Source organism: Ihuprevotella massiliensis, assembly GCA_900095835.1.
GTDB classification, from domain to species: domain Bacteria; phylum Bacteroidota; class Bacteroidia; order Bacteroidales; family Bacteroidaceae; genus Alloprevotella; species Alloprevotella massiliensis.
This window is the reverse complement of record LT608321.1, coordinates 1,979,416-2,037,086: the sequence shown is the minus strand read 5'-3', so window position 1 is coordinate 2,037,086 and position 57,671 is coordinate 1,979,416. Positions and strand designations below refer to the sequence as shown.

At 50.2% G+C, this 57,671-nt stretch carries 42 protein-coding genes (2 of these 42 only partly in view); 21 read left to right on the top strand and 21 right to left on the bottom strand.

The window, feature by feature from the left end:
* Together fimD and BQ2633_RS08205 are read left to right on the top strand one after the other, a co-directional pair.
* A protein-coding gene (gene fimD, locus BQ2633_RS08210; RefSeq protein WP_075566384.1) for a fimbrial tip adhesin FimD crosses the window boundary here: on the top strand, positions 1–637 show its end. 2,069 nt of this gene lie to the left of the window's left edge; the window shows 637 of its 2,706 coding nt (coding positions 2,070–2,706); its start codon lies off the left edge, out of view; it ends in the stop codon at positions 635–637.
* 6 nt (positions 638–643) lie between these two features.
* Positions 644–2,536 (top strand): fimbria major subunit, encoded by a 1,893-nt coding sequence (locus BQ2633_RS08205; protein WP_075566382.1) that lies wholly within the window; start codon positions 644–646, stop codon positions 2,534–2,536.
* A gap of 381 nt (positions 2,537–2,917) precedes the next feature.
* On the opposite strand, the gene BQ2633_RS08200 is transcribed toward BQ2633_RS08205, so the two are convergent.
* The 6 genes from BQ2633_RS08200 to BQ2633_RS08175 form a co-directional block, all read right to left on the bottom strand.
* Positions 2,918–3,943: a FimB/Mfa2 family fimbrial subunit gene (locus BQ2633_RS08200; protein WP_075566380.1), complete on the bottom strand. Its 1,026-nt coding sequence runs from the start codon at positions 3,941–3,943 to the stop codon at positions 2,918–2,920.
* Between the two features lie 35 nt (positions 3,944–3,978).
* A complete protein-coding gene (locus tag BQ2633_RS08195; protein WP_075566378.1) occupies positions 3,979–4,680 on the bottom strand; it encodes a hypothetical protein in 702 nt (233 codons plus the stop codon).
* Between the two features lie 145 nt (positions 4,681–4,825).
* The gene (locus BQ2633_RS08190) at positions 4,826–5,983 is read right to left on the bottom strand and encodes a FimB/Mfa2 family fimbrial subunit (protein WP_075566376.1); all 1,158 of its coding nucleotides are present in this window, start codon (positions 5,981–5,983) and stop codon (positions 4,826–4,828) included.
* 195 nt (positions 5,984–6,178) lie between these two features.
* Positions 6,179–7,942: an Mfa1 family fimbria major subunit gene (locus BQ2633_RS08185; protein ID WP_075566374.1), complete on the bottom strand. Its 1,764-nt coding sequence runs from the start codon at positions 7,940–7,942 to the stop codon at positions 6,179–6,181.
* Between the two features lie 118 nt (positions 7,943–8,060).
* On the bottom strand, positions 8,061–9,482 hold the full coding sequence (locus BQ2633_RS08180; protein ID WP_075566372.1) for a DUF3868 domain-containing protein: 1,422 nt from the start codon (positions 9,480–9,482) through the stop codon (positions 8,061–8,063).
* Positions 9,483–9,614: 132 nt separating this feature from the next.
* Positions 9,615–10,190 (bottom strand): DUF3575 domain-containing protein, encoded by a 576-nt coding sequence (locus BQ2633_RS08175; RefSeq protein ID WP_075566370.1) that lies wholly within the window; start codon positions 10,188–10,190, stop codon positions 9,615–9,617.
* A 690-nt stretch (positions 10,191–10,880) separates the two neighbouring features.
* Between BQ2633_RS08175 and BQ2633_RS08170 the strand changes: the two genes are divergently transcribed.
* Complete coding sequence (locus BQ2633_RS08170; RefSeq protein WP_141700168.1) at positions 10,881–11,099, top strand: hypothetical protein; 219 nt, start codon at positions 10,881–10,883, stop codon at positions 11,097–11,099.
* A 430-nt stretch (positions 11,100–11,529) separates the two neighbouring features.
* On the opposite strand, the gene BQ2633_RS08165 is transcribed toward BQ2633_RS08170, so the two are convergent.
* Positions 11,530–13,167 (bottom strand): NAD(P)/FAD-dependent oxidoreductase, encoded by a 1,638-nt coding sequence (locus tag BQ2633_RS08165; protein WP_075566366.1) that lies wholly within the window; start codon positions 13,165–13,167, stop codon positions 11,530–11,532.
* Between the two features lie 413 nt (positions 13,168–13,580).
* Between BQ2633_RS08165 and BQ2633_RS08160 the strand changes: the two genes are divergently transcribed.
* A complete protein-coding gene (locus BQ2633_RS08160; protein ID WP_075566365.1) occupies positions 13,581–14,849 on the top strand; it encodes an adenylosuccinate synthase in 1,269 nt (422 codons plus the stop codon).
* A 160-nt stretch (positions 14,850–15,009) separates the two neighbouring features.
* Here the strand turns inward: BQ2633_RS08160 and BQ2633_RS08155 are convergent, their stop codons facing one another.
* The 3 genes from BQ2633_RS08155 to dgt form a co-directional block, all read right to left on the bottom strand.
* Positions 15,010–15,372, bottom strand: a complete 363-nt coding sequence (locus BQ2633_RS08155) for a HigA family addiction module antitoxin (protein WP_075566363.1) — start codon at positions 15,370–15,372, stop codon at positions 15,010–15,012.
* Positions 15,359–15,679 carry a type II toxin-antitoxin system RelE/ParE family toxin gene (locus BQ2633_RS08150; RefSeq protein ID WP_075566361.1) on the bottom strand — a complete coding sequence of 107 codons (321 nt, stop codon included), beginning with the start codon at positions 15,677–15,679 and terminating at the stop codon, positions 15,359–15,361. Before BQ2633_RS08150 ends, BQ2633_RS08155 begins: the two co-directional genes overlap by 14 nt.
* Positions 15,680–15,759: 80 nt before the next feature.
* Positions 15,760–17,088 carry a dGTP triphosphohydrolase gene (dgt, locus tag BQ2633_RS08145; protein WP_075566358.1) on the bottom strand — a complete coding sequence of 443 codons (1,329 nt, stop codon included), beginning with the start codon at positions 17,086–17,088 and terminating at the stop codon, positions 15,760–15,762.
* Between the two features lie 285 nt (positions 17,089–17,373).
* Between dgt and dut the strand changes: the two genes are divergently transcribed.
* From dut to BQ2633_RS08125, 4 genes are all read left to right on the top strand, one after another.
* A complete protein-coding gene (gene dut / locus BQ2633_RS08140; protein ID WP_075566356.1) occupies positions 17,374–17,805 on the top strand; it encodes a dUTP diphosphatase in 432 nt (143 codons plus the stop codon).
* Positions 17,806–18,037: 232 nt separating this feature from the next.
* Positions 18,038–19,858, top strand: a complete 1,821-nt coding sequence (locus BQ2633_RS08135; RefSeq protein WP_141700167.1) for a tetratricopeptide repeat protein — start codon at positions 18,038–18,040, stop codon at positions 19,856–19,858.
* Positions 19,859–19,962: 104 nt separating this feature from the next.
* Complete coding sequence (gene lolB1, locus BQ2633_RS08130) at positions 19,963–20,601, top strand: lipoprotein insertase outer membrane protein LolB1 (RefSeq protein WP_075566352.1); 639 nt, start codon at positions 19,963–19,965, stop codon at positions 20,599–20,601.
* A gap of 84 nt (positions 20,602–20,685) precedes the next feature.
* A complete protein-coding gene (locus BQ2633_RS08125) occupies positions 20,686–22,332 on the top strand; it encodes a murein hydrolase activator EnvC family protein (protein ID WP_075566350.1) in 1,647 nt (548 codons plus the stop codon).
* Positions 22,333–22,668: 336 nt separating this feature from the next.
* Here BQ2633_RS08125 and BQ2633_RS08120 read toward each other — a convergent pair whose 3' ends face one another.
* The 4 genes from BQ2633_RS08120 to BQ2633_RS08105 form a co-directional block, all read right to left on the bottom strand.
* The gene (locus BQ2633_RS08120) at positions 22,669–23,157 is read right to left on the bottom strand and encodes a Dps family protein (protein WP_075566348.1); all 489 of its coding nucleotides are present in this window, start codon (positions 23,155–23,157) and stop codon (positions 22,669–22,671) included.
* Between the two features lie 293 nt (positions 23,158–23,450).
* Positions 23,451–24,026, bottom strand: coding sequence for a hypothetical protein (locus BQ2633_RS08115; RefSeq protein WP_075566346.1), 576 nt, complete (start codon positions 24,024–24,026; stop codon positions 23,451–23,453).
* Positions 24,027–24,043: 17 nt separating this feature from the next.
* Entirely contained in the window at positions 24,044–25,234 is a 1,191-nt protein-coding gene (locus BQ2633_RS08110; protein WP_083234007.1) for a MalY/PatB family protein, read from the bottom strand.
* A 150-nt stretch (positions 25,235–25,384) separates the two neighbouring features.
* Positions 25,385–26,668: a hypothetical protein gene (locus tag BQ2633_RS08105; RefSeq protein ID WP_075566343.1), complete on the bottom strand. Its 1,284-nt coding sequence runs from the start codon at positions 26,666–26,668 to the stop codon at positions 25,385–25,387.
* Positions 26,669–26,903: 235 nt separating this feature from the next.
* Here BQ2633_RS08105 and BQ2633_RS08100 point away from each other — a divergent pair, with 235 nt between their 5' ends.
* The 13 genes from BQ2633_RS08100 to BQ2633_RS08040 all read left to right on the top strand — a co-directional run bounded on the left by BQ2633_RS08100 (position 26,904) and on the right by BQ2633_RS08040 (position 48,339).
* Positions 26,904–27,656: a polyprenol monophosphomannose synthase gene (locus BQ2633_RS08100; RefSeq protein ID WP_075566342.1), complete on the top strand. Its 753-nt coding sequence runs from the start codon at positions 26,904–26,906 to the stop codon at positions 27,654–27,656.
* A 334-nt stretch (positions 27,657–27,990) separates the two neighbouring features.
* Positions 27,991–29,334, top strand: coding sequence for a dihydroorotase (locus BQ2633_RS08095; protein ID WP_075566341.1), 1,344 nt, complete (start codon positions 27,991–27,993; stop codon positions 29,332–29,334).
* Positions 29,335–29,369: 35 nt separating this feature from the next.
* Positions 29,370–30,131, top strand: a complete 762-nt coding sequence (locus tag BQ2633_RS08090) for a lysophospholipid acyltransferase family protein (RefSeq protein ID WP_075566340.1) — start codon at positions 29,370–29,372, stop codon at positions 30,129–30,131.
* A 53-nt stretch (positions 30,132–30,184) separates the two neighbouring features.
* The gene (locus BQ2633_RS08085) at positions 30,185–32,548 is read left to right on the top strand and encodes a ComEC/Rec2 family competence protein (protein WP_083234006.1); all 2,364 of its coding nucleotides are present in this window, start codon (positions 30,185–30,187) and stop codon (positions 32,546–32,548) included.
* 237 nt (positions 32,549–32,785) lie between these two features.
* Complete coding sequence (locus BQ2633_RS08080) at positions 32,786–35,533, top strand: DUF3472 domain-containing protein (protein WP_346048436.1); 2,748 nt, start codon at positions 32,786–32,788, stop codon at positions 35,531–35,533.
* A 208-nt stretch (positions 35,534–35,741) separates the two neighbouring features.
* Positions 35,742–36,089 carry a MerR family transcriptional regulator gene (locus tag BQ2633_RS08075; RefSeq protein WP_075566337.1) on the top strand — a complete coding sequence of 116 codons (348 nt, stop codon included), beginning with the start codon at positions 35,742–35,744 and terminating at the stop codon, positions 36,087–36,089.
* A 79-nt stretch (positions 36,090–36,168) separates the two neighbouring features.
* Entirely contained in the window at positions 36,169–37,584 is a 1,416-nt protein-coding gene (gene radA / locus BQ2633_RS08070) for a DNA repair protein RadA (RefSeq protein WP_075566335.1), read from the top strand.
* A gap of 259 nt (positions 37,585–37,843) precedes the next feature.
* Positions 37,844–40,657, top strand: a complete 2,814-nt coding sequence (locus BQ2633_RS08065; protein ID WP_346048433.1) for a TonB-dependent receptor — start codon at positions 37,844–37,846, stop codon at positions 40,655–40,657.
* A 7-nt stretch (positions 40,658–40,664) separates the two neighbouring features.
* A complete protein-coding gene (locus BQ2633_RS08060) occupies positions 40,665–41,939 on the top strand; it encodes a DUF4876 domain-containing protein (protein WP_176720105.1) in 1,275 nt (424 codons plus the stop codon).
* Positions 41,940–41,945: 6 nt separating this feature from the next.
* Positions 41,946–43,682 (top strand): DUF6850 family outer membrane beta-barrel protein, encoded by a 1,737-nt coding sequence (locus tag BQ2633_RS08055; RefSeq protein WP_075566334.1) that lies wholly within the window; start codon positions 41,946–41,948, stop codon positions 43,680–43,682.
* A gap of 175 nt (positions 43,683–43,857) precedes the next feature.
* Entirely contained in the window at positions 43,858–44,883 is a 1,026-nt protein-coding gene (locus tag BQ2633_RS08050; protein WP_075566333.1) for a hypothetical protein, read from the top strand.
* A gap of 139 nt (positions 44,884–45,022) precedes the next feature.
* The gene (locus tag BQ2633_RS08045) at positions 45,023–45,682 is read left to right on the top strand and encodes a hypothetical protein (protein ID WP_075566332.1); all 660 of its coding nucleotides are present in this window, start codon (positions 45,023–45,025) and stop codon (positions 45,680–45,682) included.
* A gap of 269 nt (positions 45,683–45,951) precedes the next feature.
* Positions 45,952–48,339 carry a zinc-dependent metalloprotease gene (locus BQ2633_RS08040; protein ID WP_075566331.1) on the top strand — a complete coding sequence of 796 codons (2,388 nt, stop codon included), beginning with the start codon at positions 45,952–45,954 and terminating at the stop codon, positions 48,337–48,339.
* An 812-nt stretch (positions 48,340–49,151) separates the two neighbouring features.
* Here the strand turns inward: BQ2633_RS08040 and BQ2633_RS08035 are convergent.
* The 7 genes from BQ2633_RS08035 to BQ2633_RS08005 all read right to left on the bottom strand — a co-directional run.
* Positions 49,152–49,889 (bottom strand): glycoside hydrolase family 127 protein, encoded by a 738-nt coding sequence (locus BQ2633_RS08035; protein WP_075566329.1) that lies wholly within the window; start codon positions 49,887–49,889, stop codon positions 49,152–49,154.
* 31 nt (positions 49,890–49,920) lie between these two features.
* Entirely contained in the window at positions 49,921–50,856 is a 936-nt protein-coding gene (gene prmA, locus BQ2633_RS08030; protein WP_075566327.1) for a 50S ribosomal protein L11 methyltransferase, read from the bottom strand.
* Between the two features lie 87 nt (positions 50,857–50,943).
* On the bottom strand, positions 50,944–52,443 hold the full coding sequence (locus BQ2633_RS08025; RefSeq protein ID WP_075566325.1) for a methyltransferase RsmF C-terminal domain-like protein: 1,500 nt from the start codon (positions 52,441–52,443) through the stop codon (positions 50,944–50,946).
* On the bottom strand, positions 52,440–54,470 hold the full coding sequence (locus BQ2633_RS08020; RefSeq protein WP_075566323.1) for a S46 family peptidase: 2,031 nt from the start codon (positions 54,468–54,470) through the stop codon (positions 52,440–52,442). Before BQ2633_RS08020 ends, BQ2633_RS08025 begins: the two co-directional genes overlap by 4 nt.
* A 119-nt stretch (positions 54,471–54,589) precedes the next feature.
* Entirely contained in the window at positions 54,590–55,954 is a 1,365-nt protein-coding gene (gene dcm, locus BQ2633_RS08015) for a DNA (cytosine-5-)-methyltransferase (RefSeq protein WP_083234004.1), read from the bottom strand.
* 24 nt (positions 55,955–55,978) lie between these two features.
* Positions 55,979–57,403 (bottom strand): Sau3AI family type II restriction endonuclease, encoded by a 1,425-nt coding sequence (locus BQ2633_RS08010; RefSeq protein WP_075566321.1) that lies wholly within the window; start codon positions 57,401–57,403, stop codon positions 55,979–55,981.
* A gap of 27 nt (positions 57,404–57,430) precedes the next feature.
* Positions 57,431–57,671, bottom strand: partial view of a DUF2027 domain-containing protein gene (locus tag BQ2633_RS08005; RefSeq protein WP_075566319.1) — the final stretch only. Its footprint extends 950 nt past the window's final position; the window shows 241 of its 1,191 coding nt (coding positions 951–1,191); the start codon falls outside the window, past its right edge; the stop codon is at positions 57,431–57,433.

Sequence of the window (57,671 nt, the reverse complement as noted above, 5' to 3'; positions counted from 1 at the left end):
AGCCAAAGGTAGTAGAAGAACTCGACCAGAGACGGTAGAACTCGTCAATTTGTCCAATCAGCGCAACCACTTTCAATTTTGGGTCTACTATCCCAACAACTATCCCGATAAGGCTAGAAGCCCAGAACAACGTAATTTGGTACTACATTCTCCCGTCGACGAGAACGGTCAGCGCATCTTCAGAGCAGACAACTTCGCCCCTTATCGCGTTTATCCTTTCAAATCGGCAGAACAACGCGCAAGACAATATTTTGAAGATGATTATGGTCCCTCGCGCAACCACATTATCGTAGGTATGGACGACCTGACCTTTGCCAAGTATGGTTCTGTATGGCCTGGTGGTGGACGTCAACGTTATTACCCTGTTACTGGAATAAGTGGATACCCTCTTAACTTCAAACACAATGGCTATTGGAGACTACCCACGACAGCAGAGTTACAGTTGATTGCCAAAATCCAAAGTGACCCCAATAGTGCAGTAAAATCCTTATTACAATACTATACTGCATGGGCTGCCCAATCAGGAGTAGCTGTTGCTACTCGAAATGGTGCCAACAACAACCCTAAGGCAGGAACTATCATCAATAACCCAGGCTCTACATTTATGTGTCCTGTTTTTGACTCATATAAATATTAGCCCATTATGCACTTCAATTATAAAGGATTCCTCTTCGTTCTCCTCACCCTAGTGTGGGGAGGAATCACTACAGCCTGCCATTCGGAGCTCGAAGATTCCCTCAGCGACAACGAGCACCGAGTGGAAGCTGAGCCTACCTTCCACGAAGGCGACAGCATCACCATCACGGGACAACTCGATCTGCCGGAGATGCAAGTGCCAACACGTGCTGAGGTGTCCAACATCCAAAACCTCACGCTCTTGGTCTTTGACGAAAACCACCGTTTTCTCTACTCAGCACCTGCCAACCTCACCCGTCAAGAGCGCAACATTGCAGGAGGGGAAAACCAACTTCCGGCGCAAGGAAGCGCGCAAGACAACAAAGCGGTAAACTTTTCCGCCAAACTCCTATCGAGCACTCGTCAACGCATCATCCACTTCATTGCCAATTACAACTTCCCTGCCAACTGGCCACAAGATTATCAATTCAAAGACACCGACGAGGGGCAACTCATCAATCGCCTCTCCGACACCAACCTCAGCCGCTTTGTCTACTGGCGCTCCTTCAGCTTCGCCCAGCTCAACACCAGCAGCTTCAACAATCGCGTCTTTCGCCTGCTCCGCAATCAAGCCGTGGTGCAAGTTGCCATCGCTGCCAGCGCAGGGTTTGATCTCAAAGGATTCTGTGTCCACAACGCTCCCGACCGCGGCACCCTCGCTCCTTACATCTCAAAAGAGACGCTCGACGGCAGCGACCCCGATGCACAATACCGCGATGTGCTCTACAGCTTCCCCAGCAGCCCCACGCGTCCCACACTCCTCAGTGGTGTCACCCTCCACAACTACCTCGGTGCCCAAGGGACGACCAACGATAGTTGGAAATCCAATAAGAACGATATTGCCCTCTACGAATATCGTAACTCAGAAGCCGATAGAGACAAACAAATCGCCATCATCCTATATGGTGCCAAGCGCAGACCCAACGGCACCTACGAGACTCCAGGCTACTACAAAGTCGACCTCAAACAAGACTTCTTCGATGCTGCCAACAACTATTTGGGAAGTGAACCCTATGACGTGGTGCGCAATCACCTCTACAAGGTGACCGTCAACAGTGTGGCAACCACCGGTTATCCCACTCCCGAGAAAGCCATCGAAGCCCCTGCCGGCAACAACCTCTTTGCCTCCGTCGAATTGAAAGAGTTCTCCGAAATCAGTGATGGAAAATACATGCTCGATGTCTCCAACTCAGAAGTCATCATCACGCAACCACAGCCTTACACCGCAAAGATAGCCTACAAAGCGATAGGCAGCAACACCAACGAGCTCAACAAGGTCAATGTCTACTACAATCGCAAGGCGGTGGACGGTGCTTTCACCAACGATCCCTTCATTCAGTCGGTCACCTTCAACCGTACCACGGGAGAACTGAAGGTAACTCCCAAAACTGGCGTCACCTTCCCCACCACCAGTTCCACGAGCTACACCTTCGTGGTCATCGCCGACAACAAAGCTGCCACCAATCGCTCCATCATCCAGCGCACCATCACGATAGTGTTCAAACAGCCCTACAAGTTCAACGCCACCTTTATCAACGGTGCAGGAGCTACCAACCAGAAAGCACAAGGCGAGCGTGTGGATCTCACTTTCGATGTTCCGGGTTCCATTCCCGAAACCCTCTTCCCCTACAAAGTGACCATCGATGCCAATGGACTCACCCCGTACGTGGACGACAACACCAACCAAAACTTGAAACTTGTGATCCGCGACAAGAAGATTTACTACGAATACATCGTACTCAACTCCACCCGCGGACGTCGCCGCAAAGAAACGCTTCATTTCAAGCGCAATGCCACTGGGCGCACGGTGAGTGCCACAATCTCCTCTCCCCTCTTCACCGATCAGACAGTGACGTTCTAAGCGCACAGCGCAGAATTTCTCATTATCATTCATCGCGCCTCACCTGCCACAAAGCAAGTGAGGCGCGATGTTTGTTTATAGCCCTCCACAGCGGGACGCTCAAGGTCACACAATAACTCTGAATTACAGCACTATATTCGGTCAATACGACATACGATTGCACACAAGCCGTACAAAATATCAGCAAGACAATAGACAATATCAGAACATAACGCACAATACACCGGACACTAAGCCGTCAAGAGCAGGAAATCTGAAGAGGGCAACAGTAAGAACTGGATGCAGCGTACAAAAGCTCACGCCACAAGACGCACAAAAAAGCTCCGTAGCCAGGCTACGGAGCTTTTTGTTGTTTAGGTCTGTTGTAGACGTTGCTGAGCGTTATTTACCCACGGTGAAAGAACCGAGTTTCAACCCATCCACCCACACTTCATCGCAGGTAAATTCCCCACAGAAGCAGTGGTCTTTGAGTTTGAATTTGAGCTTCGCACTGCGTGCGCAACTGGGGTCAAAGCTTTGTTGGAGCTTCAAGAGCGCCAAGAGGTCGAAGGCTCCTTGTTCCACCACCTTACCATTCGTGCGGTTGATGAGTGTAAGTTTCACCTTGCTATTGCGAGCCGTGAGAGCAGGCACAGTGAACTTTCCTTTGAGCTGCTCCTTGGTTCGGCTAGTGTTCACCTTCAACATATAGCCTGACAAGCTAGAAGATGTAGCTGCTGGCGTGCCATCCATGTGATACTCATTTTGCTGAAGTTCTACCATGATGTCAAAATCATTGGCAGAGATGTCATTCTTACCATCGTAGGTGGCAGGATCCACATCCACTTGCACGTCAACTTCGAAAGTCTGCTCGTGCATGTTAAGTGTCACTTCTTGTTCTGTGGTACCCACTTCCGTAGGATCAGGGAACTTGACAAAGCTAGTGTTGCTACCGAGCCAAGTGTGGGTGCCACTGAGGTCAGCCAAAAGGGCAGGCGACTGCGGATTGTTAGGATTTGAAGTAGCCTTGTGTGTCAAGACCACGTCAGAAATGCGTGTTCTGCCAAGGTGCAACATCTTTTGTTCCCACTGCTCAGAAATACCCGCCCATCCGAGGATAGTGTAAGTGCCAGCTTGTAGGGTGTGCAAACCCACACGCTCCACAGGGCGCGCGTCGTTTTGTGTCCAAGTGGTGTCAGCAGCCAAGAGACCATTCTTGTCGAAAGCCAAGATGCGCACCTTTCCAGCAGGCGCCACATATTGCGGTGCAGTAGTGCCTTGGAGGTTGCAATCGTTCTTAGCCATATTCACCCACAAGGTGTGGCGACAATCTGACAGATCGTCGTGAAACGTCGCATCGCACGCAGTGAGTGCGGAAAGCGTCAAAAGAGAAAGTGCTCCTGCGAGCGTGGCATGGAGATATTTCATGAGATAATAGGGATGAGAGATGAAATCCTAAAGTCTTAAGGTTGGTCTTTCTTCTTTAAGACAATGTTCATATAGGTCTTGGCAGTGGGGACTGCACCAGCTTTCACCTTATAACGGAGTAATCCATCTGCTGTTACAGACACATTCTCGAATACTTCAGTATCATAATAGGTGATGAAATAGTCGAAATCCTCAGCAACATACCCCCAATTAGCATTCCATAAAGCTGCAGATGGATCGCTCTTCACTATCTGAGGAGTAGCATCGAAGTTGGGGGTTATATCGAACTGGTGAGTAAAGAGACCATGGAGCCCAATTTGAAATCCGTAGGTAGACGAGTATCCTGGGGTAAAGTGGGATAAATAAGAGGGATTTGAGGGGTTGAGCGCAAGTTCTTCTTCAGTCAACGGAAGGTGTACAGCAGGCATATAGAAGAGCTTAGTTTCTATGCTAGAAACGCGGCCTAAGACACCATTCTTGTCGGCGGTCACCACATACTGTGCATTGAAACGTTGGTCCACATCGGTAGACCCCGTGCCATCCGCTTTGGTAGAGATGGCGTTGGCGGTACCATTAGCGGGCAGTTTTTGCACACGCAGAGTACCATTGACGTGGAGATTCTCCGTGGGGTTCTTGGTGTTGACACCCACTTTAGCTTTTGTGCGAGGTTGAGTTTGTGCAGCTGCACCGGTAGCCACCACCATGGCACCTAAAAGAAATAAAGAACGAAAAGTCATAAGTTTTGAGTTTCAGTTGAGACTATCTCCAGTTTGAGCGGTCGAGGCGCGACGCCCTGCGCGAGCATAAGTCAACGACCGCGGCAGGAGGTTGACCCATTGAGACCTGTCTAGTCAGGGTTATGAAAATAAGAGTAACTGGAGGTTAGATTGCCAATTCAGTTTCGTAAGAGTGCACGCTCCACTTCTCGATTTCTACGTCGAAAATCATGTAAGTGTCGCAGTCTACGCACTGATTCTTCACGTGGAGTTTGATGGTCACTTCGTCACCGCAGTTGAGATTGATATTTTGTTTCTCTAGCGCTATGCGGATGAGGGCTGGAAGGTCGAGAGCGCTGGTGAGTTGTTTCACCGCGTCAGAGAGTTCCACCTTCTTTCCTTTGTGCATGATCACGAGACGACCTTCTGCGAGGTTGTTGGCAGTGTTACCCAAAAGGTTGTAGCTTTGTTTGAGCGTATCTGCCACCACCTGTTTTTGGAGAGGTTGGAGCAAACGCGCGTCGGTTGCAGGCGCCAATTTAGCTTGGGGCACTGTCCAGTCCACCAAAGCGCTACCGTTCTTGGCAGCTTCGTGTGCGAGGGCACGACCAGAGGTGAGTAGTTGCAAATCGAAATTATTGGCAGCGGTGGGATATTTGGCACTCTTCACACTGCCGTCCACCACGAGTTGCACATTCACGCGGAGCGTTTGTGGGCGGAGGTTGATGGCAGCGTGGCGGAACACACTACCCTCCTTAGCAGGATCGGGGATATTGATGACTTCGTCGAGAGGATATTGCGAAGTAGCCTCACGATGGGCATATTCAGCAGAGTCGAGGGGAAGTCGGTTGAGTCCCGTACCAGCAAATCCATATCGGAGAGGTTCGGGAGTATTGGGAAAGACGTAAGAACCGTCTTGTTGTTGTCGAAGTTGGAAGAAGACATCACTTTTGTGAGTGACTCCTTTTTGAAGCTTCGCCGAAGCAAGTTCGGCAGCGTTACCCGTCCACGCCACGAGTTCATAGTCCCCTTGTTGGAGAGGGAGGAGTGTTTCGTGTTCGGTGGTGAGCATCATTTCTTGGTCAGCAGCGACAAAGTTGGCGAGGAGTCCCGTTTGTTTGTCGAAGGCAAGAACATGGAGGTTATTCACCTTACCCACACTGGTATTTTTGTAGTTGTAGCAAGGCGTTTGTTGGTAGAAGCGCACATAAACCCCTTGCGGACAATCTGAGAGATCATCGTGGAAGATGGAGTCGCAGGAGTAGTTAGCGAAAACGCCTAGGATAGTGACGCATGCCGCGCCGAATTTAGCGAGAAGGTTCATGTGAAAAAGTTCGATATACAGATTAAGTGTCGCGCGTCGCTTGCGCGTTGGGAAACCTTTGTTGAGGGCAGCATAACAAAGTCAATAGGAAAGCTGCGCAAAGGATAAAAAAAGTAAGCGAGGGGAGGGGAGTTCCCTCCCCTCGCTTGGAGTGGTATTGCTTGTCTAGCCTGAGCTAGATATGCGAACTATCGATTAGATAGAGAGTTCAACTTCGTAAGAGTGAACAGCCCATGGGAGGATGTTAACGTTTACAGACATCCAAGTTTCCTTAGAAGTGAGGGGATCCTTAGGATCTACAGGAGGATCCTTAGGTTCGAGGTCATTCTTTGGACGTGGGTCAGGGTTGTTGGGGTTGTTGTTGATGGGGTTTGAAGGATCGTTAGGATTAGTGATATTAGGATCGTTAGGATTATCAACAGGAACGAGTGGGTTCCAGTTAGCACCAATCTTAGAGATACCCTTGATTTGTACGTGGTAGATGTTGTTGCGGATAACAGGAGAGTTAACAGCCTTACCATCAACTACGTCTGGGTTAATCCATACGAAGTACATAACCTTACGGCCCTTGTACAACTGAGCAGTTTGACCAGCTACACCCTTCTTAGTAGGATCTTGAACGCAAGCCTTGTCAGCGTAGAATACACCGTTTGCACCGAGGTAAACGTCTGCATTAGCAGCAAGAGGAGTCGTTGCATTTTCAGTAACAGTACCGTCAGCAGCTACATAATACTTAGGAGTCAAGTAACCACGAACAAGGATGTAAGCAGTGTTACCCTTGCGATAGTTGCTTTGTGCACGGTCAGTGTTGTACTTGTGGAGAGTAGGAAGAATGAATTCACCCTTGAGACCTGCATTGAGGTCAGTAGTTACGTTACTAAGCTCAGTTGTAGCACTATTATTAAATGCAGTACGAGTAGGAACGCTAACACCCTTAATATTACCAGTAGCAGTATTCTTCCAAAGACCAGAGTAGTCATAGTGCTTACCTACAGTGTTGTAACTAGTTTGGAAGTTATTAGACCAGTAGTCATCGTTTGAAGGTACCTGAGCAAATGCAGGAGTAGTGAAAGCTGCACCATCATTACCGCCATTGTCCTTTTGGAGGAAGTAGAACTTGTTTTCGCCTTGACCTACTACATAAGTCAAATCAGAAACCTTAATTGCACCTGCTTCTTCAGTCATAGAGGTGGGGTTCATACCCTTAATGTCGAAAGAAGTAGCAGTAGTGGTAACGAGCACACGAGCAACTGCACGTTGTACAGTGAGATCGGCACGGTTCTTAGCACCAGAAACAGCTTCAGCAGCAGAAACGTTGTCATCGATGGTAGGAGTAGCCGCAGGACCAGTCATCAAGATGATATCCTTGTCATTGTCAACTTTTGCAAGTTCACCTGCATTGGTTTCGTCACCAGTAGTGTACTCAGTAGTACGGAAAGAAGGCTTAGCAAATGCCAAGTTTTCAGACTTGTAAGCAGTCTCGAAAGCAGCAAGCGTGTTGTTTGCTGCGATGTTGAGGAGGTTCTCAGCAGCAGTAGTGGGGTTAACCACAACGTAAACAGTCTTAGTACCAGGCTTAACCTTGAAAGCAGTGTTTGCAGAAACCTTAGCTTCAGCTAAACCAGTGCTCACTTGAGCGAAAGAAAGCTGAGCAGTAGTGTAAGTAGGATGAGCTTCGAGGTTACCAGCGTTATCAAAAACGTAAACGTTTACCTTCTGGATATCGTCCTTACCAGCCCACTTACCAACGTTGTTGAACTTAGGATCAGCGTCATCTTGACCGTCGGCTGCAGCACGAGTGCTGTTTGCAGTAGGCAACACGAAAGACACAGACATGTAAGTCGTAGCCTTTTGGTTCACCTCTGTACCGGGCTTAACGTTCAAGTCGTCGCTTGAACAAGCAGTGAAGCCCGCACCGAGTACGAGGGCCATCGCTGCTACGAAAAATTGCTTTTTCATACAGATAGTTTATTAAATTGATTAATCAGTTCTTTTCACCTTTCCATTTGAACACGCACCAGGCGCATTCAAAAGGAGGGAAGTGAGTTTTTTCTTCTTTATTATCTATGAGGGAGGGTTACTCTGCGTCTACCTTGGCAAGTTCGGCAAGGTTCTTCACAGCAGCAGGGAGTTGACCTGCGCGTTGGAAGCATTCCTTAGCACGAGCGTAGTCTTTCTTCAGACCGTAGTAGACACCGAGGTTATTCCATTTTTCAGCTCCATCTGCATAACCACTGAGGAAGGCTTCGTCAGCTTCGGTTTGAGCAGACACCAAGCGATTGGCAAGGGTGTTGAAGCGGCTTTCAGGTGCATTGGGGAAGAGACGTTGCGCAGTCTCCAAAGCGTTTCTGCGTTCCACAGACCCTGCGGGGAAAGACTCTGCCACGAGATACATCTCATTCAAGCTCAAGAGAGCTGGATTGGTGTGGATGCGCTCAATAGCTTCTTGGAGGTTAAACGCACGCACCGCATAGGTGAATTGATATTCCGTGCGACGGAGTGGAGGATAGTGCGTATCGAGGAGGTAAGCGTAGGGAGCACCGCCATCGAGTTTGCGGAGCGCTGCCTTGCGAGCCTCATTGTTGCCGTCTTGGTTGAGCACCTCGAGGACGCCATTGAGATTGGGCACCTGTGGATCTTGCTCTACACGTTGACGAAGTCCAGCCCAGTCGGAACCATGGCCACGCACGGCAAAGATGCGAGTGGACAAACCGTAGGTGCGACGGAGATAGTCCACAAATGCTTGTGCACGATTTTGCGAGAGTTTAAGGTTGCCAGCATCCGTTCCTTCGGGAGAAGCATAACCATCAATGGTGACATTCTTCACTTGCACGTCGCTATTGCGAAGAATGACTTGTGCCACGCTATCTACGCGAGCGAACTCCACGCGGTTGTTACCGAGATTGGGGAGGAGTTCGTAGCGATTAACCTTAAAGTTGAAGCGAGCGACAAAGCGATCGGAGCGCATCTTGACAGGCTCGGGAGTAGGCATCACATAAGCTGTGGTGAACTGTGGACGATACTCTTCTTTCACGAGGCGTTCGAGAAGATTGTAGCGCATCGCACCTTCTTCACATCCTGCACAGCCTTGCACTTGTTCGTCCACCACTAAACGGGCTTTTTTCACCCACGCTACATTGGGAGCGGTAAGGGTGAGGGGGAGAGTGCGCTGTTCACCAGAGCGAAGCACCACGGGACGGGGTGCGCCTGGGAAATTGTGACGCTTCCACATGATATCGCGATTGCGACCACCGAAACTCACCGGAGAGAAGGTATAAGTCTGTGTGCCATCTTGCGAAACAAGACGAGGGGTGAGGGTGACCAAAGTGCGACTACCCAGACGAACGCCATCGAGGACAACGCCAAGGTTGAGACGCACACTATCGGCAGCTGCTTTCACTTGAGCTGGAGTAAAACTCACTTGCCCATTATAACGCTGAGCAGCAGCTGGGAGTGCCGTAGCCACTGAGAGCAATGCGATGAGAGATAGCTTTGTCATTTTATAATAATAGACGTGTATAGACTTTAGACTTTAGGCTCTAGACGTTAGACGCATCTAGTCACCAGTCATTAGATTCTAGTCGTTTGACCTATCTAGTCGTCAGACATAAGTCGTTAGTGGGAGACTATTTTACTTCAGTACGCAAACCAACGAGAGTCCAGCACGAGTAACGCCGAAATAGTGGGAGTTACCATCCTGTTGGAGCGTGCCACACTTGCCACAAGCGAATTTGTCGTAGTCTACATAGGCGTAACCCAAACCGAGTTCGGCTTCAACACTCCAGCGACGACTGAGGGGAAGTTGATATCCCGCTCCGACACCAGCCCCAGCAAACCAACCTTCGTAACGTGCGTTTTGCACCGTATGGAAGAGATTGAGAGGAAGCGTCACATTACCAGCATTAAAACGACCGGCATGAGCATGAATCCCGAAAAACCAACCGTTAAAGCGTTCGCACGTCCAGTAGCGCCATTCGGGTTGCACGGTGATGTGACGAAACTTCGAATTATCGGCTGAATTATAGGTGAAGGGATTAAATCCGACTTGAATGTCGAGTGTTTGCTTAGGAGTAAGCCCCAACTCGAGACTGAGATTAGGTGAATGCACCACGTCGAGCAAAACATTATGCTTGAGCACGACGCGCTGCGCGTGCACAGCGGTTGCGGCGAGTGCAGTAAAGAATAGCAGGGTAAAAGCTTTCTTCATATCTATTTTTCCGATGCTTATTGAGGCTTTTTTGCGTAATTCACCTACCCGAAGCTAGAAAACTCGAGTAGTTTAGCGCATGTTAGATAGTTTCTTGCTGCAAAGGTACATACTTTTATGAAACTAGCAAATTTTTCGCAGGAAATTTCTACTCAAAAGGTCTTATTTTTACTCTCTGGACCATAAACCCCTCATTTTCACAAGTAGAGATGACAAGTTTTTAGAGACTTTCAACCTCCAAACTACTAAATTAATTTACAACAAAACTTGAACAATGATTTTAATACAAATATAACACCAAAAGAAGTAGGCATCAGTCACGCGCGAGTGTACTACATGCCGACTCGTGACGATTGTTCCTTTCTCGAGATTACAAAACTGAAATGGTAATACCACGCTCTGTTTCTCTAGAAGCACAGCCAAAAAGAGTGGGGAGAGAGGACATTCTTATAAGAGAGGGCATTCTTATAAAATCTCGCACGCGCTCACGCGCGCGTACATACAAGAATTTTGCACTTTTTGCTTTCACAACCTTCACAGATTGACGCGTAAAACACAGTGGTCCAAGAAAATAGAGGGGTAATAGGAACGGCGTTCTTCTATCTTGGGAGTATTTCTCTCCAAACTTGCTCTTTTTCGTAGAAGGATAGGGGGAAGATTTAGAAAAAGAAGGGAGTTTTCCGGAAAAACGTGGGAAGTTTTGAAAGAAATGTCGGAGATTTTCCGAAAAACGTGGGAGTTTTCGGGAAAAACGTGGGAAGTTTTGAAAGAAATGTCGGAGATTTTCCGAAAAACGTGGGAGTTTTCGGGAAAAACGTGGGAAGTTTTGAAAGAAATGTCGGAGATTTTCCGAAAAACGTGGGAGTTTTTTACACAAACGTGGGAGCTTTTCTGGAAAAGCTCGGATGATCACTAAAAAAGAGGGAAATCTAGAAAACCATCTATGATTTCTCCTCAAAAAAATGCGAAACCCCATACTACTCTCTTCGTTTTTTCTATCGCCACAAAATTAGAAGATGGGGCATTCTGCTACGTCACAGGACTGTTTTTTCACCTCCCTAAAGAAGTGCAAACACCACTATTTTTGCTCCTTCACCACTGCTTTTTTGCTCCTTCATCCCACTTTCTCGTGAACCCCGTTCCTAATACCCCAATAAACTCCTATTTTCCAAAACTTTACAACGAATTCTGTGAAGGTTGTGAAAGCAAAAAGTATTGTTTTGCGGGCGCGCACGCGCGCGCGAGGAGATTTTAGACGTTAGACATTAGACGTTAGACATTAGCGCCCTGCGGAGAAGGGTCCAACCGCGCCAGCCTTCTAACGTCTAACGTCTAACGTCTAACCTCTAATACCTAAAACAGAAGCTAATGCCTCTGCGCAGCGTTCGCCATCTATAGCGGCAGAGACGATGCCACCGGCATAACCTGCGCCTTCGCCACAGGGGAAAAGTCCGGCAAGACGGATGTGCTGGAGTGTGTCGGGAGTGCGGAGGATGCGCACAGGGGCTGAGGTGCGCGATTCGGTGGCAATGAGGACGGCTTCGTCGGTGAGAAAACCACGACTGCGACGTCCAAACGCCTTGAAACCCTCTTGCAGACGCGAGGTGATGAATTTTGGCATCCAGAAATGGAGGGGCGATGCCAACAAGCCCGCGTTGTAACTCGATTTGGGAAGATCGGCAGAGAGGCGGTTGTTGACAAAGTCTGCCATACGTTGTGCCGGTGCCACCTGTGTGCGACCACCTTGAATCCAGGTGGCGCGCTCGAGCGCCTCTTGCACATACATCATACGCAGAGGATTGTGTTTGTCGTCAAAATCGGTATGTTGCGCTGCGAAAGTCTCATCGTTCATGGCTTCGAGGAGGAAAGGCATGAGTTCTCCGTCGATATCTTCGGGGCGCGTCTCAACCACCATTCCCGAATTGGACCATTTGCTACCGCGATTGGCAGGCGACATCCCATTGACCACGAGTTGTTCGGGACCTGTGGCAGCAGGCACGACAAAGCCACCAGGGCACATGCAGAAGCTGTAGACGCCACGGTCTTTGACTTGCTGCACGAAGGAATATTCGGCAGCAGGGAGATATTTGCCGCGTCCCATGCGGTTGTGGTATTGGATTTGATCGATGAGAAGAGAGGGATGTTCCAAGCGCACCCCCATGGCGAGGGATTTTTGTTCGATGTCCACCCCAGCACGATGGAGATAGCGGTAGACGTCGCGCGCGGAATGACCAGTGGCAAGGATGACTGGACCGAGGAATTCTTGTCCGGCAGCGGTGCGCACGCCCACCACGCGATTTCCCTCAGCAGAGAAGAGGAGTTCGTCGACACGAGTTTGGAAATGCACCTCACCGCCCGAAGATTTGATTTGTTCGCGCATGCGCTCGATGATTCCGGGCAGGCGGTCGGTGCCGATGTGGGGATGGGCATCGGCGAGGATGTCGGTGCTGGCACCATGTTGGCAGAAGACGCCGAGGATGCGCTGCACGTTGCCGCGCTTTTTCGAGCGCGTATAGAGTTTGCCATCGGAGAAGGCTCCTGCCCCACCCTCTCCGAAGGAATAGTTGCTCTCGCTGTCGACGATGTGGTCGCGGGAGATAGCGGCGATGTCTTTTTTACGGCCATCTACGTCGCGTCCACGTTCGAGGACGATGGGGCGCACCCCGAGTTCTACGAGACGCAGGGCGGCAAAGAGTCCTCCGGGTCCTGCTCCCACGACGACGGCTTGGGGCGCGGCACTGACATCGCCATAGTGGATGCGCTCGAAAGACAAGGTGGTGGGGTCTTCGTCGATGAAGACCTCAAGGGTGAGATTGACCATCACCTGTCGTTGTCGCGCATCGATGCTGCGCTTGACGGTGCGGATGGCATGAATCTGCTGAGGGTCGACTCCAAGACGCTGGGCAACATCTGCACGGAGGTTGGCAGCATCATAGGCCACCTGAGGGAGAACACGGAGTTGGAGGGAAGTAGACATTAGACGTTAGAGGGTAGACGTTAGACGTTAGAGGGTCACAGACCCTTTTATGCTCGCCACGACAGGCGTGGCTCGGTTAGACATTAGACGTTAGAGGGTAGACGTTAGACGTTAGGGGTCACAGACCCTTTTATGCTCGCCACGACAAGCGTGGCTCGGTTAGACGTTAGAGGGTAGACGTTAGACGTTAGACATTAGACGTTAGAGGGCTAGCGCGATTGGACTAGATGCTCTAGAAGCACTAGAAAGACTAGACGCTAGAAAGCTCTAGCGGAAACTAGATAGACTAGAGCTGAGAGGCAAATTTACAACTTATTTTTTGCATATTAAGCAGAAAGAGTGTAACTTTGTGGCAAATATCACGCGCGATGGCTAAAATACTAGTCATTGCCCTATTTACATTCTCCTAAAACATGACAAAAGGAAAAGTAGATGCCTTGCTCGGCATTGTCTTTGGCGACGAAGGAAAGGGTAAAGTAGTAGACTATTTTACTCCTCGCTATGACCTCGTAGCTCGTTTTGCTGGCGGTCCTAACGCTGGCCACACCATTATCTTCGATGGCAAGAAGTTTGTACTTCGCTCTATCCCCTCTGGCATTTTCGACGAAGGGAAGACCAACATCATCGGTAACGGCTGTGTCATTGCTCCCGACCTCTTCATGAATGAGGCGCGCGAATTGGAGTCAGCGGGTTATGAAATCGTGCAACGTCTGCACATCAGTCGCCGTGCGCATTTGATTCTCCCCACGCACCGTGTGCTCGACCGTGCCTATGAAGCGGCAAAAGGTAAGGGCAAGGTGGGCACCACCGGTAAGGGCATCGGTCCTACCTACAGCGACAAAGCAGCGCGCGTGGGTCTCCGTGTGGGAGACATCCAAGGAGATTTCCTCCCCAAATATGAAGCCCTCAAAGCGCGTCACCTCCAAATCTTGAGCGACCTCGGATTCACCGATTTCGACCTCACCGAAGAGGAAAAGACGTGGCTCGAAGGCATCGACTATATGCGTCGTTTCCCCCTCACCGACACAGAACACGAAATCAACCAGGCTTTGGCAGAAGGTAAGAACGTGCTCGCCGAAGGTGCACAAGGTTCGCTCCTGGACATCGACCACGGCACCTATCCTTTCGTGTCTTCCTCTTCGACCACCATTGGTGGTGTTTGCACGGGCTTGGGCATTGCGCCCCAAAGCATCGGTCGTGTATGGGGTATTTTCAAGGCTTACTCCACGCGTGTGGGCAGTGGTCCTTTCCCCGTAGAATTGTTTGACGAGACGGGTGAAGAGATTCGCCGTGTGGGTAAGGAATTTGGTGCAGTGACCGGTCGTAACCGCCGTTGCGGATGGGTGGACCTCGTGGCACTGAAATATGCCATCATGGTGAATGGTGTGACCGACTTGGTGATGATGAAGGCGGACGTGCTGGATTCGTTCAAAGAAATCAAGGTGTGCGTGGCTTACGAAAAGGATGGCGAGCGCACCGAGTCTATGCCTTACGACACCGAAGGTTGGGCTCCAGTGTATGAAACCCTCCCTGGTTGGCACTGCGACTTGACCGGCGTGCGCGCTGAAGCGGATTTCCCAAAAGAATATGCCGACTATATCGCTTATCTCGAAAAGAAATTGGCGACTCCCATTGCCATTCTCTCGGTGGGTCCCGAACGCGATGCCACCATCATTCGATAAACCACAACGATGGGCGGAACGGAGGTGAGTAAATTTCCCTCCTTTGCAACAAAATCAATCATCATTCATTGGTGATGAACTAAAAAAAGGATTTCTCAGCCATAGCGGTTGGGAAATCCTTTTTTAAATTGGATTTGGATAGAAAAAAGAGCACAAAACTTTAGGAAAGAGTAAGTTGAGGACTAGTTGTCTCCTTGCGTACAGAATAAGAAGGATAAGTCATTCTGTGCTCATTTTCTTTTGCTTTCTTTTCATCACGTGCTTTTATCCTTAGAAGATCGGACTCATAAGCAGCCTGTACATTCATCCAAAACTCAGCAGATACGCCTAAGGCAGTTTCAAGTTTTAGAGCAAATTCAGGCGTGATGTTTCTTTTCTCGTTTATTGTCTCGCTGACAATGAACTTTGCCACTCCAATTGTTACAGCAAACTTATCGTGCGATATTCCACGTTCCTTCAACTCCTCTTTAAGGATAGAACCTGGATGGGTGGCTTCAAAGGGGATTGGTCTATTTGTTGCCATAGTGATCGGTGCTTAGAGTGATTAGTGCAATAGTGAGTTTGTCGTCTTTTTCTTTGAAAATTAGTCGTTCAATCTCTCCGTTCTTTATGCGCACGGAGCTATAACCACTATAACTATGTTTCAATTTCTCATAATGTAAGAAACTCATAGCCTTAATATCTTCAATATTTTTAGCTCCTACCATCAGTGCAATTACACGAATATATGCAGCTACTTTTACTTTGCTTTTACTAAAGGCTTTGTATTCTCGAGACTTGCCGTTTTCATATAAGTCACGAAGAGCTGGATTTTCAAATTCGACGTTCATATACTTGAGTATATATTGCAAAGATACAATATAATTCTCAAATCCAAGGATTTAGACTAAAAAAATATACGCTTCCACCATCAAATAGCAGGTAACTGCATGCCACGGACTTTGCGGAAGAGGTCGAGGGCATAGACATCGGTCATGCCGGAGAGGTAGTCGAGGACAGCCATGATGCGCGTGGCGAGATCGGGGGCATGTACCTCATATTGCGAAGAAACGTGACGCAGGAGGAGTTTGGAATAGGTTTTCTCGGGCTGCACCACTGCGGCTGTCATGAGCGACAAGAGGGTGTAGATGATGTGATAACCCGACAGTTCGATGTCTGCCACCTCTTTGGAATGATAGATGCGGTTGCCCGCCACCTCGGCACAGCGTTGATAGGCTGTGGAAAGCGGAGCTGGGAGTTGGCTGATGAGCGAACCTTTGAAAGTGCCAGCGAGGATTTCTGCTTCGTGCTCCACAAAGACCTCCACACAAGCACGCTCGAGGGCGTTGATGACGCAGGAACGGAGATAGGCAATTTGTTCGCCAGCGTCGGTGTCTTCGGGATAAGCAGTGCTGAGGGTGTGTTGCTCCTCTTCGGAAAAGAAGCCTAGGAGGAGTTGGCGGGTTTCCTCGGTGGAGAGGATGCGGAGTTTGTGGGCATCTTCGATGTCCATCACCTCATAGCAGATGTCGTCGGCAGCTTCTACCAAAAAGACGAGGGGATGGCGGGCAAAGCGCTGATGCTTGCCATGGGTCTCTAGTGCAGGGATGCCCAATTCCTTGAAAATGTGCGCAAAGGCTTTTCGTTCTGCCTCGAAGAATCCGAATTTCGGATGGGTGGCGAGGGAGGAGGAGAAGGGATATTTGGCGATGGCAGCGAGGGTGCTATAAGTCATGACAAATCCTCCTGCGCGGCGGCCGTGGAATTGGTGGGTGAGAAGACGGAAGGTGTTGGCATTACCATCGAAATGGGTGATGTCGTTCCACACTTCGATGGGGAGCTGTTCGCGAAGATAAAGTCCCTCGCCCTCTGCAAAGAAGGAACGGATGGCGGCTTCTCCTTCGTGTCCGAAGGGTGGATTGCCCAAATCGTGTGCCAAACAGGCGGCACTAACGATGGCACTGATGCTTTCGAGTGCGGCTACGTCTTCTCCGCTGTAGCGTGGGATGAGCAGGCGCGCTACGTCAGCTCCCAAGGAGCGTCCTACGCTGGAAACTTCGAGGGAGTGGGTGAGGCGATTGTGCACAAAGATGCTACCCGGGAGGGGAAACACCTGGGTCTTGTTTTGCAACCTACGGAAGGGGGAAGAAAAGATGAGTCGGTCGTAGTCACGCTGAAATTCTGTGCGCTGTTCTGTTGCTGAGCGTTGGGTGTTTTGCTTTCCCCAACGCGCAGAGGAGATGAGTTGTTGCCATTTCATATTGCAAATATAGGGGTTTTAAGGAAATACAGCGCACAGGATAGAGAGAATCTGAGATTTTCTTAGTATTTTTGGGGTCGCAGACCCTTTTTTCTCCTGATTTTCTGAGGAGGACGGCAAAAGGGGATGGCGCGTATGCGCGCGAGACGCTGCCTCGTGGGAGGTGCGCTGCGACAAAAATGGGGCGACGCTGCCTCATGATTTGGGAAAAACGGGGCACAACGGGATGGTTGTCTTCGGGATTCTCTCCACTCACTCAGACACTTGGTGTCGAATACACAGAATATGCAAGTTAAAATCGTCAATCTTTCGCAGCATCCGCTGCCCGAATATGCTACGTCCCAAAGTGCGGGGCTGGATCTCCGTGCTAACCTCGAGACGCCTATCACCTTGGCTCCGATGGAGCGCACGCTGGTGCCCACAGGTCTCTACATCGCACTGCCCGAAGGCTATGAAGCGCAGGTGCGCCCTCGCTCAGGACTGGCACTGAAACATGGCATTACGGTGCTGAACTCTCCCGGAACGGTGGATGCGGACTACCGCGGTGAACTGCGCGTGATTTTGGTGAACCTGAGCCAAGAGCCTTTTGTCATCAACGATGGCGAACGTATCGCACAAATGGTGGTGACGAAACACGAACAAGTGGAATGGCAACCTGTGGAAACGCTCGAAGACACCGAGCGTGGCGCAGGTGGATTTGGACATACGGGGAAATAGACGTTAGAGGGTAGACGTTAGACGTTAGAAATTAGACGTTGGACGTTAGAGATTAGACGTTGGACGTTAGAGGGTCGCAGACCCCTTTCTGCTCGCCACGACAAGCGCGGCTCGGGGGCTTAGGGGTTAGACGTTAGATTATCTAGAGAAACTAGAAATCCTATAACCTCTAGAGAAACTAGACTCTATAGAAGCACCAGCCCCTGTTCTCTAGAAAACAAGAAAATCCGTGATGATAAAAAGAAAACTTTCATCATTTCACCTCCTGGCTGTGATGGGATGGATGTTGCTCAGCCTTTTGCTGTTGGGCTGCTCCAACTATGCGCGCAACTACACCCCACCTACCCTGAAGGATGGGGCTATCCGCGCTAGAAACCTCCTCACGTTGAAACAACGTCGCAAATTTGATGGGATATATCTCGAGGCGATACGCCAGAAGTATAAAGGGAACTACGATGCAGCCTTTGACTTGCTCGATTACGCACTGACGATTAACCCTAACGATGCGGACGCGCTCTTCCAACAGGGGTTGATTTTGCTGCAATCGGCAGGATATTCCGACAGTCTGCTGCGACAACGCGGTGAACGACAGTTGCAACTGGCGCAACAACTCTCGCCCTCCAACGCGCACTATCGCGAGATGCTCGGCAACTATTGGATACAGACTAACCGTTACGAGCGCGCTCTGCGACTCTACGAACAGTTGGTGACAACAGATGCCACAGTGGATAACCTCAAAGTGCTAGAGGGACTGCAAGAACGCACCAACAACTGGGATGCTGCACTGCAGACCTTGGACAGAATCACCACCTTGGAGGGAAAGTCGAATGAATTGGTGATAAAAAAAACCAATATCTTAGAATATCAAAATCGCATCCCCGAAGCGGTCGCCACTCTCCGCGACTGGTGCGAAGCCAACGAGGGCGACAACTATCCACGTGTGTTGCTTGCCAACCTCTATCTGCGTAATCAACACTTGGAACGCGGACGAGAAATCATGGACGATGTGGCTGCCAGTGAGCCCCACAATGAGTGGTTGCCGCTGCTCCGTCTCATCTATTATCGCAACAAAAACGATGTCGACAACTACGACAAGACATTGGCTGCGGTTGCGGTGGACACGGTTTTGCCCGTGGAACAAAAGGTGAATATGTTCCGTGAAGCCGCGGCTTGGTTGCAAGAAGGGAAATACGACAAAGAGAAGGTGTACCAACACGCGGTGGTGGCGATGAACCAGCGCGATGCTGGGGTGACGATGGGCGAATGGTTGGTGCAGTTTCTTCAAGAATTCAAATTTCCTGAAAGCCAATTGGCAGTACCTGCACTGGCGATTTTCCGCGAAAATCCCAACGATGAGCGCGCTATCATGCAGCTGCTCCGCGACGCGGTGAACCGCAATGATACGGATCAGCTAGATACCATTTGTCAACGTGGACGAGAATTGCATCCTGACAATGAGTTGTTCTACTATTTTGGGGCAATCGCTGCTTACAACAGAGAGGACGATGCCTGTGCGATGGAGATTCTCGAAGATGGAGTGAAGGTGATGTCGAACAACACGGATAGTTCTGTGGCTTCGCAAATCTACTATATGCTGGGAGATGCTTATATCCAGAAGAAGCTAGTGAAACGGGCTTTTGCGGCTTACGATTCTTCTCTGGTAAAAGACCCCAATAATGTGCAGACCCTCAATAATTATGCTTACCACCTCAGCACTAGGGGCGTGCAACTCCAACGTGCGGTGAAACTGGCACAACGTGCCACCGAGATTGAGCCGCACAACACCATCTATCTCGACACTTATGCTTGGGCGCTCTACAAAGCAGGCAAATATGCTGAAGCTAAAGCGGTGACCGACTCTATGTGGGTGGCTTTTGAAAAAGAAGGACAATCAGAAAAGCCTGACGCGGACTACTATGACCGTGCGGGCGACATCTATTTCAAAGCTGGAGCCCCGAAAGACGCTGCGCGGATGTGGAAGGAGGCTCTGCAGCTTACCAGCGACCACAAAGAACAGCGCAAACTGCGCGCAAAACTGCAAAAGGTGCGCTGAATAGCTGACCGCTATCGCAATCCTGCTCTGGCGGATGCTCCCAGACAAGCAGCAACAACACACTAACGATACACGATTTACGAACTCAAGAAAAAGAATTTACAATGAAAAAGATATTCTTTCTATTTGCTCTTGTTGCCCTTTTGACGGGCTGCTCGACCCTTCGCAATGACCAGCCCTATCGCCCCAACGAACCTTTGGCTGTGACGGCTAAAATCTCTGCCGACGTGGAGTCCAACGTCCTCAACCAAAGTCTGGGTGGTACGCTTCGCCTACAGCGCGACCGACAAGTGCAACTCTCTTTGAGCAAATTTGGCATCGAAGGTGCACGCATCATCTTTACCCCCGACAGTGTCATCGTGCTCGATCGCATCAACAAGCGTTACCTCAAAGACACTTATGCCGGACTCAACAGCATGCTCACTGAAATGCCTATGCTCAACTTTGATAAGGTGCAACGCTTCTTCTGGAACGACGACCGCAAGAGCACTGAGACTGCCGACTTCAACGTGATGGGCTTTGTGCCAGTGGAACTTTACATCCATCGCAACAAAACTACGAATGTGCGCGGCTATCGCATCGCGCGCCACACGGTGTTTGCCATCAATGCCTTTGAAAAGGAGTTTAAGCTGAATCTCAAGCTCAACAAAGTGCGCATCAACTACGACTGGAACAGCCAAGTGCGCATCCCCTCGGGCTATACTCCTATGAAGCCCGAAGCCATCTTGAAGTTGTTCAAGTAGACAGAGCCTCTCCCTCATCACGTAGCCGCAGCACCACAGCGCGGCATTGCCCCACTTGTTTTCCACTATCACTCCCCTTAAGTAATGTATAAAATTCTCTTCTCCTTGTTGCTGAGTGTCTTTTGCTCCACCTCACAGATGGTGGCGCAGACTTCGCGTCGCAAAACTACTACCGCGACAGTGAAATCTAAGAAAAACACCAAGACCACCACACAAGCTAAGAAGACGGGGAAAAAGGGCAAAGCGGCGCCAACGCCTACCAACGAAGGCATCCGCAAACTTCAATCGGAACAAGCAACCCTCAAACAGAAGATGGCGGAATCGCAGAATCAGTTGGCGACGACTCGCAAGGATGTGAAAGCGCAACTGGCGACCTTGCAAATGATCAATGGACAAATCTCCGACCAACAGAAGGTGGTGACGGGGCTGCAGGTGCAAATCGACACCCTCAACCGCCGCATCAGCACGCATGAACAAGAATTGCGTGAACTCGAAGCGGATCTCACCGAGTGCAAGCGTCGCTACACGAGAGGGGTGCTCTATATGTACCGCAATCGTCTGATGCAAAACAAGTTGATGTTTATCTTCTCGGCAGATAACTTCCGACAGATGTATCGTCGCCTGCGCTACACGCAAGAATATGTGAAATATCAGCGTGTGCAAGGTCAAATCATCGCTGCTAAAGAACAAGCGGTGCGTGAGAAACGCAACCTCCTTTCGGGGGAACGTGTGGTGCAGGGGAAACTGCTGACGCAGGGTAAGGCACAACAAACAGTGCTCGAAGGACAACAACGCACCCAACAAGGGGTGGTGACGGATCTCAACCAAAAACAAGCGGAACTCCAAGCAACACTGGCACAACAGCAACGACAATACAATGCACTGAATGCAAAAATCGAACAGTTGATTCGTGCGGAAATCGAAGCGGCTGAACGTCGTCGCAAGGCAGAAGAGGCGCGTCGTGCCGCAGAAGCGGAAGCCAGAAAGAAAGCAGCAGAAGCAGCACGCAAAGCCGCGGAAGAGCGTCGTCGTGCGGCAGAAGCAGCACGTAAGGCGGAGGCAGAAGCCCGAAGAGCGGAAGCGGAAGCTCGCAGAAAAGCAGCTGAAGCTGAACGCAAAGCCGAAGCCGCTCGCAAACGTGGCGAAGAGCGCGCAGCGCGCGAAGCCCGTGCGGCACAAGCTCGCGAAGAAGCGCGTGCAGCTGAACAAGCACGCGCAGCAGCGGCAGAAGCGCAACGCGCACGCACTGCGACGGAAGAGGCGAATCGAGCTACGGCTACTGCCAACCAGAATGCTCCCGCTCCAAGCGATGCAAGACTGACCGGAAGTTTTGCTTCCAACCAAGGACGCCTACCCATGCCCATCACTGGCAACTACACAATTTCTAGCCACTTCGGGGCTTACAACGTGAATGGTCTCAATGGGGTGACGCTCGACAATAAGGGTATCAACCTCACGGCTCCTGCTGGTGCTCAAGCACGCTGTGTGTTTGATGGGGAAGTCACTGCCATCTTCTCCATGGGAGGCATGACCAACGTGATTGTGCGTCACGGCAGTTACATCACGGTCTACTGTAATCTCTCGGGAGTGTCCGTGCGTCAAGGTCAGCGCGTGAGCACTCGACAAACCATCGGCAACGTGGCTCGCGATGCTTCGGGCAACTGCACCCTGCACTTCCAACTGCGCCACGAAACGCAGAAACTCAATCCTGAGCGTTGGTTGCGACGCTAAGTTATTTTCAGGTGCTAAATCAGATTTCGACAAGAGATCCTTTTCAGGCATTAAGTTATTTCCTCAAGAGGATGTTGCAAAGAATATTTTTTGCGACATCCTCTTGTTGTTGGTTCGAGATTTTTTGCTTCACTTCCTTTCGCTATTTGCTTGCACGGGCGTAAGCAAAATGCCGACTTGCATGTGCGGCACATGGTTATAGACAATACTAACGCACAAAATAAGGGACAATCAACATTGGTTGATTGTCCCTTTCTCACTTCCTAATTCGCTGTATAAACAGCACTCAGCTTGCGCTGAGAGGGTAAACACTGAGCTCCGAAGGAGCCACAGCGTTTATTTGCTGCAATCTTTGGTGAGGGTTGCGGTGAGCATCCACACAAGCTTCTCTTGTTCGCGGAGATAGTCGCTCATCAAAGCATTGCTAGATTCGTCGCCAGCCTCAGCTGCGGCAGCCATTACGGCGCGTTCTTGTGCCATGAGGGTCTTCACCATTTCGAGAACGTGAGTGAGGCATTCTTGACCGCAGTGTACTACGTCGAGCTCTTGGATTTGAGCCACTTGGAGGTACTTGCTGGGGCGATGCTCAGGAGTCACATCGAGTTGGAGGAGGCGTTCAGCCACTTCGTCAGCCTTTTCGGCAGCATCATCATAGAGACGCTCGAATTCAGCGTGAAGAGCGTAGAAGTTAGTGCCTTTCACGTTCCAGTGGAAGTTGCGAAGGTTGGCGTAATACACTTGGAAGTCTGCGAGGAGAACAGCAAGAGCTTCGGTTACGGGCTGCACCTTGGCAGCATCGAGACCAGTGTAATTAAGATTTTTCATATTGCATGCTATGTTTATGGGTTCGTTTTATAAGAGTATTGGGGCAATCCTGAATCGGTGCTCAGCGCGGAGACCTTGCTTTTCCCTGGATTGCAATGCAAAGGTACGGGCTTTTTCTAGAGTTTACAACAGATACGTCCTTCTTTAACATAGAGAAAAACTATAAGACATCGATATCCATCAGATAATCAAGCACTTCACACCTAAATCAAAACAAAAAAAAGAATCTTTTCTTTCGCAATAAAGTTGGAGGAAGTTCGGAGTCCTTCGGCAGATTTCTCCCAGCGAGAGTGCTATTTCAAGTCCATCTTTTCAAACTTGTAGCCCAGGCGGCGCAACTGCAATGCCACGCCTATGCGGAACATCACATGGAGGGTGCGCACATAGGTGTGAAACGCCATGGGACTTTGGGGCTCGATGCCTTCATGACGCAAAGCTGCGTGGGCTGCTTCGGCACAGGAGCGCACGAGTTGGTGGAGATGGGTGCGCTCCTCAGCATCGGTGATGGCAAGCACGTGGTCCAACACATAGTCGTCGAGGGCATCAAAGCCTTGTGCGAGCAGCGCGGGATAGAGCGCGTGCGGATCTGCAGCGGCAGTAGTCCAATCGCTGTCCCAGCGTTGTGCCATGGCAAGTCCTACAAATCCCATCCAACCAATGGCAACGGTGGGATATTTCGCAATTTCAGGAACAGCATCTCCCAAATAAGGGGTGCAAATTTCGGGCCACACGGCTTCGAGGTCAGGAGTTTCGAGCAGTTGCCCAGAAAGTGCTTGAGCCGCTGTGCAAAGACGCAGGAGTTGATCGGTGAGTTGTTGTTCAAAACGATCGAGAAATTCGGCAGGAGCTTGGATATTGTCAGGAGTCATGAGTCAAGAAAATGGGATTAAGAGCGAGAGGCGTGGAGTTTTGCCACAGCCTCAGCCAGTTGGTGAAGGGCTTTTTCGAGCACACTACGCGGCACTCCCACATTGAGTCGCATGAAACCTTCGCCACCGGCACCAAACATCTCCCCATCGTTGAGGGCAAGATGTGCTTCGTTGACAAAAAGGTCGTTGAGTTCATCGTGAGAAAGTCCGAGTGCACGGCAGTCGAGCCAGATGAGGAAGGAGGCTTCGGGACGTGGTGCGACAACACCAGGGATATGCTCGCGGCAATAGTCCACAGCAAAGTCGATATTCCCTTCGATGTAGCGCAACATCTCCTTGCGCCATGCACCACCCTGTCGATAGGCAGCTATCGCCACGGTGGGAGAGAACATGGGAGGGCAGTCAATTTCGTTGGCAAAGAGCCACTTTGTGAAAGGTTCGCGCAACTTATCATTGGGCACGACAGCCCAACTGCTCACCACGCCTGCGCAATTAAAGGTCTTAGTGGGCGCACCAAAGGTGACGCTATTGTCACGCGCAGCCTCAGACACCGAAGCAAAGGGCACGTGCTTGGCAGAATAGAGGGCAATGTCGGCATGGATTTCATCGCTCACCACCAAGATATTGTGCTCTAAACAAAAATCTGCCAGACGTTGCAGCGTTTCTTTGGACCAGCAGCGTCCGCTAGGATTGTGAGGATTGCAGAGCACCAGCATTTTGGCGCCTTCTGCCACCGTAGCGAGTTGGTCAAAGTCCATGTCGTAGCGGCCATCTTCCCTTCTGATCAACGGATTGTCCACCACCACACGGCCATTGCCTTCGATCACGTGTTTGAACATGTGATACACGGGCGGTTGGGTGATGATGAGATCACCAGGTTTTGTGTAGACTTGCAGCGCAAATCCGAGACCGCGGATGACGCCAGGCATGAAGGAAATCCAGTCTTTTTTGATTTCCCAACCATGGAGTTCGCGTTGCCAGTCGATGATTGCAGGCCAGTAGTCTTCATCTACGCAGGTATATCCCAAAATGGGATGTTCAAGTCGGGCACGGAGCGCATCGAGAATGAAAGGGGGTGTGGCAAAATCCATATCAGCCACCCAGAGTGGAATGAGATCGGTGCGACCATAGAGCGCTTGCAAGGCTCTAATCTTCGAACAATTGGTACCTTTGCGACAAATGATGTCGTCGAAACTATAGTGCTTCATGATAGATGAATAGAAAATAAAGGACTATGGATACAGCAGGAGGGTAAAACAGAGGGCTCAAGACGGGTTAAGCTCGCCATCTGCGCTGAGGAATAGACAGCGACATTGACACAGGAGTGGGAATGTTATACCTACTTACTGAGGGATTTGCTAAATCGAATAGGGGGTGGCAGCACGATGAAAGGCTTGTACTGCTGGGAAGGCCTCAGGGTGCTGCGCAAAATAGGCGGTGATGGCATCCAACACGCCAGGGGCATCATAGGCGATGAAGTCGCAATAAGCGGTCTGTGCATGATGGGCAAAAGCACTTGCACCAAATCCTCCACCGACGAACTGCACCGCTGCTGGATCGTCCAAACTTTGCTGCACGGACTTCGCCAGTTGTGCGTTAAAGGCGCGCACCTCCGACACCAGGTCGTCTTGCGAAGAGAAAATATTCGTGTTGTAGGCTATAAATCCGCAGAAACTTCCACTGAGTCGCAAAAGATTGAACACAAAGTTCTCATCTTGCAGATACTCAAACATGAGCATCGGTTGTGTGGTCCAGCCAGAAGTGAGCTGAAGATGAGCTTCATAAGAAGCAGCTTCGGGCGGTAAACTCGTGCTATAGGTGCGTTCGTGCGCCAACAGTTGGTCGATTGTACTCTGCCGCGGTTCATCGGGATAATGCTCCTCTACAAAAGTCTTCCAACTCGGCAAGGCCATTTTCCAATTCGGCGGCAGATAGGAGCGCAATTCTTGGAGCAGGGTGTGCAACAAATGTAAGTTTTGCGCCACTCCATCGAGCGCTAGTTGAAGCACCACATGATGGTCTTGCCACACGGCTGAGAAGCGCACCTGATAAAGCAAGGGAGCCGCCACGCGATAAAGCAGTTGCGACAACTCTTGTTGCGCTATTCCACATTGGTGCTGCGCCAATTTGTTGGTTTGTAGCGAGAGTTCTTCCACTTTCTGCACCAAATCTGTGACAGGCTGAACGATACCTTGCAAAATTTCACCCATCTCCCGACACCGATTGACAAAATTGCCCAGTCTAAAATGCGGCATACTGATGCGCTGCAAGCATTGTTTCTCGAGCGCCTCAGCCTGAGGATATCGAAAAGCCGGTACCACCTCCTCAAAATAGGCATTGAGGAAGAGCAAGGCTTCCGACTCGCGATCGAGATGCGCCAAAGCGTAGGCGTAATAATAATAGAGATGCACGAAACGCTCCACTTGCTCCTCCATCATATAGTGCATACAATTGAGCGCGCGCGAATAGCGTGTCGCATCATGCCCATTATCTCGTGCCAACCTGAGGAGCGTGTGGACATAGATTTCCCAAATTCTTGGTGAAAATTTGTCAATAGGTAGTCCCCCCAGCGTTCGTTCGATGGCTAGGTATTCATGATGGTCAAACCAATCTTCAAGTTGTTGGAGCAATGTTTTGATCATGGGTCGGTAGCAACAGAGAGAAGCGCAGTCATAGTGGTCTGCGACAAAGCGCCGATGGACAGCGGTGCTGCGAAAGCGCAGTCTTTCTTTCCATCGAAACGGGAAGAAGTGTGGTCTTCTCATGCAAATTTACAATTATCTCTGCACAAAATCAAAATATATCAGTAGATAATTTTGCAAATCGAGGGGCAAATGCTACTTTTGCAGAATAGAACACATCATACAAATTGCCACAATGCAGAAGAACGATGCCGTTGTAATTATCCCCACCTACAACGAAAAAGAAAATATTGAAGCCATTCTCCGCGCAGTCACGGGCTTGGAAGAACATGGGTTTGACGTTCTGGTTATCGACGACGGTAGTCCTGACGGAACAGCCGCCATCGTGAAGCAGCTTATGGAAGGCGATCTCAAAGACCGCGTACACTTGGTGGAACGTCAAGGCAAACTCGGTCTTGGCACTGCCTACATCGCTGGTTTCAAATGGGCACTCGAACACGACTACGAATATGTCTTCGAGATGGATGCCGACTTCAGTCACGATCCTAAGGATTTGCCTCGTCTCTACAACGCTTGCGCTGTGGAAGGCTATGACTTAGCCATCGGTAGTCGCTACATTTCTGGTGTAAACGTGGTGAACTGGCCCATGGGGCGCGTGTTGATGAGCTATTTTGCCTCTAAATATGTACGTTGTGTCACAGGCATCCCTGTCAACGACACCACTGCTGGCTTCAAATGCTACAAGCGTCGCGTGTTAGAAGCCATCGATTTCGACAAGATTCGCTTCAAAGGCTACGCTTTCCAAATCGAACTGAAATTTACCGCCTACAAATTGGGATTCCGCATCAAAGAAGTACCCGTGATTTTTGTCAACCGTCAGCTCGGGGTCAGCAAAATGAGCGGTGGCATCTTCGGCGAAGCTCTCTTCGGTGTGATGCGCCTGCGATGGGCAGCCCTCACTGGTCAAATCAAACCCAAGCAATCATAAGCTCTACGCGCATATCATCTGCGCTATACCCCTTTAGGAGTGCGCAGTGTCTTCACCAGAAGATGGCGCGCTCCTTCTTTTTTAAGCCCAAATCGGTCATTAGATCCTGAACAGATTTTATTGGTTTGTTGAGCAGATGGTTTGTCGTTAGCCTTTGGTGTAGCCGGCTACGGCGAGAACGAACGAAAGACAAGATGCCAACAAGAAACTGATAAGATGACAGGAAGTTATCTATTCCATGACGAGTCGCACTAAACGGTCTAATGACCGATTTGGGTTAAATTCTGATTATCCTCTTTGTCTGCCTTTGCGCAGCCTATTCATCCTCAAAATCATGCACAGCAGAACGCTCATCAAAAACGCTATTCTTGTCAACGAAGGTCAGCAATCCATCGGTAGTCTGGTCATCGATGGTGACCGCATCGAAGAAATCCTCCTCGGAGCCGATGCCATGCCCCAACTTCCCCCTGATACGGTGATTGATGCTGAAGGGTGCTATCTACTTCCTGGAGTGATCGATGAGCACGTCCACTTCCGCGATCCTGGTCTCACCGCTAAGGGAAACTTCTACACCGAAAGTCGTGCCGCAGCCGCGGGTGGGGTCACCACCGTCATTGACATGCCCAACACCATACCTCCCACGGTGACCAAAGAACGTCTGCTCCAAAAGATTGAGATCGCTAAGCAACAAAGTTTGGTTAATTTCGGATTCTTCCTCGGTGCCACTCCCGCCAATGCTGCTCGCTTGAAAAAGGTGGATCCTCGACTCGTGGCTGGCATCAAACTCTTCATGGGCAGCAGCACCGGCGAATTGCAAGTGGAAGATCGTCCCACGCTGCGCACCATCTTCGAACAAAGCCAGCTTCCCATCATGGTACACTGTGAAGATACGCCCATGATTACGGCGAAGATGAAGGCTTATAAGGAGAAATACGGCGCTGATCCTCATGTGCGCTACCATGCAGAGATTCGTCCCTCTGAGGCTTGTGTGAAGAGCACAAAAGAAGCCATTGCACTAGCACGAGAGTTTAATGTTAAGCTCCATGTAGCACACATCACCACGGCTGCAGAGCTGGATCTCTTCGACCCCAACGACAAACAAATCACTGCGGAAGCCTGCCTACCCCACTTGATCTTTGCCAGCGAGGACTACGAACGTCTCGGAGCGCGCATCAAGTGCAACCCAGCTGTGAAATACGACACCGACCGTGCGGCTATCCGTGCGGCACTCACCGACGGACGCATCCGCACCATCGGCACAGACCACGCTCCTCACCGCATCAGTGATAAAATCGGTGGAGCTGCCAAAGCCACCAGTGGCATGCCCTTTGTGCAATTCTCCCTCGTATCGATGCTCGATTTGGTGGACGAAGGCGTACTCCCCATCGAACGCATGGTAGAACTCATGTGCCACAACCCAGCGCGTGTGTTTGGCATCGAAAACCGTGGTTTCCTCCGTCAAGGGTATATGGCAGACCTGGTGCTTGTCAAGCCTCATTCTCCCTGGACTTTGACTCCCAACCGCATAGAGTCGAAGTGCAACTGGAGCCCCATGGAGGGACACACCTTCAACTGGCGCGTGATGCGCACCTTTGTCAATGGATGTCTGGTCTATAACAAAGGAGTGATCACCAACGAAAACCTTCGCGGTCGCATGATTACCTACATGCCCCGATAGTTTATATTGTGACCACCCGTAGTAGTTATTGCATCATGCAGACTTTTCTCTATCGTCTCTATCAGCTGTTCTTCTTTTTCCCCCTGTTCATCGTCGTCACCATCCTCGTGGCTCTCATCACGACCCTAGGTTGTATGGTGGGGCTCTCGCGCTGGTTTGCCTTCGGTCCTAGTCGCTTTTGGGGATGGTTCACCATCCGCGCCCTCTTCCTTCCGGTCAAAGTCGAAGGACGAGAGCATCTTCAGCGCGGACAGAGCTACATCTTCGCAGCCAACCACCAAGGTGCATTCGACATCTTCCTACTATCGGGTTTTCTCGGACGAGAATTTAAGTGGATGATGAAAGCTAGTCTGCGCAAACTCCCCTTCGTAGGCTATGCTTGCGAAAAGGCAGGTTTCATTTTTGTAGACAAGTCTAGTCGCAAGGCGGTGGCAAAGACCATGGACGATGCACGCCAACGTCTAGTTGGTGGCACCTCCTTAGCAGTTTTCCCCGAAGGTGCGCGCACTTTCACCGGACACATGGGCATTTTCCGCAGAGGAGCCTTCCAGTTGGCAGACGAACTCCAACTGCCGGTTGTGCCCATCACCATCGATGGAAGTTTCGATGTGATGCCACGAATGCGCGACTTTCATTTTGCCCACTGGCACCGCTTGCGTTTGGTCATTCATCCCCCCATTTTCCCCACGAGCCAAGGAACGGACAATATCAAACACACGCTCGAGGAGAGTTACCGCGTCATCATGGCAGGACTCCCCGAACACCACCAAGGCTATGTGCAAAACGACGACCAATAGTCGCTGATGCAGCAACACCGCAAGGCATACGCCTTTTACTACCTCTTACCACTATGAAATCTACTCCCCTACTCCGCCTGCTTGTGCCCCTCTGTGTCGGCATCGGAGTGGGGGATTTTGCGTTTCCGTGGATATTCCCCCACGAGACCCTCCTGTTACTTCTCTGTGGTGTCCTTCTGGTGGCTAGTTGTTTCGCCCTGTTTCGTCATCAAGCCGGAGTGTGGCTCACCCTCATGCCTGCTGCTCTCATGTTTAGTCTGGGCGTCTTCCTGCTCGTCCACCTACAGCGCGAGCGGATGCTGCACTATTCCAAACAAGCCTTCACCTTTCGTGGCATCGTCACCGAAGTTCCCCACCGCACACCCCATGGTTGGCGCGTCTGTTTGCGGATGCTATCGCCCACAGAAGGAGAGCGATGGCAAGTTTTCCTCACCGACAGCAGCGCACTCCCACACAAGGTCCCCCCTCAGTCCTCGGCTAACCAGCAACTCCACACGCCGAAAAACACCCTCCCTCAGTCTCAATCCAACCACGCACGCAAGATGCCACCCCAACCACAGGGTGGCACCCCTCTTCGACAGTTGCCAGCCACTGCCCCACAAATCGGGCAAATCATTCTTGCCCACGGACGAGTCACCGCCTTATGCTCGCAAGATGGACGGGTGAAAGACGGATATTCCGCTCATCTGTTGCGCCAAAACATCGTAGCCACCTCCCATTGTTTCCCCGACGAATGGAAAATCATGGGAAATTCCACTCACACGTCCTCCTCTTCCCCTCAGTCTCTCACCCTGCGCGAACGCCTCCTGCTACAGCGCGAGCGATGGATTGCCCTCTATCAACGCCAACTGCCGCCACACACCGCGGCTGTGCTCTCTGCAATGACCTTGGCGCACCGCGAACAGTTGGATCGCGACACACAAATGCGCTACAGTCAAGGAGGAGCAAGCCACATTCTAGCCCTTTCAGGACTGCATCTCTCCATCCTCTTCGGAGCATTCACCCTCATCTTTGGTACGATGGCGCGACGTTGGGGCAGGCGCATCCACACCCTTGTCTTAGCCCTAGGACTTTTGCTCATGTGGAGCTTCGCAGCCTTGGTGGGATTCCCCATTTCGCTGGTGCGCGCCACCCTCATGCTCACCTTGGCACAAGTGTTTGCGTGGGGTAACCATCGACCAGGCGCACTGCATGGTTTAGTGCTGGCTATGATTCTCCTCTTGCTCTACGCTCCCGACTGGTTGTTTGATGTGGGTTTCCAACTCTCCTGCGCAGCAGTGGCAGGCATCTTACTTTTTGCACCCATTTTTACAGTTCCTCAGTGGTTGCAACCGCTCAACAAGCGCACTGCCGAACTCATCAATCGCCGTCCCACGTCGCGAAGTGTCCGTTGTTTCATGGCTATCGGACGATATTTCTATCTACTTTTCACCGTTTCGCTCTCTGCCCAATTAGCCACAGCACCACTTGTGGCTTATCATTTCCATCAACTCCCATGGGCAGGCATATTCTCTAGCCTTTTTGTCATCCCAGCTGCCTATATCCTTCTTTGCGGTGGCATCCTTTTTCTCCTCATTGCCCCACTGCGCAGCTTGCTAGCTCCAGTGCTCTCCAGCCTCATCACCATGATGGAACAGGGGTTAGCCTTTTTCTCGCAAAATAGTTTTGCGCCCATCCCACTTTGTCCAAGTGCCCTCACCACAGTCCTGAGCATAGGCACACTGCTTACCCTCTTGTGGTTTTTCTCTACTCAGAAATCGTCTGCGCGCTCCTTTGCCCGCACCACCTTCCTTGCCACCTGCTGTCTGCTCGTGCCCTTGTTGTCCTATCAAGTCGACCGCTTCCGTGCGCGTCCACAAGCAACTATACAATTTTATCCCACCTTTGGTGTCACCACTCTGCAAATCACGAGTCCCGATGGCACAGCTTGGTTGCTAGCCTCTGACACGCTTCGGGCACAAGCCGCGCTCCGACAAACGGCTCACGACGATTGGCAACCGCAAGGGCTGAGGGTGCAGTGGATTCCACTTTCGATATTGAACGAAACACCTTCTTCTGTCAACACCCCTTCCCTTGCTGCTCCCTCTACCTCCCCGATTACCCAGAGCGCAGACGGCAGTTTCTCACCACTATTTGCACCGCACTGCATCATCTACGGCAAACAGCGCATCGCCATTGTCGACGATCCCTTGTCTCGGGCTTTCCCTCAACATCCACTTCCAGTGGATTTCCTCGTCGTAGGGCGCAATGTCCATCGCCCCCTCGCACATCTCTTGTGCTATTTTCGTCCTCGACAACTCGTGCTTTCTGCTGCAATGACCGATTTCTACCGCCGACAATACACCACCGACGCTCATCGCTTGCGGCTTCCTTGCTATGATTTGCAAGAACAACCCACTTTCACCATAAAATTATAGCCCATCACCTTGGCTTCAGCGTCACGCTATCCCCCTGCACCATCTGGGCTTTCGCACGTCAAGTTCCTTGTATATCGTAAACAGAGTGCGTTTGTCCGTCAAAAAACGTAATATCTCGCAATCTTTCTCCACAGACATTTGGCATTTCTGCAAGGGTTAGCTAAATTTGTGCTCACAATTTTTGTGTCGCTATGCTCGACTACCGTCTTACATCGACACTTTGAAATACACTGCCCCATGAAAAAAACATTACTTCCCCTCATCTGCTTTGCTTTCTCCAGCATGATGCTCGCGCAAACCACCACAACTTGGAAAATTAGCGTGCAAAATCAGGGCACTGCCGGAGGTTACATCCTCGACAAAGAGATGAAAAGCACCGAACGCATAGGCTATTCCTCCCATTATCCCATGGAAGGCTACCTGCCTGCGTGGTACATCCGATTCCCCAAAGGCACTTTCACGGTGAAGTCCACCAATCCCGGCACCATCGACGTGGCACAGATGGACAAAGACCAAGACATCGTCACGGCACAGCCAGCTAAAGAGTTTACCTTCCGAGCTCCTGCAGCTGGTTGGTATCGCTTTGTCTTGCGCGGCGTGCAATCTTACACCGAACTCCACGATTTCACCATCACCTCCACCGATGCCAAGGGAGCAGATGCGGTGTATTTGGCAGCATGGCGCAGTGTGCCGTCTCTTCACCTCAATGGGTTTGGGAGCAGCAATAGCAAACTCCCCTTGGGCAATTCCTTCAACTGGATTTACAATGAGGTGCAAATCCCCGAAGATGCCGACTACCAAGGCACTTATGTCGAGGCTTTCGGTTTTGCCAGTGGCTACGTTGGTATTCAGAACAACGGAAAGATGGATGATGGCAAAACCAACCACACGGTGATTTTCTCCACATGGGACAATGGCGACACTGACAGTGACGCCTCCCTCGCAGGCTACAAGCGCAGCGGAGTCATCGCCATCGACAGCACCCTCAAACGCACGGTAGCTGAACGCTTTGGTGGCGAAGGCACAGGCGTACATGTGCTCCTCAATGGTGACTACTGGAAGCCTGGACACTGGGTGAGATTCTTGCTCAATGTTCAACCCGAACAGATCCAACTTAAGGACGGCTCCAACTACGAAAACACGATTATCTCTGCTTGGTACAACGTGCGTGGCATCGACGACAAGTGGCACTACATCTCTTCGCAACGCATGGCAGGACAAGTGCGCTATTTTGGCGAAGGTTTCAATTCCTTCCTAGAAGAGTTCACACGTGGTGCCACCAGCCAAGGACACATGCCCCACAAAGCCTACTATCGTCGCGTCTTCACGCGCTCCATGCAAGGAGGAGAATGGTTCAATCGCAACCAATTCTCCTTTGGGCACACTGATGGTGGCACTGCCAAAGGCGCGCGCAACGACAGATACCAAACCCAACTCACCTACGATGGTGAACCAGCTGCCTTTATGCAGGCTGGTGGTTACATAGAACCCAAGGGGGGATCTCCCATCACGCTCAAATACCTCCAACCTGGCGACTTTCTTCCCTCCGACGAAGCACTCGCACAACTCCACGCGCAATACGTGGCACCTGCCATTCACACCCAAGATGTGGAGCGCATGAAGACCCTCATGGCGGACATCTACACCGAGATTCCACAAAAAGAATGGAGCGTCACCGGAGTTAGCACGCAAGAGACCGCAGGTGAGGGAGAAAACGGCAGAGCTGCCTTTGTGCTCGACGGCAAACCTGCCACCTTCTGGCACACAGAATGGATGAGTAACACGCACAGCAACTTCCCACACTACATCGATTTCAAACACAAAAGGGAAGTGCAGCTTAGTCGCATCGTATTGGTCAACGATGCCAAACACTCAGGCTCCAGTTATCGCGCACGAACCGTGAACGTACAACTGAAAGATGCTATGGGAGGTTGGAAAACTCAAGGTGTATATGGCTTGGCGAATGCCGACCAACAAGAGATTGTCTTCCCCCAAGCCCTCACCTTAGCCGATGGACAAGGTCTCCGCTTGCGATTTACCGAAGGTTATGCAGGAAATCGTGGATTTATGGCGGTGGCAGAAATGCGTTTTGAGGGCAAAAACCCCGAACGTATGCGCGAAATCCTCGCCGAACAAGTGGCAAAAGCCGACCAGTGGAACCACTACTCCAAAGCTGATGTAGAGAAATATCTCGGAGAAGTGAACGGACATCTCGCCACTGCCACAGAACAAGAAATGTCGGCTGCCCTCCTCACGCTGGCTCAGAAGGGAAAAGTCATTAAATATGTGCCCATCACGCAGCAAAGTGCGCTCAACGCTGAGCGTTGCTATGTGCTGTCTAACGCTGACGTTACAGGCATCTTGGTCAATCCTAAAGATGCAACGGCTCCTTCGCTCCGCAATGTCGATGCGACGCGCACCAAAGATGCGCTGGAACTCTACACCCAAACCGTTAGCGTCACGGACTCTACTGCCAACTGGCTCATCGTTGGCGACGACCGCCCAGGAAATCAAACACAATATGTGATTTACAACCTACAAACGGGGCTCTTCCTCCAACCAGCTAATGGCACTGTAGCTACAACCATGAGCGAAACGCCCGTCAAAGTGCGCATCGCTCTCAGCGGCACTGGTTTCACACTGAGCAGCACCACTGGCAAACGCTCGCACCTCGTAGCAAACCCCAGCGCACCTCAAGGACAAGAGCTCACAGGCACAGGAAACAAGGGAGCCACATGGCATATCTACGAGAATTTGGCACTCCAGCCCCAAGTAACACTCGTGAAAGCCCTTCGCGACTATCTCAAAACGGGAAAATTCGTGGCACCCACAGGCATCGAAAGTCTCCATTCTGCTGCAGGTGCCGATGCACACTCCAACGCCTCATCGGACATGATGTTTGACCTTTCAGGACGCCGCATCACTGCTCCCACAGCTGGGCAAGTGGTGATTTCAAAACAGGGGAAATCCTTGCAAACGCATTGATATTTTCTCTGAATACGCCCCACGTCAAGGGCTTTTCTCTCTAAACTCCCCACGCTTCTGGGAGGAAAAGGAGGCAAATTTGCCCACGTCACGAGAAAAGCGTAATTTTGTAGCACACTTTGTGCGATCGCAATCGCGCCATTGTCATCAATCTCACAAGGATTGAGGACAATGGCGCACCGCTTTTCCTCACATTTATCTATCAACTATGGCTGAGCCCAAAGAACCCAAATACAAACTCTACTACTCCATCGGAGAAGTGGCAGAAATGCTTGGTGTCAACGACACGCTCCTCCGCTTTTGGGAACGAGAATTTCCACAGATTTCTCCCAAAAAAGGCGGACGCGGTGTGCGACAATACACCAAAGACGACATTGAAACAATCAAGGTGATTTACAATCTCGTCAAAGTGCGCGGCCTCCGCATCGAAGCCGCTCGCGAAGCACTTCGCAAAAACAAGGAAGGTGAAGTGCAGTCTGCCGAAGTCATCGAGCGACTTCGCTCCATTCGCTCCGAACTCGTGGAACTCAAAGCTGCACTCGGAGATTTAGAATAACTCCATTGCCCACGGCTACGCGCGTTCTTCCGCCTACCATTCTCTTCATATCTGATTGCTAACGCCTTACTAATTGCTTATGGCAAAAGCCAAAACTGCCTACGTCTGCGACAACTGTGGTTACGACTCGCCCAAGTGGGTGGGGCGTTGTCCCTCTTGTGGACAGTGGAACACCTTCAAAGAAGTCAACATCTCCCCCGTTGCCACCCCTAGCAAGGGCGCAGCTGCTGTAGTTTCTGCAGGGTTGAATCGTCAGCAAAGCAAACCACAGCGACTCTCAGAAATCAATGCCACCGAAGAAGAACGCTATGACACGCACGATGCAGAACTCAACCGCGTGTTGGGCGGTGGCATCGTCCCTGGAAGCCTGATTCTCTTGGGTGGTGAACCAGGGATTGGTAAGTCCACACTCCTGCTCCAGACCGTGCTGCGCATGAGCGACCGCCGAATCCTCTATGTGAGCGGTGAAGAGAGTGAGCGACAAATCAAACTCCGCGCTGACCGCCTCAGCACTTCCCCACAAACGCAAGGCAACTCCACCGCAACTGGCGAAGAACCGCTACTGTTTTGCGAAACGCGCCTAGAAGTGATTTTGGAACAGGTGAAAGCCGTGCAACCCGATTTGCTCATCGTGGACTCTGTGCAGACGATGCAAACGGAAAGCGTGGAGTCCTCACCGGGAAGTGTGACGCAAATTCGCGAATGCGCGACAGCCTTGCTCAAATATGCCAAGGACAACAACGTCCCAGTGCTCCTCATCGGGCACATCACCAAAGAAGGAAGCATAGCAGGACCGAAAGTTTTGGAACACATTGTGGACTGTGTGCTGCAATTTGAGGGCGACCGACATTATTTCTATCGCATTTTGCGCAGCATCAAGAATCGTTTCGGTTCTACTGCTGAATTGGGCATCTATGAGATGAATCAATCGGGACTTCGCCCTGTGGAGAATCCTTCAGAACTCCTGCTCACCCAAGGCGGCGAACCGCTTTCGGGCATTGCCATCTGCGCAGCTCTTGAAGGGGTGCGACCTTTTCTCATCGAAACGCAGGCTTTGGTGTCTACAGCAGCCTACGGCACTCCACAGCGTTCAGCCACGGGCTTCGATTTGCGCCGACTCAATATGCTTTTGGCGGTGTTGGAAAAGCGCGTGGGCTTCAAACTGGGTGCAAAAGATGTATTTCTCAACATCGCAGGTGGCATCCGCGTCACCGATCCTGCCATAGACCTCAGTGTCATTGCCGCTGTGCTGTCTAGCAATGTAGATACCCCCATCGACCGCTCCGTGGCGATGGCAGGAGAATGCGGTTTGAGTGGAGAAATTCGCCCCGTGACGCGCATCGACCGCCGCATTGCAGAAGCACAAAAATTAGGTTTTACGCGCTTCTTGCTCCCCGAACAGAACATGAAATCTCTCGATTGCCAACAGTTTTCGGGCATCGAACTCGTACCAGTGTCGCGCGTAGAAGCGGCTTTGCGCGAACTTTTTGGATGAACCACTTTGTGCAGTGCTTTTTTCGTGGTGCTGCATTTTTTTGAGGGGGGCTACTTTTACCCCCAATCGGTCATTAGACCGTTATAGTACGACTCATAATTGAATAGATAACTTCCTGTCATCTTCTTCATAACGATTTGCACTATAACGGTCTAATGACCGATTTGGAATTATGGGTTATCACCTTAGAAATCATCAGATTTAGGTATTGTAAATGCAATGAAAAAGTCGTAATTTTGCACACTCATCACAGAACAATATGGTAGTTGAAAGTCAATATTTCCCTTTTCTTTCTGCGTTTTCATCCTCTTTGCGGACTGTTTGTGTCGGACTGTGCACACTGGGTTTGACCACGGTGGCTGTGCTTCCCATGGCAGCTCAACAGCGTGTGGCAAATGTGCGCGTGAAACTCGTGGATCAACATCATTCCAATGAAAAGCTTCCCTTTGCTCCGGTGCAACTTAATCCGTTGGGACTGATCACAAGCACAGATGCTCAAGGAGTGGCAACTTTAGAACGCATCCCGCTGGGTCGCTACAAGTTGAGTCTTAGTTATATCGGATATACTCCGCGCGAAACTTCACTCAACTTACAAGGCGACACAACAGTTGTGGTGGCGCTCTCTCCCACTTCTTTGAGTTTGGGAGAGGCGGTGGTGACGGCTACGCGCAATCAAGCGGGAAATACCACAGCAAGCACCATAGGTCGCCGCGCCATCGACCATTTGCAAGCCACGAGTTTGGCAGATGTGTTGCAGTTAGTGCCGGGACAACTCATGGGAAATGCCGATATGACACAGCGACAGTCGTTTCAACTGCGCACACTCACCAACAATGCCAACGTGGCTTTTGGCACCAACATTATTGTAGATGGGATTCCTCTCTCCAACAATGGGACACTCTCACAAGGCGGTTTTAGTGCAGCAGCTCCCGTAGGCACGGATTTACGACAAATCGGAGCAGACGACATCGAAAGCGTGGAAGTGGTGCGCGGCATTCCCTCAGCGGAATATGGCGATCTCACCTCGGGCATGGTGATTGTTCATTCACGCTCGGGTGTCAGTCCGTGGCAATGGAAGAGCAAAGTGAACCCAGGACTGATGAATCACTCACTGAGTAAAGGTTTCCGCGCAGGAAAAGGTAGCATCGTCAATGCACATCTCGATTATGCTCAAGCGTGGGGAGATCCGCGCATGAAGACCCGCTCTTTCCACCGCTACACACTCTCGCTGGGATGGGCAAAAAACTGGACACACGCCTGGCACACCGACACGAAAATCCGATGGATGCGCGGTCGCGACTGGACAGGAAACGACCCAGATGCAGCGGCAGACGGCACTTTCAGCAAAAACGCCTCCGATCTCTTGTCCTTTTCCCATAATGGTCGCATCCAAGTGGGACAACCATTGATGCGAACTTTGACCTATGCCCTTGGGGTGCAATATGCTCCCACCACGGCAGAAAATGCTTCGTTTGTAGGCAGCGGCACAGGCTTGATTCCCCTCCTCACTGCCCAAGAGTCGGGCTATCACGCTGTAAATTGGCGCACCTCCTCCTATTGGGCTGCAGGCACCACGGAAGGACGTCCACTCAACGTGTTTGCCAAACTCAACAACTCGATGTTTTTCCGCACCGGGCGCCTCATGCAGACACTCAAGATGGGGATAGAATACAAATACGATCGCAACTTTGGACGCGGTTTCTTCAATCTCGACGAAAATGCTCCTTTGCGTCCCAACAGCAACGGACGTCCACGCGCATTCTCTGAAGTGCCAGGTTTGCATCAGGCTGCAGCATTTGTAGACGATCAGTGGCAATGGAGAGTAGATGCCGTGCGCCGTGTGAAACTGCAAACAGGATTGCGCTTCACCGCCCTGCAACCTTGGAGCGAACTCCGCACTTTCTCCCTCTCTCCTCGTGTGAATTTCGCCTTTAATCCCAGCAAGTGGCTGGAACTTCGTGCAGCTTACGGACGCAACAGCAAGACTCCCAGTCTCGATTATCTCTATCCCGATCGCAATTACACGGATAGAGTGGCAGCTTCCTACATGCCGCAAGATGCGCCTCTTCAGCAGTTCTTGCTCTACCACACCGATGCTTATCGGGTGCAACCCTCCGTCTTGGAGAATGCCACTGCAACAAAATGGGAGGCTGGATTCGACATCAACCTTCCTCAAGCGCGCAAACTCTCGCTAACCGCCTATATCGATCGCACGGAGAATGGTTTTTCCAACCACACAGAATACCGCACCTATGAGGCAGATGTCTTTACGCCCGAGCAAGGTCTGCTTATCACTCCAGGACAACCCACCACCTACGACCCCAATCATCCCGCACGGCGCGACATCGTTTTCGCCACAACGGGACGCATCGGCAACTTCAACGTGGCAGACAACCGTGGCATTGAGATGGATCTCGACTTAGGAAAGGTTAACCCTCTTCACACAACAATCTTCCTCTCTACGGCATACCAATGGACAAAAGCCTACGACCGAGGTCCAAACTATCGCACACCTGCTGCCCTCCCTACACAATACACGCAATATGGACTCACTCCAATCAAATTGCGCTATCCCTCTGCACTAGACTATAGTCGCTACGATCGCTGGGTGCAAACCTTGCGCCTTGTCACGCATATCCCCGTGTTGCGCATGGTAGCTTCGTTGACTGGTCAAGTGATTTGGCACAATGCAAACCTCAGCTACGTTGCTCCCAAACAACCCGTGGCGTGGTTGGACCAAAACTTAGTGGAACATGCCATCACGCCCGACATGCGCTCTGGATATATTGGAGCTGATGGCAAATACTACGCAGTCCAGCCCACCCATCAGGCTGCGGTGGCGCTCGCGGCACAAGAGATTGCGCCACGCGACAATGTGACGACTTCATCTCCTACGACGTGGAATCTGGCTTTCCGCCTCACCAAGGAACTCGGATCGGTGGCGCAGCTTTCGTTCTATGTGAACAATGCGCTCTATTATGAGCCCTTCCTCCCCACCTCTACTTCAACCACCCTCTCCCAACGCAACACAGGTAGTTTCTCTTTCGGAGCTGAACTCTCCTTCCAGCTATAAATCGCTTATGAAGCTCTTCTCTTTTCCGCTCAACCCTCCACAAGCACTAAAGTCAGGTGCTAGGATGCGTATGGTACACTTCTTTATGTCTGGCACACTTCTTGTGAGCTGCTCAACCATTTTTGCCAGTTGCCTCACCTTCGATGGGGCTACACAAGCTGTCGAACTTGAGGTGACGGTGGAGCAACCCACAGCTTTCGGTCAAACCGCACAACACACTGGACACACAGTCGCTTTGATCACCCAGAGCGATACGCTCCGTGCCCTCACCGACGAGCAAGGAAAGGCGCGATTTTCCAACCTCACTCCTGGCATCTACAACATCTCCACAGCATGGACGTTGAGTGCAGCCGACTATCACCAAGCCACGGGCGAAGATGTGGCAGGAAACGATTATCTGGTAGGAGGTAACCTGTCGGCACAAGTGGTGGATGCAACGCGCAATCACCTCGTTTTGACCACGCACGTGGCGCAAGTGCCCACGTTGTTGGTGAGCAAGGTCTATGCTTCGGGTAGCAAGGATGCCAACAATCGCAACTATTCGGCAGGAAAGTTTATAGAGTTTTTCAACAACTCCGACTCTCCCATCCGACTCTCCGACTTCGGTTTTGGATTGTTAGAAAGCAGCAGCACGCCAGCCTATGCGCTAGGAGTAACCCCCGAGTATCTCTATTTGAAACAGGCTTTTCGTTTCCCCGAAGATGGAAGAATGCTCGCTCCCGGCGCGAGCGTACTGGTGGTCAATAGTGCTATCAACCATCGCAACAACAACGCTCCTCAAGAATATGACCTCAGTGCTGCCGACTATGAGGTGAAAGACGCGCAAGGACGCACCGTGAACAATCCCTCCACTCCTGCTTTGCCCCTCATTTTCACCAGTTGGGCACAGGTGTCGAGCATGAACTTGGTGCAAGGTGGTCCCACAAGCATCGTGATTTTTCGCGCCAAAGATGCAACCTCATGGACAAAAGTTCACGCTAACGGCAAGAGCAGTGGTCAAGAATACTTGCGAATGCCTGTGTCTGCGGTATTGGATGGAGTAGACATCATCAAATTTTCACCGACCAATGGTGTAGATATGTCGAGCAAACGGCTTTACCCTACCATCGATGCCGGATACACCCACATTTCTTCGGCTTCTGGATGGAATGGTGAGGTGACTTATCGTCGCGCAGCTCCCACCACGGAGGGACAAACACGCACCAAACTTCTCGACACGAACAACAGCACGAGCGACTGCAGCACGACAACTTCGCTGGCTCCTGGTAAATTCATGCAATAATCTCCCATGATCCTCTCTCTCCTTTTCAGCATATCGTTGGCGAATCCTGCCTCCACTCCACTGGATAGTGCTGCTGTCGCACCTTCCGCAGCGACCATCGCTTCACACAAAGCGAACTCCTCAGCACGCACGTCGCAGTTTGATGCTGCACAACGCCAGTTGTGGCAAGCACTCTCGCTGTGGAGTCTCACCCACAATGCAGCGGGAATCGCTCACGACCCTCTCCCTCTTGTAGCACGCGGAGAAAGTGGTTTTTCCTTCGGGAAAACTCACAGCGACCTGCGCACGAGTCAGCAGGGCAGCAACCAACAATTAGGGGCTTTCTATGCAGAACAGCAGCTACCCATCGCATCGTGGCTCGTGGCACAAGGACGTTTCACCTATGGACTCTCACGCTACGACCAACGTGCTTGGAACGATCGCAGCAATACCACAGAGTTGTCGCTTCTCGCTACGTCCTTTTCGCCCTACAACAAGGGCGAAATCGTGCGTGGGATGTCAAATTCTCCCACTACAGTCGGCATCAACACAACCTTTTTTCCACAATCTCCCCTCAATGCTGGAAGTGAACAACTCGGTCGCTATGATGGGCAAACTGTGGAGACCGAATTTCGTTTGGCAACTCGCTCGTCAAAGCCTTGGAACTTCGGATTGGGTGTGAAATATGCCGTCAATGATTTAGCCCGTCTCAAAGATCCTCGCTCACGTGCCCGAAGTTTGCACTATCGCTTGGCACCTGCGGTGGTTTATGCTCCACGATGGGGACAAATCGGAGCCACATTGTGGTATGAACGTCGCAAAGAGAAGATAGACAATGTGACCAGTGTGCAGCAAGATGCCCAATGGAACTACTACACCCTCCACGGCTTGGAGCATCTCTCGGGGGGAGCTGGTTCTTATCAGGGATTTATGCGCCAATGGGTGGAACATGCTGGTGGAGGAGAAATCAATATTGGTCGAGAGTTTCAAAAAGCCGCCATCCTATTTTCTGTGCGATTCCAACGCTCCCACGAAGAAGCCGTTGGCAACAACCGCTACACCCCCTCGGAGTTTGAGGGGCAAAATCTTCAAATCTCCGAATTATGGAAATTACGCTTGGGGAATTGGTGGCTTGTCGACCAAAATGAAGTGCTCTGGCAGCGCGGATACACCAACGAACACACCCAGTCGCTCACTCTCACCACTGATCCGCAGACCAAAATAGTGTCGCGCCATTACGAAACTCTCCTTTCTTTGCAAAAGCGATTTCAAAACAGTCGCTTTGCCGCATTTACTCATTTTCGCGCCCTTCACACCACTTCTCCCTGGAGAAACACTTCCTTAACCCATCAGCAACTCGATGGTTTCTACGGATGGTCGTTGGGGTATGAAAATTTCGAACAACGCTATCTCCTTTCCGCCTCCTCACGCGAGACGCAACGTCTTTTGATTACGTTAGAAGGGGGAAAACTCCTGACAAAAGGTTGGTGGACAAGTGCAGAAGTTGGCGCGTCGTTCACATTACGCCATCAACTCCATCTCACACATCCCACTTCTCCCCTCTCACCTTTATGGGAAGCTCAGCAAAACATTGATGCGCGCCACATCGGTCGCGCTGCTCTGAGTGCGCGCTACGATTTTCCTTGGCAAGTGCGCCAACAATCGATGCGCCTTTTCGCACGCATCACGGGAGAATATGCCACAGCGTTCGGCACCGCACTACACGGAACTTCTGTTTCCTTCACTTTAGGATTACTTCATTAGAGTTTTACAGACAACTTATCAATGATAACTTCAAAAGTAAAGCATTTGTCTACAAAACTCCTCTTTTTCCTCCTCTTTTTGTCAGAGTAGAGAACGAAAAAACGCTGCATTTTGCAAACTCAGACTAGACAATTCACAGACAAACTCCAATTTTATTTATCAAAAAAGCGATTAGATGCAACATTTTATCCGAAAAATCCTTACTTTTGTCGGTATAGCCCTCTCAACTCTCACCACTTTTGCAGGCAACGGCACACTAAATTCACCATTTACTGTGCAAGAAGCCTTCGAACAGCGTGACGCGCTTGCCAAAAGTCAGCAGGAAGTTGTCCTCAAAGCAGACTTCCTCGGTTTTGGAAATAGCCGACAAACGATGACTGCTGAGTATAAAGAAGGCGACTACTTCCTTGTGGGCACTGCCGAACATCAAATCATCGTTCGTGGCACCAACTACATCCAAGCACTTCAATGGGCTGATGCCACCAGCAACTGGGTGATGCACGGCTATTTTGCTCACGAAAACAAGGACTATATCTTCGTAGCCGAAGAACTCGATGGTGCTTGCCAAGCTGTCATCGGCAAACAAGGCATTGGAGCTTTCGCCGCTAAAGCTAATTTTATAGTGAGAAATCCCAGCATAAAACTCTATGCTCCTCGCATTGCCAACAAAGAGCGCAAGTTCATTTCTGCTGAGTTTCCAGCACAAACCACAGTTGCCGGGACTCCCAATGGCTATACCGAATTCCTATTGAAAGGAGCCCCCGGTACATATAACGTCACACTCACCAGCCACTCGAGCAACATTAAGATAACTTCCACAATCTTGCAGGCAGGTACCACTCAACCGACTCTCAAAAACCGCACGTTCTACAAATTTGTTGCCACCGACGACAAAGTGGGCTTTGAGATAGGAGAAAATCAAGGGCAGCAACTCACCCTTGCACGTCCCACCGAGGTTTATTTAGCCCTCAATGCCCTGCAAATCGGAATTTTGAAGGAAACTTTGCAGCTCGAAGACACCCATTTCATCCCTCTCACCAGTCAGACGCTCACCGCACTGCGCACGATTTCTGCATCTGGTGCAAGCGTTTCTACCGACATCTACGACCTCAACGGACGAAAGGTAGGCACAGCCGCACAACTTCACACTTTGCCCAAAGGCGTCTATGTCATCAACAGAGAAAAGGTGATGCTACCCTAACCCCACTTGCTCTCCTACATGGTGCACAAAATCAGGTAAGCTCTGCACGAAAGTCACCTGCAGTACAGCAAATTGAAGTTGGTACTTCTATTTTTCCAATAGATTATTCACATATTCACTCATAAAACATTCTTAGCCTATGCAACTCTCTACTCTGAAATTGCTATTCCTCTCACTTTTGGTGAGTCTTTCCACCGCTGCAACGGCTCAAACCACAAAAAAAACTGGTGATGGTACGAAAGAAAATCCCTACAGTGTGATGGAACTCACCTCCAACGAAGCTAAGTGGATGGAACTCATGGAAAAGGGTGAAGAATTATACATCGTTGATCGTTTTGTCGGCTTCGGTGCTGACGGCAAAACCGCCGCTGCCGAGGTGCAAGCCTCCGATTTCGTATTCGCCATCGGCGAAGCTTCTCAAGACTATGGTAATGGAGAACTTCCTAGCGAAGACGCTGCTGCCGAGAAGGCCAACGAAGATGGCGAAAGCACTGGTGGCACTGCCACTTCCATCGTAGCTGCTGGTAAAGATGTTTTGGAAAAGCTCCACAAACTCGAGCCCAAGGCTTGGTACATATGGAAAGGTAGTTTCCAACTCTTAGAAGAAGTGGGAGATTTCGTGTTCAACGTCACTGAAATCTTCGATGCCCCTACTAGCGTGAACCGCGTGGCTGCCCCCTCTTTTGCCCAGAAGGCTGTCTATGACCTCAGCGGTCGCTTGGTGCAAACACAATTTGAGCCCAGCACCCTCCCACAAGGTCTCTACATCGTAGGAGGCAAGAAGGTGTTCGTGCGCTAATCCCGCACCGCTACATCCACCCTCTCGAGAAGGGATATCTCTACTTCGAGAGTATCAATAAAAATCTCTCGCTGTTTTTCATAGCTTATATCACGTGAACTCGCACAGCCTACCTTCATGGCAGGCTATGCGATTCCGTGCGTTTATACATAGAGCGTCTACATGGCATTAAAACCTTGCTATGCTCTATGACTTTTATGTCTAACTCCCCACGGAACAAGCCCAGCTTCACGCCGTGAGAAAAAGGGTCTGCGACCCCCGAAAGCCTAATGTCCAAATTACTCTATGTTCTGCCGCTGGCACTGACACTCTGTGCCGCTCCTGCACAAGCGCGCAAAAAGAAAACAGAAACGCCCCCTCCTGCTAAGGTGGAGAAAAAAGCCCCCATTGCGAAAGGATTTTTCGGGGTGCAACGCGAAAAAGACGATGTCTTCTTTGTCATCCCCGACAGTCTGCTCCGTCGCCCTATGTTGGTGACCACACGCTTCATCAGCACCCCTGCCGGAGCACAAGTTTATGGTGGAGAACTCGCCAACAGCAAGATGCTCACGTGGGAACGCCACAACAATCAGCTCCTCTTGCGTGCCGAAATGTTTGAATCCCTCGCCGATAGCACCCAGCGCATTTGGAAGTCTGTGGAAGCCAGTGCAGAAAATCCCATTGTCGCTGCCTTCAAAATCGAAGAAACGCTCGCCGATTCTACCTCCAAACTCAAGCAATATCGCATCAAGGTGACCGATTTCTTGAAAGGCGACAATCCGGTGACGAGTCTTGAAACCTATCGCAAAACAGGATTCGATATCGGCGGTCTTCGTGGCGATTTGTCCTACATCGACACGGTGAAGACCTTCCCGATTAACACCGAAATCCAAACGGTGAAAACCTTCAGCGCAAAGCCCAACAAAATACCTTCTGCCGCTGTCACGGGATTGGTCACGCTGCGTTTGAATACCTCGTTCGTGTTGTTGCCCGAAAATTTGATGCGCAGCCGCACTTTCGACCCCCGTGTGGGTTATTTCACTGATAACTTTGTGGAGTTCAATGACAAGCAACAACAGGTGAAGCGCCGTTCTGTCATTGCACGCTGGCGTCTTGAACCCAAGGAGGAGGACATCGAAAAGATGAAACGTGGGGAATTGGTAGAACCCAAGAAGCCCATCGTCTACTACATCGACCCTGCTACGCCCAAACAATGGGTGAAATATCTCATCCTTGGTGTGGAAGATTGGCAGAAGGCTTTCGAACAGGCTGGTTTCAAAAATGCGATTATCGCCAAGGAATGGCCTAAAGATCGTCCCGACATGAGCCTTGAAGATGCACGCTTCTCTGTGATTCGCTATCTTGCATCGCCCATTCCCAATGCCTATGGTCCCAACGTGCACGACCCTCGCACGGGTGAAATCATCGAGAGCCACATCGGTTGGTATCACAACGTGATGAAGTTGGTGCACGACTGGTATATGGTGCAAGCTGGAGCTGTCGATCCTCGCGCGCGCAAACAAGAGTTTGACGAAGAACTGATGGGACAACTCATCCGTTTCGTTTCTTCTCACGAAGTGGGACACACCCTCGGTTTGCGCCACAACATGGGTGCCAGTGCAGCTACTCCAGTAGAGAAACTCCGCGACAAGGCGTGGGTGGAAAAGCACGGCCACACCTCTTCTATCATGGACTATGCTCGTTTCAACTATGTGGCACAGCCCGAAGACAACATCAGTTCGGAAGGCATCTTCCCACGTATCAACGACTACGACAAATGGGCAATCCAGTGGGGATATTCCTACTTCCCCAATGCGAAGTCTGAGAAGGAAGAGCGCAAAATCCTCAATGACCTCACAGTGAAGACCATCACTGGCAACCGCCGTTTGTGGTTTGGTGGTGAAGGTCACGATAACGATCCCCTCGCACTCACCGAAGATTTGAGCGACGACGTGATGAAGGCTTCGGACTATGGTTTGAAAAATCTCCGTCGTGTAGTGAAGGGCCTCCCCGAATGGGTGTATGAAGAAGGTAACCTCGGCGACAATCTCGCGGAAGGCTACAAGGCAGTGTTCGGTCAATATCGTCGCTATATCGGTCACGTACTTGCACAAGTGGGTGGTGTGCACCGCGAATACAAGAGCGTAGAGCAAAGTGGTGCTATTTTTACCACCATGACTCGCGAACGCCAACAACGCGCCCTTACCTGGCTCGACAAGAACGTGCTGCAATGCCCCACATGGATGATCAGCGAACCCTACATTTCTCGCCTCAGCGCTAAGCCTCAAGAACTCATTCGTCCTTTGGCTGACATGACGGTAAGCTATTTGGTGGCTCCCAATACGTTCAATAACATCGCAATCAACGCCACGGGTGCTCCCACTGCCCAAGCCTATACGGGCACAGCCTATGTGGAAGATTTGCTCCGTCTCTTCTTCCGCGAAGCCACTACCCCTCAACGCGTGGGGTCATGGCGCAGATATGTGCAACAACAAGCAGTGACGCGTCTCATCAAGGGATGGAAAGCCACAGCTGATGGCGATGGTCGTCCCTACATGACCAGCTTGCTCACTCGCATCCAGTCGCGCCTTGCTGCCGCTCATCCTCAAGATGCTGCCACACGCGCACACTATGCCGAACTCTCTCGCCAGATTCGTCTCGCGATGGAGGGCAAATAAATCATTACGTCGCTACCATCGACACGATTTCTACCCAACTCCTCCACCTCCGGTGGGGGAGTTTTTGTTTTCGCTCTGAAAAACAATTACTCCATATCATTAAGTTTTCGATACAAATAGTCTCCTCGCGCGCGCATACGCGCGCATGTATAGCAATTTTCGACTTTTTGCTTTCACAACCTTCACAGATTTCTTTGTAACCTTCTGACAAACATATAAATACGCATATATTTCGGACATATTTTAACAAATAAATCAGCGATGCTCTCCAAGCAAAAAAAGACTCCACCCTCAGAAACTGGCTAAAAAGCGCTATAACCCACTCAATTACTGTCGATTGCAAGGATTTCCGTGAAGGTTGTGAAAGCAAAAAGTGCAAACTCTCTGATGTGCGCGTGCGCGCGCACGCGCGAGAGAGGGGGATAAATCGTAAAAAAACATTTCATCCCTGCCCTTTCGTCACAGCAATGAAGGAGACTCTTGCAGATGCGTCATGAAGAACTGGAAGTGGTGGGCTAAAATATGGAAAAGTTGGTAGACTACTCAGGAAAAGATCCAACACTACTCCACCCCTCATCCTATGATATCGGAGATGATAAAAGAAAACCTCCAACGTTCTCTCAAAAATCTCCGACGTTTTTCAAAAAATCTCCGAGAAAATTTGGAAAAAGTCCGACGTTTTTTCGATTTTCTCCCACGTTTTTGGACTCCCTTGCGAAGGACAATAAAGACAGATTTGAAAACGGAGGACACCACTAGATGTAGATGTCCTCCGTTTTCTTGAGAGATTGAGCAATGAAATGCAGTGCTGTTTATTCCTCAGCAGGGAGTTCGTAATAGATTTCTTCCATGTTTCGCCATTCGCAATCGAAGACTAAAAACCCGCGCTCCCATTTTGGTTCTAGGAGCCGGTGACCATTGAGGAAAACACGCAGAGGATTCACACCTTCCGGCAAACAAAGATAGAGCGTAAATCGCGTGCGTTTTGAGCCAGACAGAGGTGCGGGCAATCCCGTGATGCGAAATTTCATACGGCCGTCTTGTACGATTTGGTCTATCGTCACCCTGAGTTGAGGGGTATTGATGGGAATCAGACAACTCTCTCTGAGGTTGACGTAGAGTTTCTGTCCCTCAGTGGCAGCCACCCATCCCAAAGTGTTGAGCAGACGCTGCGCAGCTATTCGGCTCGTACTGTCGGCTTTTTGTTGTGCACTATACAACGTGCGCAGGCTATCAAGCGCACGAACATAGCGCGCGTCGCCAGATAGCATGAAAAGCTGTTCGAGTGTGTGCACATCGCAGGCTGACACTGCCGGAGACTGGCGCAAGAGTTTGCGATAATGCTTCACCGAATCTTTCACCAACTCGGGCGTTTGAGGGGTGAGATAGGGAGAAACCCGCATGGCTCTCTGTACGATATTGTCCTCCGTGGGATCAATCACCAAGATGCTCTGCGCTGAGATGAAAGAAAGCGGCTGTTTCAGAGGTTTCTGTGCAAAACCTCCGAGCGTGAGTCCGAAAAAGAGGAAGAGAAAAAGGCGAGCTATCATCGTAAAATAGGAATTAGAGGCAAAATGTCGGTTAGCGGCTCATTTTCAAGCAAGCCCAGTTGTCGCGTTGCTTCACATCCACAAGCGAGAGTCCGAGCATTGTGCCTTTCTCCACTAGACTGAACACGTCTTCCATGTAAAATCCACTCATATAGATGGTCCCTCCAATGCGCAATGATGCCACGTATTTGTCGAGATCCTGGAGCAGAATGTTGCGATTGATGTTGGCTATGATGACATCAAAGGTGTTTTCTAGCGGTTTCAAGGCAGAGGCATCCCCATGCACCACCATGATGTCAGAAATCTCATTGAGGGCGATGTTGTCGCGTGTATTGTTCACGCACCATTCATCGTAGTCCACCGCCACACACTGCGAAGCACCGCGCATCTTTGCCAAGATAGCCAAGATGCCTGTGCCACATCCCATGTCGAGGACAAACTTACCTTTGAAATCGTCCGTGAGGATGCGGTCTATCATCTGAGCCGTGGTTTGATGATGCCCAGTGCCGAACGACATTTGTGGATTGATGCGGATGTTGTAGTCCCCTTGTGGCACGTCTTTGTGGAAGGTGGCAGCGATGACACAGCGAGGGTGCTCAGTAACATCACCGATGATGAGCGGTTGAAAATAGTTTTTCTCCCACTCCTCGTTCCAATTCTTGTGTTCCGCTTCCGACTGTTGGTAGGTGATCTTCACGTCTGGAATGGGGAAATCTGCCAAGACAGCTGCGAGTGCATCGGCATCGAAGAGGTCGGTCTGGATATAGGCTTTGAAAGTATCTTCGTCAGCTTTTTCAGCAAACACCGCCGATTCGGGAAAATTGTTGTTGATAGCCACACGGGGCAAGTCAAGTTCGTCGGTGTGAACGAAACTTTCAAATCCGATTTCTGCCAACACTGCGCTCAACACGTCGTAAGCGGCTTCAGAACTAGGGGAGAGGGTAAATATAAATTCGAGATAGTGCATATTGTAGGTTTGGAAGGGAGAGAACAGAATAAGATATTAGGCACCTTGGAGAAAGGCAAAAATCATCGCATTATCAGGAGGAAACCATCAGAGATTTCTCAATCTCCACTCATTAGGATAGAGATTATTGGCACGATTGCCGAGATTGTTGGCAAATCCAAGGGCGATGCCACGATAGGTGAGCACGACATATCCGCGTGGTGCTTCGGGCGGCAAGGTGATGGCTTCGCGGTGGAGATAGGCTAATGCTAACTCACGTGAAATTTCCACACGTGGGAAGGCGGAATCTGAGGCTGAAATAGACATGGCGAGTGCATGTTGTGGCACGAGTTTTTTTCTTTTTTCTTCTGCTATTTCGATACCTCCGATGAGTAAAGGTGCCACTTGTGCCAGTTGCTCTCGAATACCTACAAAGGCTGTGGGAACAGCTGTCCACACTCCAGCTTCTGTGCATTGAAAAGTAAAATCTTCGGCGTTATGTAACCACGAAAGCAAGGTGGCATTGGGCTTAGCTGAGGGAGTATTTCCGCGTTTTTTTCCTTTTGCAGCGCGACTACCTTGCGTTTTCTCCCATTTACTCGAAAGAAAAGTGTCACCACCTAAAAGACTTTCTGCAACATCTTGCGTTTTTTTGCGAAGCAATGCGAGGAAAAGCCCTTCTCCCTCCGTGCGATGAGGGAAGAAATGATAGACGGGGAGATTGCGCCCTGTGGTGTCGCCCGAGATATGCCAAGCGGCATCGGTGGGGATTTCCACCAACTCCGCGCCAAGTGTGGTGCAAGCCCAAGTCACGAGGTCTTCGTTCTCTTCGCGGTTGAAAGTGCAAGTGGAATAGACACAAAAACCACCCTCTTTCAGCGCAGGCCACACAGAAGTGAGAATGTCGCGCTGGCGCTCTGCGCAGGAAATGACGGCTGCTGGCGACCACTCTTCACGGGCTTGTTCGTCTTTACGAAACATTCCCTCACCCGAACAAGGGACATCGGTAGCGATGATATCGAACGTTTCCTCTAAACTTGTGAAAGCATCAGGGAAGACTTGTGTGACAAAGGTGTGAGGATGTCCCCATTTTGTGAGGTTTTCTGCCAAGATCTGCGCACGCTGTCGCATCGGTTCGTTAGCCACCAACAAGGCATCGTCGGGAAGTAGACTGCGCCAGAGCGTGCTCTTCCCACCAGGGGCAGCACAGAGGTCGAGCATCTTTAGGGGATTTCCCTTTGTAGCCTCATCAGCATGGGTGCTTTCGATGACTTTATAGGCTTGTGCAATGAACATCGAAGCTGCTTCTTGCACGTAGTAGGCACCAGCGTGCCACAAAGGGTCGTGCGCAAAAGTGGGACGTTCCGACAAATAGCTTCCAGATGAGCACCAAGGCACAGGACGCAAGGTGAGAGGAGCAGCGATGTCGGAGGGCGACTCGCCATTGTCCACAGGTGCAAACAGACATTCCCCATCTTTGAGGGGCTTGAAGGGATTGGTGCGGAGGCTGGTCGGAGTGTTTCCGCTAGATAATGCAGTGCAGAGCGCGCCCGCCTCGTTGTCTCCGAGGAGGGCGCACATCTGTTGTTGGAAGGCTTGTGGAATCATTTTCTTATTTCCATTTCATCAATGAGATATTTCGAACCTCCATAAGTGTCGATGACGAAAAGGATGTAGCGAATGTCGGCATTGATACAGCGTTGCAAGGCTGGGTTGAAACGAAGGTCGGACGAAAGACTCTCGATATTGCCATCGAACGCCAGACCGATGAGTTCTCCGCGCGCATTGAGCACGGCACTACCCGAATTTCCTCCCGTGATGTCGTTGTTGCTCAAGAAGCATGTGGGCAATTCTCCCTCGGCATTGGCATAGGGGCCGTAGTTTTTGGTGAGATAGTGCTGACGAAGTTTTTCATCAATCACATAGTCGGGATCAGCAGGATTCTCTTTCTCAAACATGCCTCGGAGAGTGGTTTTCCAATCGTAGCGAACGGCATCGCGGGGAGCGTATCCCTTGACGTGACCATAGGTCATGCGGAGCGTAGAATTGGCGTCGGGACTCTTCGCCCAGTCGTACATTTCGCAAAGACCACGCACATAAATGCGATTAAGCTCTGCCACTTTCTTTTCATAACGCTCCACTGCAGGTTGATAGGCTGAGAGGGCTTTGCGATAGGCAGCCCAGTGGGTGGCGAGAACATCGTTGCCCAAGGCTTCTGCAGTGGCATTTTTCAGTTTTGCACTATCGGCAAAGAGGCTATTTTGATAGAGGGCATCGAAATAAGCTCCCATATCGTTGCTCACAAACTCAGGTTGTAAATTGAGCTTATGATACTTCGTCCAATAGCCCGACAGCAATTTCATTTTGCCTAAGTCGTAGGCTTTGTCCACCGTAGCCACGGTGCTGCGATCATTCTTGAAATCTTGCGCACCAAAAGTGAAGCGAAGCAGGTTGTAGTCGTGGAGGGTGTCTTTCACCGCTGCCACGAGGGAGTCCATACGGTCGATGATGGTCATGTACTCTGCCTTACCACTCTTCGCCGCAAAGGCACGGAAACGCTTTTCTTCTTCGGCTTTGATATTGAGCAAACCTGTGGAACGCACGCTTGCATTCATGCCGCCGAAGTTTTTCACCATGTTGCCCAAACGCATATAGTCGTTGGCATACTTGAGCGACATATCTTTGTCGCTATCCATCAACGCTTTCATGAAGCGAAGTTCGGCATCTCCAGCGAGATTGATGGGCTCGTTGATGCTTTCAGTGCGAAGGCGCACTTGCGATGCTGTGAGATAGCGACTCGTTCTGCCAGGGAATCCCATGATCATCGTATAATCATTCTCGTCGATACCTTTCAAGCTCACGGGCAACCATTTCTTGCACTCGAGAGGTTGATTGTTTTTAGAGTATGCCGCAGGTTGTCCCTTAGCATCTGCATAGATGCGGAACACCGCAAAGTCGGCATTGTGACGGGGCCACACCCAGTTGTCTTGGTTAAAGCCAAATTGTCCGATCTGTTGTGGAGGATTCACCACAAGGCGCACGTCGTCATAGCGTTGTTCGTAGAAGGCATAGTAACGATTGCCCCCGAAATAAGGCACAATGCGGAGGGTAACACCGCGCTTCTTGGCAAAGGTTTTATTCTTTTTGAGCATCTTCTCGGCAAGTGGACGAAGGAAGAGATTGCTTTGACGGTAATACTCATCGACTTTCGCCTTATTCGCTGCAGCTTCCACTTGCGCAGTCACATCTACGATGCTCACGACAAAGGTGAAAGTGAGGTCGGGCACGGGGAGTTCTTCGGAGAGACTCTTAGCAAAGAACCCATCTTGCAGATAGTTGTGCTGCATGGTAGACATGGCATGCACGAAGGAGAATCCGCAGTGATTGTTAGTGAACACGAGTCCTTTGGAGGACACCACCTCACCTGTGCAACCTCCTCCGAAACGTCCGATGACATCGCGCAAGGAAGGCTGTGTTTCGTTGTAGAGTTCGCTAGGACTGATTTGCAATCCTGCCTTTTTGAGTGAATCTTCTAGATGTTGCTCTTTCATGAGTTTGAGGAGCCACATCCCTTCATCAGCATACGCCGCTGAGAAGGTGAGCACAGCAAGGAGAGAGAGTAGGAATTTTTTCATGAGGAAATATGATGTTATGTGTTTGGGGAGGATAATACTTACCTTAAGCCTTAGTCTCTTGTGGCATCAGCCAAGGCAATAATTTGCGCCACCCATTGATTGAAGTGGAAGTATCGAAGCTATCCCTTAGAATGTAGTAAAGAGAGCAAAGATAGTCCCATTTTTTCGACTATTCCTGTGACAAGAGCATTTCCCATCAAGAAGGCTCTACGCATATCAGTACAGCCTTTCGTATGATTATCTGGGAACATATTCAGACGTTCTAATTCAATGGGAGTTAGTCGACGATACCTATTATCCGGGGTCAAAATCACATGTTTGAAACGTGAAGGGGCACTTCCTCCTTCTCCAGTGATAATCGTACGTGAAGCCTTGTCTAAAGCATCGGGGAAAGCCATTTTCCCTTCTGAATAATGATAGGTATATCCAGTTGCTTTATTCGTTCTCTCTTCTGATTTACTACCTTTGAGATATTCCCAACGAGCAACTTCTTCGGGATTGATATAAAATTCTTGCGGAACCTCTGTATCTGGCAGAAGAATTTCTCCTAGAGTTAGGCTTTTTCCTTCAAACTTTGGAAGAGCATCAAAACTGGTAACTTCGCGATTTCTCATTATTCCCACTTTTCCAAAGGGAGATTGTTTCATACCTTTACCGAAGTTTTCTGAAACTTCACCTAACGTGCCTTCAATACTAAATTGACTTCCTTTACTGATTTCTGGAAATAAAGGAAATGCGCGCGCCATAAGTCCGTCAGTGAGTAGCCACTTTTGAGCATCATCTATCTGCTTTCCCACTATAGAGTCTTCCTTATAAGCTGCAATGTAAGTCCTTTTTCTACGTTGTGGCATACCATATTCAGCGGCATTGATGACGCGCCATTCAACGGAGTAACCCAAATCAGAAAGAGAAGCTAAGATGATAGCAAAATCACGTCCACGCTGATTGGCTGGAGATGAAAGCAAGCGATCTACATTTTCTAAGAAAAGATATTTCGGAGGGGTGGGTTGCTCTTTCAGAATACGATGAATTTGCCACCAAAGTACCCCTTTTTTTCCTTCAATCCCTCCCGAACGCTGTAAAGTTGTAGCTACAGAGTAGTCTTGACAAGGGAATCCTCCAACAAGCAGGTCAGCTTCTGGAATATCTTTCGTAGCAACAGTTGCAATATCTTCATTAGAATGTCCCTCACAGCCAAATTGCTCACAATAAACCATAGAAGCATCTTGCCGTTTGGTGGAGGGTTCCCACTGATTACTCCAAATTGTTTTATATTTCAGTGAAGCACGTTCCAATCCAACACGAAAACCTCCCACTCCAGCAAAGAGTTCTATCACCCGAATATCATCTTTATCAGTCGTATTAGGCTTAAACAATGTATCAAAGAAGTCGTATTGCTGGAATGATTTGGCAGCTTCCTTGCTATAAGCACTGATGGGCTCGCAAAGATTATTATGATTAGAAGTATATATATCGTAAGACATAATCAAAATCTATAGACTTAAGCACTAGGCTTCATCGATGAGCGTCTTAAGATAAGACTTATTAAACCAGTAACATTGTTTGTCAACCTTCTCACCGAAAGGAGTTGGAGCATTATTTCTGTAATTCTCTTTTGTACCTTTCGGACGTACATGAAAGTTCTTGTCGTCTTTTTCTTTCCAATAGTTGGACTTATCTAGCTTATTATGGATAACCAAGCGTCTAAGGTGTACCCAATATTGAAAGGCACTCTTCAAATCTTTAGAGGGCATTGTCCAAAAGAAAACCTTATCTAGAATATATCTATCCTCGCTCTTTGTTTTTTGAGGAGTGGATATTGTTATATTTCCAGTTACCTTTTTGAAGGTTACGAAGAGAAAACGGCTTGTAAAGAGTTGATAAAGGACCGAATCCTCCCATTTACCATTTTCATAAAGTTCTATCCAATCTATATTTTGGAAAGACATCGCTTCTTCGGGAATGCCACTAACACTCACACGAGCAGTTTTCAAACGTATGCCCGACTTCTTGAACTCTTCACTATCATCAATCTTACTCATCTGAAGATTAGAGGCAATAGCATTGGCAAGTATAGCATATTTGTGCTTTGCTGTGGTCAATGGTAAAGACAAAGCGTTCGCTATTTCGACATAATCTTTACCAATAAAAGGAGCAAAACGCTCGAGAATAATCTCTTCAAAAGTCTTCTGTTGAAGCAACTCTTGAGCGACAAGCTCAGGTTGTTTCTCTGATTTCTGCTGATAATTGCATAAGGCATTACCACCACTTTGGACTATTTGATCCAGAAGTGTGCGCATATAGGCAGGCTTCAAGCTGAAGGCTCTACGACGAGCAGGAATATCTGAGAAAGGTTGTTCTCGAACATCTCTATTATTCTTCCCTTTAGTGCATGCACCTAGGTACATTGTATCACCTTCCGAAAGGTTATGCGCCTGTCCTGCTTTAATTTTTCCAATAATCTTCTCATAGTCCGCTTTCATTATGGCTAAATCCTTTTGGGGGATTTGCCATAAAGCTCTAAATAGGAACTTGAGTTGATAGACAGGTACACTCTGTTCATGCAGGTAAAACAAGAGCAACATGAGCTGACATTTCCTCAGAAAATGTGACTCCTCAAATGTTTCATTAATGACACCATGGAAGTCAATCATGTTACACACGAGTCTTTCCTTGATGCGATAATTATCTTTGCCACGCAACAAAGGAGTGCATTTAAGCTCTACCCCAGCTTCTTCAAAATCAGGCGAAGGATTGCTGTTGACTTCATAGCCAAAAAATACTTCTTCTACCATTTGCCCCAGTCGACCACGACCTTTTCTTTCTTCTAAGTCTGTGCCAGCCCATTCTTGCAGAGTTTTCCCCATCAATTGCGCAGAATACTCAAATATGGAAAGTGGATTATCCAACTGAAATGGTAGAGATGTAAGCATAGATACAAGTTGTTTGAAGGATTCCTCTTATCTCACCGTCACCATGGTGGCACCGAAGCCGTATTCGCGGAAGGAGGCATCTTGGTGTGTGCAATGGCGATAGTGGTTCTTCAATTCTTTGAGGAGAGTAGCACGCAGCACACCCTCACCCTTGCCGTGGATGAAGACGATGCGACGACCTTTGTCTTTGGCATATTGGCGCATGGTATCGTGGAAAGCCTTGATTTGCATCGTCAGGATGTCGGTGGGCGTCAAACCACGAGTAGAA

What these genes read in the sequence shown, in the direction of transcription:
- radA (WP_075566335.1), top strand. Translation starts at nt 36,169, where the DNA reads ATGGCAAAAGCCAAAACTGCCTACGTCTGCGACAACTGTGGTTACGAC.
- BQ2633_RS08085 (WP_083234006.1), top strand. Translation starts at nt 30,185, where the DNA reads ATGAAATCTACTCCCCTACTCCGCCTGCTTGTGCCCCTCTGTGTCGGC.
- BQ2633_RS08175 (WP_075566370.1), bottom strand. Translation starts at nt 10,190, where the DNA reads ATGAAGAAAGCTTTTACCCTGCTATTCTTTACTGCACTCGCCGCAACC.
- BQ2633_RS08065 (WP_346048433.1), top strand. Translation starts at nt 37,844, where the DNA reads ATGGTAGTTGAAAGTCAATATTTCCCTTTTCTTTCTGCGTTTTCATCC.
- BQ2633_RS08035 (WP_075566329.1), bottom strand. Translation starts at nt 49,889, where the DNA reads ATGATAGCTCGCCTTTTTCTCTTCCTCTTTTTCGGACTCACGCTCGGA.
- BQ2633_RS08080 (WP_346048436.1), top strand. Translation starts at nt 32,786, where the DNA reads ATGAAAAAAACATTACTTCCCCTCATCTGCTTTGCTTTCTCCAGCATG.
- BQ2633_RS08115 (WP_075566346.1), bottom strand. Translation starts at nt 24,026, where the DNA reads ATGACTCCTGACAATATCCAAGCTCCTGCCGAATTTCTCGATCGTTTT.
- BQ2633_RS08150 (WP_075566361.1), bottom strand. Translation starts at nt 15,679, where the DNA reads ATGAACGTCGAATTTGAAAATCCAGCTCTTCGTGACTTATATGAAAAC.
- BQ2633_RS08100 (WP_075566342.1), top strand. Translation starts at nt 26,904, where the DNA reads ATGCAGAAGAACGATGCCGTTGTAATTATCCCCACCTACAACGAAAAA.
- BQ2633_RS08060 (WP_176720105.1), top strand. Translation starts at nt 40,665, where the DNA reads ATGAAGCTCTTCTCTTTTCCGCTCAACCCTCCACAAGCACTAAAGTCA.
- prmA (WP_075566327.1), bottom strand. Translation starts at nt 50,856, where the DNA reads ATGCACTATCTCGAATTTATATTTACCCTCTCCCCTAGTTCTGAAGCC.
- BQ2633_RS08185 (WP_075566374.1), bottom strand. Translation starts at nt 7,942, where the DNA reads ATGAAAAAGCAATTTTTCGTAGCAGCGATGGCCCTCGTACTCGGTGCG.
- dut (WP_075566356.1), top strand. Translation starts at nt 17,374, where the DNA reads ATGCAAGTTAAAATCGTCAATCTTTCGCAGCATCCGCTGCCCGAATAT.
- dgt (WP_075566358.1), bottom strand. Translation starts at nt 17,088, where the DNA reads ATGAAATGGCAACAACTCATCTCCTCTGCGCGTTGGGGAAAGCAAAAC.
- BQ2633_RS08190 (WP_075566376.1), bottom strand. Translation starts at nt 5,983, where the DNA reads ATGAACCTTCTCGCTAAATTCGGCGCGGCATGCGTCACTATCCTAGGC.
- BQ2633_RS08165 (WP_075566366.1), bottom strand. Translation starts at nt 13,167, where the DNA reads ATGTCTACTTCCCTCCAACTCCGTGTTCTCCCTCAGGTGGCCTATGAT.
- BQ2633_RS08110 (WP_083234007.1), bottom strand. Translation starts at nt 25,234, where the DNA reads ATGAAGCACTATAGTTTCGACGACATCATTTGTCGCAAAGGTACCAAT.
- BQ2633_RS08200 (WP_075566380.1), bottom strand. Translation starts at nt 3,943, where the DNA reads ATGAAATATCTCCATGCCACGCTCGCAGGAGCACTTTCTCTTTTGACG.
- BQ2633_RS08125 (WP_075566350.1), top strand. Translation starts at nt 20,686, where the DNA reads ATGTATAAAATTCTCTTCTCCTTGTTGCTGAGTGTCTTTTGCTCCACC.
- BQ2633_RS08180 (WP_075566372.1), bottom strand. Translation starts at nt 9,482, where the DNA reads ATGACAAAGCTATCTCTCATCGCATTGCTCTCAGTGGCTACGGCACTC.
- BQ2633_RS08090 (WP_075566340.1), top strand. Translation starts at nt 29,370, where the DNA reads ATGCAGACTTTTCTCTATCGTCTCTATCAGCTGTTCTTCTTTTTCCCC.
- BQ2633_RS08050 (WP_075566333.1), top strand. Translation starts at nt 43,858, where the DNA reads ATGCAACATTTTATCCGAAAAATCCTTACTTTTGTCGGTATAGCCCTC.
- BQ2633_RS08095 (WP_075566341.1), top strand. Translation starts at nt 27,991, where the DNA reads ATGCACAGCAGAACGCTCATCAAAAACGCTATTCTTGTCAACGAAGGT.
- BQ2633_RS08160 (WP_075566365.1), top strand. Translation starts at nt 13,581, where the DNA reads ATGACAAAAGGAAAAGTAGATGCCTTGCTCGGCATTGTCTTTGGCGAC.
- BQ2633_RS08205 (WP_075566382.1), top strand. Translation starts at nt 644, where the DNA reads ATGCACTTCAATTATAAAGGATTCCTCTTCGTTCTCCTCACCCTAGTG.
- BQ2633_RS08040 (WP_075566331.1), top strand. Translation starts at nt 45,952, where the DNA reads ATGTCCAAATTACTCTATGTTCTGCCGCTGGCACTGACACTCTGTGCC.
- BQ2633_RS08055 (WP_075566334.1), top strand. Translation starts at nt 41,946, where the DNA reads ATGATCCTCTCTCTCCTTTTCAGCATATCGTTGGCGAATCCTGCCTCC.
- BQ2633_RS08195 (WP_075566378.1), bottom strand. Translation starts at nt 4,680, where the DNA reads ATGACTTTTCGTTCTTTATTTCTTTTAGGTGCCATGGTGGTGGCTACC.
- BQ2633_RS08105 (WP_075566343.1), bottom strand. Translation starts at nt 26,668, where the DNA reads ATGATCAAAACATTGCTCCAACAACTTGAAGATTGGTTTGACCATCAT.
- BQ2633_RS08010 (WP_075566321.1), bottom strand. Translation starts at nt 57,403, where the DNA reads ATGCTTACATCTCTACCATTTCAGTTGGATAATCCACTTTCCATATTT.
- dcm (WP_083234004.1), bottom strand. Translation starts at nt 55,954, where the DNA reads ATGTCTTACGATATATATACTTCTAATCATAATAATCTTTGCGAGCCC.
- lolB1 (WP_075566352.1), top strand. Translation starts at nt 19,963, where the DNA reads ATGAAAAAGATATTCTTTCTATTTGCTCTTGTTGCCCTTTTGACGGGC.
- BQ2633_RS08045 (WP_075566332.1), top strand. Translation starts at nt 45,023, where the DNA reads ATGCAACTCTCTACTCTGAAATTGCTATTCCTCTCACTTTTGGTGAGT.
- BQ2633_RS08120 (WP_075566348.1), bottom strand. Translation starts at nt 23,157, where the DNA reads ATGAAAAATCTTAATTACACTGGTCTCGATGCTGCCAAGGTGCAGCCC.
- BQ2633_RS08025 (WP_075566325.1), bottom strand. Translation starts at nt 52,443, where the DNA reads ATGATTCCACAAGCCTTCCAACAACAGATGTGCGCCCTCCTCGGAGAC.
- BQ2633_RS08075 (WP_075566337.1), top strand. Translation starts at nt 35,742, where the DNA reads ATGGCTGAGCCCAAAGAACCCAAATACAAACTCTACTACTCCATCGGA.
- BQ2633_RS08135 (WP_141700167.1), top strand. Translation starts at nt 18,038, where the DNA reads ATGATAAAAAGAAAACTTTCATCATTTCACCTCCTGGCTGTGATGGGA.
- BQ2633_RS08020 (WP_075566323.1), bottom strand. Translation starts at nt 54,470, where the DNA reads ATGAAAAAATTCCTACTCTCTCTCCTTGCTGTGCTCACCTTCTCAGCG.
- BQ2633_RS08155 (WP_075566363.1), bottom strand. Translation starts at nt 15,372, where the DNA reads ATGGCAACAAATAGACCAATCCCCTTTGAAGCCACCCATCCAGGTTCT.